This window comes from Shewanella saliphila (assembly GCF_014648295.1).
GTDB lineage: Bacteria > Pseudomonadota > Gammaproteobacteria > Enterobacterales > Shewanellaceae > Shewanella > Shewanella saliphila.
Genome location: NZ_BMQV01000016.1, coordinates 1 through 57,671, shown reverse-complemented (window position 1 = coordinate 57,671; position 57,671 = coordinate 1). Strand labels below are relative to the sequence as shown.

Below are 57,671 nucleotides of genomic sequence, written 5' to 3'. Positions count from 1 at the left end.
TTAAAAAGGTGCGTATTAAGGAGTATTAACTATGAGTGGAAAAAGTTCAGCACTATTAGCCTTATATCAATCACTATTTGAACAGGTGAAAACCACGTTTGAACAAGATAACTCATTGACAGCTAAAAGTTTGTTTGAGTCTGTCACCAAAGGAAAAGCCTATCTACAACTAAAATCAAATGCCGATGAAGAAGAGTTAGCTTTAGTAGAAGAATTTTTAAAGCGAGACATTGCCAACTTTTTAAATGAAAAAAATGAAGATAATTTGAGTCTCAGCCCGACAGTCATTGGTATTGAGAACACATTATGGCAATGGCTCAGTGAAATTACCGACAGAAGCCAGGTTGAATGGCATGAACTATTACAAGATTTTAAGCATCATGGGGTGTATAAATCTGGGGAAATCATTAACCAAGGTAAATTGACGTGCAATAAGTGCGGTCACGAAATGCAAATCGATTTTCCAGGGGTAATCCCCGAGTGTCCTAAATGTGACAATAATGAGTTTTCACGCGAGCCGCTCACACCATAAAGGCTATGGCTAGTGAGGTTAAAACTCAACTCGGTAACGGCAATGATGACTGCTGCTGTTACCGATCATTTCATCGTATGCCGTTTGAATTTCAATCATGGCGTAATGGATCCCTTGCTGTTTAAGTAATTCCTCCGCTTGGGTAATGGAATTAAGGCTCATTAACTTGCCTGTTTTATCACGAGCACTCTTGAAATTCCCTTGCTCATCTTCTATCCCAAGTAAGTAATGGTTTGAATCAGCATAACTGATAATGGTTGGGTGTTGCGCTTGCTGGCTAATGGCTGACTTTATCTCTGATAGTTGCATAGTAACCTCCAGTGGCTGTGTATTAGCTATTACGTTACCTAAGTTAATATAGTTCAATATTTAACCATGCCAGTGGTTTCAACGGGAATAGGAGTAAGCACGAGATAAAAAAATAGGTTACCTCAATGAGATAACCTATTTAGATTATTATTAACGTTAACGGTTTTTACGCAGATAATTTGCCACGCCAAGTAATATCAAAAAGCCGCATAATATTAGCAGAGGCAATTGACCTATTTTTTTAAACCAAGTTTCGCCTGTGTATAGCGCGACATCTGCGACTAATACGCCGGTTTCAAATTGTGGAATCGCATCTGTGATGTGCCCGTATGGGTCGACGACAGCGGTGACGCCATTGTTGGTGCCACGTAGCAGGGGTTTACCCATTTCAATAGCGCGCATCTGGGCTATTTCCATGTGCTGTAATGGCCCGTTAGATGCGCCAAACCAAGCATCGTTTGAAACGGTTAACAGCATGTCTGTTTGCTCGGTTACACTTGCTCTAACTTGTTCTGGAAACACTATTTCATAACAAATGGCTGGAGCAATATGGTAACCCACTGCGGTCAGGTTTTTTTGGGTGAAAGCTCCCCGTTGAAATGACGACATAGGTAAATTAAAAAACGGGGCGATGGGACGCAGTAAATCACCAAAAGGCACAAACTCACCTATAGGCAGCAAATGATGTTTTTTAAATTCATTAGCGCCATTACCGAGGTAATCTGCGCTCTGTTGCTGCTTTTGATTATAGTTGCCCAATACAATTAGCGAGTTAAAATAGTCATCTTGCTGGTGGCTTATAATGCCAGTGATAATGGCAGTATTGTTGATGTTGGCCACTTGGTTGGCATTGAATAAAAAGTCTTCCACCATGACTTCAGGCGCTGGTATTGCAGCTTCTGGCCAAATGACAATATCTACACTGGATGTTTCATCAAACTGGGCGCGAGTGAGGTCCATGTATTTCAGCATGGTTGGCCACAATGCGTCGGGCTCCCACTTCATGCTTTGGGAAATGTTACCTTGCACTAAGGCAACTTTGACAGACTTTCCGCTTGGCGCGATGGGGTTTAACTGCGGTGCAGCCCATGCGCTTAACGCTAAAATTGGGATAATAATTAACACAGGTAATAGGCGTTTTTGTGTGAGTAACACCAATGCGCCAGCCACTAGTGCAACAATAAAACTCAGTCCAAGCGCGCCAATAAAACTGGCTAGCTCACTTAATGGCCCAACTGTTTGGCTGTAACCTGCCCATATCCATGGGAATCCGGTTAATACCCAACCTCTTAGCCATTCAGTTAATACCCATAATGCAGGGAACAAGCCTAAATAGGTTAAATATGGGGATAAGGCATGTTGACGTGTTTTGGATAGTTTACTGAGTATATAGCCACACAGAGCAGGATAAATGGCTAAATACAGCGCTAAGATAGCCATTAATGCCATCGACACGACAATGGGCATGCCACCAAAGGTGTCAATACTGACATGCACCCAGCTGATACCCACAACAAAGCAACCAAAACCAAAGCTTAGCCAGTAGTACAGGCTGTGTTTAGCTGTTAATGATTGGCTTTGCCATAGTGCAAAAGTCAGTGCGAGCGGGAAAGCGGCCCAGATTTCATATGGCGCAAAAGATAATGCAGTGCTGGTGCCAGCAATAAATGCTGTCACCAGACTGATAATACTCAAGTTAGAGTATACAGATTGATTGTTTAACACGATTTAGTCGTCGAGTTCTTCGCTAAGATTAGGGTCGGGTAGCTTAACACGAAGTTGCACTAAGCGGCGGTTATCTGCGTTGATGACTTTGAATTCAATATTGTCGATAACAATACTTTCGTTACGCTCAGGCAAATGACCAAAGGCGTGTGAGACTAAACCACCAACGGTATCGAACTCTTCGTCGCTGAAGTGAGTACCGCAGGCTTCGTTAAAGTCGTCAATTTCGGTTAACGCTTTAACCATGAATACCGTATTGCTGAGCTTTTTAATTTCGGTGTCTTCTACTGAGTTATGGTCAAATTCGTCTTCAATTTCACCAACGATTTCTTCCAAAATATCTTCAATAGTCACAAGACCTGATACGCCGCCGTATTCATCTACCACAATAGCCATATGATAACGTTGCGAGCGGAATTCTTTAAGGAGTACGTCGACACGCTTGCTTTCAGGCACCACTACTGCTGGGCGGATCACTTGTGCAAGAGTAAAAGGATCATCAGACTGTTTAAAACCGAATTTGATCAAATCTTTAGCCAGTAAAATGCCTTCGATATGATCTTTATCTTCATTGACGACGGGGAAGCGCGAGTGGCCTGAGTCGATAACCGTTTCTAACAATTGTTCGACGCTACAGTCTATTTGAATGGTCACTATCTGTGCACGTGGGATCATAATGTCACGCACACGAAGGTCGGAAACCTCTAATACACCTTTAATCATTTCGCGAGTGTCTTCGGTTATCAGGTCGCGCATTTCAGCGCCTGCTATGACCTCGACTAAGTCTTCGCGATTTTGAGGTTCGCCCTGAAATAGTTGGTTGATTTTATCGAACCAGCTTCTCTTGTGGGCGCTTGTACTCGGGGGGATATCGTCACTCATAATATTTTTATAAACTTGTCTATCTACCAGATAAATATCGTTTATTTATGCTTCCTTATAGGGATCTGTAAAACCTAAGCCTTCAACAAGTTGGGTCTCTAATGACTCCATCTCATCGGCTTCCTCGTCGATAATATGGTCATAACCTAGCAAATGCAAGCAGCCGTGTATGACCATGTGTGCCCAATGGGCATTTAAGGGTTTATTTTGCTCGGCAGCCTCTTGTTCAACCACCTTTGCGCAAATCACTAAATCACCTAAAAGTGGTAGTTCAACTTCTGGCGGCGCCTCAAAAGGAAAAGACAGCACGTTAGTGGGTTTGTCTTTGCCGCGATAAGTACTATTAAGCTGTTGGCTTTCGGCTATATCGACCACTCTAATGGTCAACTCAACCTCTGGCATGGTTTGACCAATTGCGGTGCGCACCCAGGTTTCAAACTCTGCTTGTGTTGGCAGATTTGAGGCTTCGATTGCAATTTGCAGATCGAGGTCTAATTTGATTGCTTGGCTCATTGGGCCGGGTCCTGTTTTTCTTGCTGCAGTCGTTTTTGCTCGCGCTCGCGGTAAGCTTGCTCTTTTGCCGCTTTTTCGATTTGCTCTTGCTGCTCAAACGCCTCGTAGGCTTCAACAATTCGTGCTACTACAGGGTGACGCACCACATCTTGCGCAATAAAGAAGTTAAAGCTGATTTCTGGCACTTCACTTAATACTTCAATTGCGTGGCGAAGTCCTGATTTTTGGCTGCGAGGTAAATCGATTTGAGTAATGTCGCCGGTGATCACCGCGCGTGAATTAAAACCAATACGGGTTAAGAACATTTTCATTTGTTCAACCGTGGTGTTTTGACTTTCATCTAAAATAATAAATGCATCGTTGAGTGTACGACCACGCATGTAAGCCAGTGGTGCGACTTCAATTACACTGCGTTCAATCAGTTTTTCTACTTTCTCAAAGCCCATCATTTCAAACAGTGCATCGTAAAGTGGACGTAAATAAGGGTCGACTTTCTGGCTTAAATCACCCGGCAAGAACCCGAGTTTTTCACCGGCCTCAACAGCAGGGCGAGTCAGTAAAATACGGCGCACTTCTTGGCGCTCATAGGCGTCTACTGCAGCAGCAACGGCTAAGTAGGTTTTGCCTGTACCGGCTGGGCCAATACCAAAGCTGATGTCGTGACGGGTAATATTGTGCATGTACACGCTTTGATTTGGCGTGCGCGGCTTAATCACGCCACGTTTGGTTTTAATATGCACGCCGCTGTCATCGTTTTCTTGTTCTGCTTCAAGATTGATCGCTTCTTGAATCGCTAAGTGGACGACTTCGGGTTCTAAATCTGGGGTGCTGCCTTTGACTGTTTGGGTTTCGATATACAGTTGGCGCAATAAATTATTAGCATTTAAGGCATTACGCGGTAGGCCAACAATAGTGAAGTGATTGTTTTTATGAATAATCTCAACACCTAAACGACGCTCTAGCTGTTTAATGTTGTCATCGAATGGGCCACATAATGAGGCTAAACGGCGTGTATCTGAAGGTTCTAGATACAAGTTCATGGTAGTGACTTTAGTGGTCAAATAAGGCTCCAGTGCTTAGTCGAAAACGACACAAAATAAATATGACTCGCAATATAGACAGTTTACGAGTGTCTTTATTGAATTACCATAATATGCCGATTTTTTGGCAAAAATAAAGGCGGACTAGCCGCCTTTATTACTGCATTCACAATCAAGCTGACTTATGGCTTATATTGGGTAACACCCAAAGCATCATCTTGCTTGTGTTTAGCTAAAATATCAGACGGACGTAAACTGCGGCGTAAATCCATTTCATTTTCGCCACGAATAAATTCGCCACGTAATGAGTTGGTGTAAACGTCTACAATTTTCACATCAACAAAACTGCCAATGTGAGTGTGCGGCGCTTCAAAGTTAACCACGCGGCTGTTTTCAGTACGACCACGAAGCTCCATTGGATTCTTAACCGATGGGCCTTCAACCAAAATACGCTGTACAGTGCCTAACATTTGGCGGCTGTAACGCATGGCTTGTTGAGTTATACGGTCTTGTAAAATGGCTAAGCGCTGTTTCTTTTCATCATCGCTGACATCATCGGGCAAGTCAGCCGCTGGTGTACCTGGGCGAGCGCTATAGATAAAGCTAAAGCTGTGATCAAATGCCACATCTTCGATAAGCTTCATGGTGTCAGCAAAATCATCAGCTGTTTCACCCGGGAAGCCAATAATAAAGTCAGAACTGATTTGAATATCAGGACGGGCTTTACGCAAACGACGAATGATTGATTTGTATTCAATCGCCATATGGCCGCGCTTCATTTGGGTTAAAATACGGTCAGAACCCGACTGTACTGGTAAATGTAAGAAGCTGACTAACTCAGGCGTGTCTTCATACACATCAATAATGTCTTGAGTAAACTCAATCGGATGGCTGGTGGTAAAGCGTAAACGATCGATACCGTCAATTGAGGCGATTAAACGCAACAATTCTGCAAAGGTACAGATCTCGTCATCGTGAGTAGCACCGCGATAGGCATTAACGTTTTGGCCAAGTAAATTCACTTCGCGTACGCCTTGTGCCGCTAACTGCGCTACTTCAAGAATGATGTCGTCTAATGGACGGCTCACTTCTTCGCCGCGAGTATAAGGTACTACGCAAAAAGAACAGTATTTGCTGCAACCTTCCATAATCGATACAAACGCCGTTGGACCATCAGCACGAGGCTCTGGTAAACGGTCAAATTTTTCGATTTCAGGAAAGCTAATATCGATAACCGCTTTTTCGCCGCGTTGGATCTGATCGATCATCTCGGGTAGGCGGTGTAAAGTTTGCGGGCCAAAAATAATGTCGACGCATTGGGCGCGATCTTTAATGGCTTTACCTTCTTGTGAGGCCACACAGCCACCCACCCCAATAATCAAATTAGGATTTTTGTCTTTTAAAGATTTCCAACGCCCTAGCTGATGGAAAACCTTCTCCTGTGCTTTTTCACGAATAGAGCAAGTATTAAGCAGCAGTACGTCTGCTTCGCTCGCATCTTCGGTCAAGGTATAACCTTGATAGTCGTCTAACAAATCAGCCATCTTTGATGAGTCGTACTCATTCATCTGACAGCCCCAGGTTTTAATATGAAGTTTTTTACTCATCAGTGCTCGCCGGTAAAACATAGTAAAAATAGCGCGATATTTTACCTGTTGTCTGGCCGTATGGCTAGCACTAGTGCAAGTTTCACTCGTTTAGCGATAAGCTTGTTGATAACCCTGAAAATAGTAATGTTTTATCATTTTCATTAAAACGACTTGATTGTGCTACAAAAATCGTAAATTCAGCTGCCATTTTGTGGCTTTGTTGTCGCACCGCAAGTAAGTTACTTTGGGCTAAATCACGATTAAACAGCAGCAGTATTTCCGTGGTTTGTTGATATAGGGCATAATCGAACGCATTTTCAGTCGGTGATCTTGATGGTGTCCGCTAATGACTCGTTTTAGTGGTCCATTGATAACCCTCTTCCAGTATAAAATTGGGTTTACTGGTTTATTTTTAAATTGGCGATCATACCCGCCACATCACTTTTTATGGATATAAACACCATGCAACAAACGCCTGACACTCAAGATGTCCAACACGTAACTGAATACGATGCCGTGATTGTGGGCGGTGGAATGGTGGGCGCAGCCGCAGCTATTGGGCTGGGCCAGCTTGGCTTAAACGTCGCGGTCATTGAAGCGCGTGAGCCACAAGCTTATGACCCCGAACAACCATTAGATGTGCGCGTATCAGCAATCAGTGTGGCATCAGAGCAGTTGTTATCTCGCCTAGGCGCAATGGAAACGCTACTCACTATGCGCCATGCACCTTATGATGGTTTAGAAACCTGGGAAATGGACGGCTGCTTAACTTCTTTTACTGCTGAGCAAGTGGGGCAAACACATTTAGGCTACTTCTTTGAAAACCGTCTGATACAGCTGTGTTTGTGGCAACAAATCCGCCTAATGAATAATGTAGACTTATTATGCCCTCACAAGGTAAGCCAATTTAAGCGCCAATCTGCACAACAGCGTATTGAAGTGACCTTAGAAGATGGCAGCCAACTGTCTACACGGCTACTTGTTGGCGCCGACGGTGCTAACTCGCAAGTGCGTCAGTGGTCGGGGATTGGCGTAACCGGTTGGGATTATGCTCAATCAGCAATGCTAATTAATATCCACACTCAAACCGAGCAGCAATCTGTCACTTGGCAGCAGTTTACTCCAGCAGGCCCAAGAAGCTTATTGCCTTTACCAGGTCATCACACATCATTGGTGTGGTACGACGACGCCAATCGTATTAAGCAACTATCACAATTAAACAAACTGCAACTTGCTGAACAAATTAAACTGCACTTCCCAAGTCGATTAGAGAAGGACTTTAGTGTTGAATCTAGCGGCAGCTTTAGCTTAACTCGCCGTCATGCACAGCAGTATTATCAAGATAACTTAGTGATTCTTGGCGATGCTGCTCACACCATAAACCCGTTAGCGGGTCAGGGGGTTAATATCGGCTTTAAAGATGTTGATGTGCTGGTGGCTCAAGTCGCTAATGCCATTGGCAGTGGTGAGACATGGTGGCAAGCACCAGTATTAAAACGTTATCAGCAGGCACGTTATTACGATAACCAATTAATGATGACCGCCATGGATGCTTTTTATGCAAGCTTTAGTAATGACTTATTGCCATTAAAACTATTACGTAATGGCGCACTAAAGCTGGCTAATATCGACTCACCGATAAAGCGCAAAGTATTAAAGTATGCGCTAGGGTTAAATTAGCCCAAGTCGTAAGCGAAACTTGTGGTTTGTTGACAAGCCATTTGAGTGCTAAAATGCCGCGTTTTGCATCAGCTGTATTAAATGCAATCCATAAAAAGACTGTTGCGCAACTGATGAGAGTCACTTGTGTGAATAAATTGACTAGGTTGTGATGAGTAACATTAAACTAATTGTTGGGTTAGCAAACCCCGGTGCTGAATACGCACAAACTCGCCATAATGCAGGCGCATGGTACGTGCAAGAATTAGCCCGTATTTGCAATGTGCCTTTAGTGGCCGACAGTAAATATTTTGGTGTCACAGCACGAACCATTTTGCACGGCAAAGATGTACGCTTGTTGATCCCGACAACATTTATGAATTTAAGTGGCAAGTCGGTTGCGGCCTTAGCTCACTTTTTTCGTATTTTACCTGAAGAAATATTAGTGGCCCATGATGAGTTAGACATGGAGCCCGGTGTGGCTAAATTTAAATTAGGCGGCGGGCATGGCGGACATAATGGTTTAAAAGACATTATAGCGAGCTTAGGTAACGACAAAAATTTCCACCGTTTGCGCATTGGCATTGGTCATCCTGGTGATAAAAATAAAGTCAGTGGCTACGTATTGGGCAGAGCGCCAGCGGTAGAGCAAGAGCGAATTAATGCAGCGATTGATGAAGCGGTGCGCTCCACCGAGATTTTATTTAAACAAGACATGGTGAAAGCCATGCACAGATTACATTCGTTTAAAGCAGAATAAGCTCGGCGAGTTTTGTTTTAACACCTCATTCGACATCATTATCCAGTGGGATAATTCTACATATATAAAGGTAAGCATATGGGTTTTAAATGCGGCATTGTTGGTTTGCCAAACGTGGGTAAATCAACGCTGTTTAATGCGTTAACACAAGCAGGTATTGAAGCGGCAAACTTCCCGTTTTGTACTATTGAGCCAAACACCGGTGTGGTACCAGTACCAGACTCACGTCTTGACGCATTAGCTGAAATTGTAAAACCACAACGTATTTTACCTACCACAATGGAGTTTGTTGACATTGCGGGTCTAGTGGCTGGTGCCTCTAAAGGTGAAGGGTTAGGGAACAAGTTTTTAGCTAACATTCGTGAGACTGATGCAATTGGTCACGTGGTACGTTGTTTTGAAGACCCAAACATTGTTCACGTTGCAAACAAGATTGACCCAGCAGGCGATATCGAAGTGATTAACACTGAACTTGCTTTAGCTGACTTAGACTCATGTGAGCGAGCTATTTTTCGTCAAGCCAAGCGTGCCAAAGGTGGCGACGGAGATGCTAAATTTGAAGTGAGCGTACTTGAAAAAATGCGCCCTGTGTTAGATGAAGGCAAAATGTTGCGTTCATTGGAATTAACCAAAGAAGAGTTAGCCGCTGTTGCTTATCTTAACTTCTTAACCATTAAACCAACAATGTACATTGCGAACGTGTCTGAAGACGGATTTGAAAATAATCCTCATTTAGACGTGGTGCGCGAGATTGCCGCGGGTGAAAATGCAGTAGTAGTACCAGTATGTGCTGCGATTGAATCAGAACTTGCAGAAATGGAAGCTGACGATCGTGCAGAATTTATGGCTGACCTTGGTATAGAAGAGTCAGGCTTAGACCGTGTTATTCGCGCAGGTTACGAATTATTAAACTTACAAACGTATTTTACCGCGGGTGTTAAAGAAGTTCGCGCATGGACTGTGCCTGTTGGCGCATCGGCTCCACAAGCGGCTGGTGTTATCCACACTGACTTTGAACGTGGCTTTATCCGTGCTCAAGTGATGGCTTACGCTGACTTTATTACTTACAAAGGCGAAGCTGGCGCAAAAGAAGCCGGTAAATTGCGTGTTGAAGGTAAAACTTATATCGTTAAAGACGGCGATGTAATGCATTTCTTATTTAACGTTTAAGCGTTATTGAGAATAAAAGGGGCGTAAGGCGACAAAAGGTAAGTTAAGTGGGGTTATTTTGTCGATTCGGCATCCAGTTTGGTGAAGATATAGCCGAACAAGACGAATTGATGAAAATAGCGAAAAAAACCAGTTGACCTCGATAACCTGAATAAGCATAATACGCCCCGTTCCTCACCAAGAGGGATTGCAAAAAGTAGTGGCAATATAGCTCAGTTGGTTAGAGCACAGCACTCATAATGCTGGGGTCGCAGGTTCAAATCCCGCTATTGCTACCATTACTTTGCACATCTTACTCAAGATGTAAAACATGAGCGTAGTGCGGGAATGGTGAAATTGGTAGACACGCCAGATTTAGGTTCTGGTGCCGCAAGGTGTGAGAGTTCAAGTCTCTCTTCCCGTACCATTTATTAGAAAGGCTGGCTTAGGCGGGCATTTCAAAAAAGTTTGATTGGGATATCGCCAAGCGGTAAGGCACCGGGTTTTGATCTCGGCATCCCCAGGTTCGAATCCTGGTATCCCAGCCACTTATTAGTTAGAAAAAGATTATTGGGATATCGCCAAGCGGTAAGGCACCGGGTTTTGATCTCGGCATCCCCAGGTTCGAATCCTGGTATCCCAGCCATCTTTGGCAATATAGCTCAGTTGGTTAGAGCACAGCACTCATAATGCTGGGGTCGCAGGTTCAAATCCCGCTATTGCTACCATTTTTACTAGGTAGAATGAGGGCTTAACCAAGTACTTGTTTGCCGATAGTAAAAGTCAAAGTGTACACTTAAAAAAATTAAGGTATACTCAGAGTTAAAATTTGATGCGGGAATGGTGAAATTGGTAGACACGCCAGATTTAGGTTCTGGTGCCGCAAGGTGTGAGAGTTCAAGTCTCTCTTCCCGTACCATCAAATTTAGTCAAATAGATTTACCTTCTGTTTTACAATAAAAGATTTCAATTGGGGTATCGCCAAGCGGTAAGGCACTGGGTTTTGATCTCAGCATTCCCAGGTTCGAATCCTGGTACCCCAGCCATATTGTGAAAAGCCCGTCTTAATGACGGGCTTTTTGCTTTTTATTTTTTGATGTTTTCACTCCATTACAGCCCTTGGTGTATTGATAGCCTTTTCCTATTAACACAATTGATTCTATCTGTTATCCATCATCAACACAGTTGTTTAGAATTGCCTTATGCAATTCATTATCAGTATCAGGTCAACGATGAACAACCAAGTCAACTCGCCATTCACTTCTTCAAAGCAAGCATCAGAGCCCATGACTGCGCTAATTGCTGAGGGTGGCGGCCAGCGTGGTATTTTTACTGCCGGGGTACTTGATGCGTGGCTAGATGCTCAGTTTGACCCATTTGATTTATTTATTGGCACCTCTGCAGGATCGCAAAATCTCACCAGTTTTTTAGCCAGACAAAAAGGTTATGCAAAACGCTTAATCCGCGGTTTGTCGAGACATAAACGTTTTTATCAGTTAGGCCGAGGTTTAGTGGGCGGGCATGTGGTTGATTTAGATTGGTACTTTGAAAAAACCACTCGTGGCAGCTTTGCGTTAGATTTTGATACCGCCAGTAAAACTCTGGGGCAGCGACAATTATTAATTACCGCAACCAATGCCAGAGACCGTCAAGGCTACTTTTTAAGCCCTAGTGATGATAACAATCACTGGCGCGAGCTGTTAAAGGCATCAAGTGCGTTACCGTTTCTTTATAAACAAGGCGTTAAGTTAACGCCCTGGTTGACGTCGGATGCGGCGAATCAATCTGCAGAGCAAACTCCAGCATTACAAGAAGACTTCTTTTTAGACGGTGGCTTGGCTGCGCCATTACCAGTGCGAGAGGCCTATCAACGTGGCGCGCGCAAGATTGTGGTGATCCGCACGGTAAATGCTGACTTTCAAGCGCAATCGGCTTGGGTGCATAAGCTTAAGTCGTGGATTTGTGTCTCAGGTTATTGCCCTAAAACCATTGATTACCTAGTGCAGCATGAACAAGCTTATCAAGAGGAGCTTGCGTTTATGGCTAATCCGCCAGCCGATGTCGAAATTGTGCAAATTTTTGCTGATGATACTTTGCAAAGTAAATTGCTGGGCAGTACTGATGCTGATTTGCGCCAAGACTATCGTACTGGCATTGCTGCTGGTAATGCGTTTTTACAACGAGGTAATGACAATGAGGTAATGCCAGCCGCCTTCGATACTCAACATGACAGATTGCAGTCGCTAACGGCATAAAAAAGACAACAAAAAACGCACTCAATGAGTGCGTTTTAGTATGTGACTAATTAAAGCAAATATTAGTGACGGAACATCGCAGAGATAGACTCTTCGTTGCTAACACGGCGGATTGCTTCAGCAAGTACAGCTGACATAGTCAATTGTGTCACTTTACCCACCTTAAGCATTTCAGGGCTTAATGGCACAGTGTCAGTGACAATAACTTCATCAATAACTGAGTCTGCAATGTTTTGTGCTGCATTACCCGAAAATACTGGGTGAGTCGCATAGGCAAACACGCGGTTAGCGCCATGTTCTTTTAACGCTTCAGCTGCTTTGCATAAAGTGCCACCTGTGTCGATCATGTCATCAACGATGATGCAATCTCGGCCTTGAACATCACCAATGATATGCATTACTTGAGCAACGTTAGCTTGTGGACGACGCTTATCGATAATCGCAAGATCTGAATCATCTAATAGCTTAGCCACAGCACGTGCACGAACAACGCCACCAATGTCTGGCGAAACCACAACTGGGTTTTCAAGTTTTTTCGCTAGCATGTCTTCAAGTAACACAGGGCTACCGAACACGTTATCTACTGGTACGTCAAAGAAACCTTGGATTTGCTCTGCGTGTAAGTCGCACGTTAATACGCGGTCAACGCCAACGCTAGACAAGAAGTCAGCAACCACTTTAGCGGTGATAGGTACACGGGCACTACGAACGCGACGGTCTTGACGAGCATAACCAAAATACGGGATAACGGCAGTAATACGACCAGCAGACGCACGACGAAGGGCATCAACCATCACGATAAGTTCCATAAGGTTATCGTTAGTTGGTGCGCAAGTAGATTGAATGATAAACACATCCGCACCACGTACATTTTCGTTTATTTGAACACTGATTTCACCGTCGCTGAAACGGCCTACAACTGCGTCGCCAAGTTTGCAAAATAAACGTTCGGCAATTTTATTGGCTAGATTTGGGGTAGCGTTACCAGCAAAGAGCTTGATGTCGGGCACTTTATGAACCTCAGGTGTTTGCTTTACTATTAAAGGCTAGATCAATTTTACGTGTTGTCACTCAAAACTGACCCAGAAGAAAAATATGTTGTTTAGAGTTGTTCAAGCCGCGTTAGTAACGGTGACTTATTCATCCCTTTTGCGACAAAGCCATGCATATCGGCCGGCAATTCGGCTAAAGCATCTAAAGCTTGCTGCGAATGTGTAAATTCCCCGAACACGCATGCACCTGTTCCGGTCATTCTCGACGGCGCATATTCTACCAGCCAGCTTAAGGCATTGGCAACTTGAGGGTACTTAGTTGTGACGAGTTTCTGACAATCATTTGTCCATTGTTGAGTCAGTAAACTCTTCATATCTAATTTAGGCGTGTTACGGGGTAAGTCTGGATCTTGGAATATGTCTTTGGTGGATACATGAGCATCTGGCACTATCACAAGGTACCATGGCTCGTCGGGTTGTACGTTAATCAGTTGCTCACCAACGCCTTCAGCAAAAGCAGCTAAACCATTAATAAAAACAGGTACATCCGCACCTAACGCCAAGCCTATTTCGGCCAGTTTTGATGGGGAAACATTGGTTTTCCACAGCGCATTAAGCGCAACTAATGTCGTGGCCGCATCTGACGAACCGCCGCCTAAACCCCCGCCCATGGGCAGCAATTTATTTAACCAAATATGCGCACCACCTTTATATTGGGTGTAACGCTTTAAAGATTTTGCGGCTTTTAGAATTAAGTTATCGCTGTCTGCAACAGCATCTCCCAAATTGGAGTGCAATACCAATTCAGCAGACTCAGTAACATGAAAATCAAGGTAGTCACAATGATCAACAAACTGAAATAGTGTTTGTAATTCATGATAACCATCGGCTCGCTGGCCTGTTACGTGCAAAAACAAATTAAGTTTCGCTGGTGCTGGCCAACTTTTAGAGGCGATAGATTTGTGTGGATAAGGTGAATTCATTTTATATAACTACCTTGTTATAACGTTACAAGCCGGGCAGGACTATTTACCTTTGACCTGTACAGCAGTCCATTGGTTACTTTGAATTTTAATTTGTACATCATCGCGCTTTATCGTCAATAGTTTTGGTACTAATGCACCACTTTGCTGCTGCCAACTGTTAAAGCTCACATGCCAGTCGGCTTGTGGGTCGTAGCTTACTAGTTGCTTAATGGTACCATCACTATTATAGCTGACAATGGTGTCATTTATGCCTGTTTGACCAGTCATCCACAGCGGTAAGCTGTCTAACGGAATTGACCAACCACTAATACCGGTTAATAAATCTTGAGCGCTTCTGTCATGGTAGGTTTTACCGTCTACCTCTAAGGTTGCCATACCTTCATTAGTGGTTAACGTTAATACTGTTGTGCCTAATACCGTGGTGAGGCGTAAATCGTTAGCTAAGGGTTGATGAAACCAATAAAGGTTAGTACTAAATTTGTCGTCAGCCGTTTTGACTGCAATTTTGCCTTGTAACTCCCACGACTTTGCTTGTGAGGCCTCGGAGACTTCTATTGGGGTCAATGGCTCTGACGGGGTGATGCTACAACCTGTGAGTAATAGCACTGTGGCGACGATGATTAATGTGATCGCTGATACTGATAAACGCAATGGCTTGCCTAACAGTTGCTGAAGATGGCGTTATGATACTGGGCTTAAGGTATGATGTAAAAATGCTTTTTTAAAATTAATGCGATTTTAATCCAACGAATTATGCAATGCCTTTATATCTAAGAAATAAAAAATTAGACATTTATTCGGTTTTGTTAAGCCAATTGTGTTTTTAGTTGGTTCAATTCAGTAGAATAGCCTAATTAACATCACCGAAAAGAACTTGATACAGTCACATGAGCCTAGTAGCAATCGGGATAAACCATAAAACAGCCACGGTAGATTTGCGTGAAAAAGTCGCTTTCTCTCCAGACCGCATTCATGACGCCATGAAAAGCTTGGCCAGTCGCACCCGCACGGGTGAGGCTGTGATTGTGTCTACCTGTAACCGCACTGAACTTTACTGTAATAATGCTGAGAAGCAGGACATTATTGAGTGGTTAGAAGAGTATCACCAATTAAATCATGATGATTTAATGCCATGCATATACGCCTACGAAGAACAAGTTGCCGTTAAGCATTTAATGCGTGTGGCTTCGGGATTAGATTCGTTGGTCTTGGGTGAACCGCAAATTTTAGGTCAAGTAAAGCAAGCTTTTGTTAAAGCAAAAGAAGCGGGTACCACCGCAGCGACCATTGACCGCTTATTTCAAAACACCTTCTCTGTTGCCAAAAAAGTGCGCACCGACACCGAAATTGGTGCTGCTGCGGTGTCAGTTGCTTTTGCCGCAGTGAGCATGGCTAAACATATTTTCTCCACGCTAAGCACCACTAAAGTGTTGTTGATTGGCGCAGGTGAAACCATCGAACTTGTTGCAAAGCACTTAAAAGATAATGGTGTAGCAACTATGGTGGTGGCAAACCGTACCATTGAGCGTGCTCAAGCCATGTGCGAAGAGTTCAATGCCACTGCCATTACCTTGCAACAAATACCAGACTTTCTCGCTAAAGCCGATATCGTGATATCCTCTACGGCAAGCCCTTTACCTATTTTAGGCAAAGGTATGGTCGAAAAAGCATTAAAACAGCGTCGTCATCAACCGATGTTGTTAGTTGATATTGCAGTTCCGAGAGATATTGAAGCAGAAGTCGGTGAGTTAGACGACGCATTCCTTTATACTGTCGACGATCTGCATAGCATTATTGAACAGAACATGGCTTCACGTAAGGAAGCCGCCGAGCAAGCAGAATTAATTACTGAAGATCAATCGCACTTATTTATGGAGTGGATTCGATCTTTAGAGTCAGTTGACAGTATTCGCGAATATCGCAGCCAGAGCTTGGCGATTAAAGATGAGTTAATTGAGCGAGCCTTGAACAAATTGTCTCAGGGCGGTGATAGTGAGCAAGTGATTGTTGAATTAGCCAATAGGCTAACCAATCGCTTAATCCATGCGCCCACACAATCGCTTACCTCAGCCAGTCGTCAAGGTGATTTGAATACGTTAGGCTTATTAAGATCTGCGCTTGGTTTAGATAAAAACTAAGGTTAGCGAGCTAAATGAAAGAATCCGTTATCCGCAAGCTAGAAGGCTTGCTTGAGCGTAATGAAGAAGTATTAGCATTATTAAGTGATGCTAGCGTGATTGCGGATCAAGACCGCTTCCGTGCGTTATCAAAAGAATACTCACAACTTGAAGATGTAGTAAAAAGCTTTACTGCTTACCAACAAGCGCAAAAAGACTTTGATTACGCCAAAGAAATGCTTGAAGAAGATGATGCTGATATGCGCGAAATGGCGCAAGAAGAGTATAAGCAATCAAAGCAAGCGTTAGAAACGCTCGAAGACGAGCTACAAATTTTATTATTACCTACCGATCCTAACGACGACACTAACGCGTTTATGGAGATCCGTGCAGGAGCTGGTGGTGACGAAGCCGCTATTTTTGCTGGTGACTTATACCGTATGTACTCACGTTACTGTGAAGCTAACCGTTGGCAAATGGAAGTCATGAACCTAAATGAAGGTGAACATGGCGGCTTTAAAGAGATTATTGTTAAAGTGAGCGGCGAAGGTGCTTACGGTAAATTAAAGTTTGAGTCAGGTGGACACCGGGTACAACGTGTACCAGAAACCGAATCTCAAGGCCGTGTGCATACCTCTGCATGTACTGTAGTTGTTCTACACGAAGTACCTGAAGCTGAAGCCATTTCAATTAACCCTGCCGATCTTAAAGTCGATACTTTCCGTGCGTCAGGCGCGGGTGGTCAGCACGTTAACAAAACCGACTCAGCAATCCGTATCACTCATATTCCATCTGGGATTATTGTTGAGTGTCAGGATCAACGTTCACAGCATAAAAACCGTGCCCAAGCGATGAGCGTGTTAGCTGCGCGTATTCAAGCGGTTGAAGATGAAAAGCGTCGTAGCGCTGAAGAAACGACTCGTCGTAGCTTGGTTGCCAGTGGTGACCGTTCTGAGCGCATCAGAACTTACAACTATCCACAAGGACGCGTGAGCGATCACCGTATCAACTTAACCTTATATCGCTTAAACGAAGTGATGGAAGGCGACCTAGATGCTTTGCTTGACCCTATCATGCAAGAACATCAAGCCGATATGCTGGCTGCATTAGCTGACGAATAAGGAGTAACCTTGCCTCATTCTTCGTATTCAACTATCGCTGAAGCCCTGCAGTGGGCTTATTCGCAGCTAGCTTCTACCTCTGAATCAGCACATGTTGATGCAGAGGCGTTGTTATTGCATTGTTTGAATAAAAATCGCAGCTTTTTATATACCTGGCCAGAAAGGCAGCTCACCAGTGAGCAATTTAAAACCTTTAGTCAAATGGTAGAAAAACGCCAGGCGGGTGCCCCCGTTGCGCATATTATTGGTGAGCGAGAGTTTTGGTCATTACCTTTTATCGTTAATGACTCAACCTTGATCCCAAGGCCTGACACTGAAATTTTAGTTGAAACCGCCCTCAATCTAACCGTGCGTCACAATGCTAAGGTATTAGATTTAGGGACGGGCACTGGCGCTATTGCCTTATCATTAGCTTCAGAGCGACCCAAATGGCGTATTACCGCCATCGACAATGTGCCTGGCGCTGTCGAACTGGCTAAAGCAAATCGCAATAATTTAAATCTACCCGATGTTGAGATTATCCAATCAGATTGGTTTTCTGCTGTTGAACATCGTGACTTTGATTTAATTGTGTCAAACCCGCCTTACATAGATGAAACCGATGAGCACTTGAGCATGGGTGACGTTCGTTTTGAGCCGCAAAGTGCGTTAACTGCGGCTGATGAAGGTTATGCTGATCTGTTTCATATTGCCGCTGAGGCTCGTTCACATTTATTAACCGGAGGGTACTTGCTGCTTGAGCATGGTTATGAGCAGGCGATAACGGTACGTGAAAAACTCATTGAACTAGGTTATCAAAACGTAGCTACCGTGCGCGATTTTGGCAGCAATGATCGTTGTACCTTGGGCCAATGGGTTAGTTAAAAATTCAACAAGTTAATCCCTAAATCTGCCGAACAATAACACAGGCCACAATATTGGTATGTGTTGCGCTGTTCGAGTAAACTAACACTTTTGATTTTACGAGACTTAGTAATGGAAACCTTTTACAGTTTATATCCAGCGTTAAAACACACTCACATGTTGTTCGTCGTATTAAGTGTGACATTCTTTATTGTGCGTTTTGTGCTGCATTTACGTCAGTCTCCGATTATGGAGAAAAAGTTTGTTAAAGTGGCGCCTCATGTTATTGATACTTTTTTACTACTGTCAGGCTTCACGCTTTGCTTTATGATCAAGCAGTATCCGTTTGTCGACCCGTGGATGACAGAAAAAATCATCTGTGTGGTGGCTTACATTGCATTAGGGATTATGGCACTTAAATCTAACCGAAATAAACTGTTTAAGTTTTTTGCCTTTATTGGCGCAATCGGATGGGTAGTGCTCGCGGCCAAGCTGGCTCATTTTAAACAAGTCGTATTAATGGGTTAATTGGGTTTAATGGCAAAATATCTTCTAAATGATGCAGTTTCACTCCCTGAAACTGCATTTGAACTTTCTGAGCACCTTGGTTTTTCATCAACTAAACCTGCAATGTGGGCTTGGTATGAAATGGCTGGGTCGGTACTGAGTCACTATGTTGTTGACCAGCAAGCACGCTTAACAGGCCTGTTTAACTGGTTTTACAATGACTTGGGTTTTTGCGCGCGCGACAATTACTTTAGTGTTGAAGCCGCCGACTTGAGTTACTGCGTATTAAAGCGTCAAGGTAATAGCACTACGCTGTCAATCTTGCTGATTTTATTAGCAAAACAACTCGATCTCACTCTTGAGGCAATCTTGCTCCCTGGTAATACGGTGTTAAAAAGCCAAATTAACGATGTGGTAAAATACTACGACCCGTTAACCGGCAAAGAACTTAACCGTCATCAGTTGCATGCATTGGTTCGTGGTGAAGTGGGCAATGCGGCAAAGTTAAAGCCGAGCCATTTAAAACCTGCCACCTTGAAGCGCCTGATCAGTCGTATGCTGCACGAGCTCAAAGCGGGTTGCATTGTTAATCAAAAATTTGAGTCGGCAATGGAGTGTTGTAATTTATTACTGCAATGGCACCCAGATGATGTACACCTCAATCGTGAGCGGGCGTTTATTGCTCAGCAATTAGGTTGCATCAAAGTGGCCATGTCAGACTTACAGCATTTTATTGATTTAAGCCCCCATGACCCTGTTATTGAACTGGTTAAGATTCAATTAAAGGAACTGAGTCAACATACAGAGGTTTATCACTAAATTTTATGCACGCTGCTTTACGAGTTAACGCAGCGTAAAACAATAATAGGCTGTAAAAGCCAGTTTAAATAAGCACCACTATAACTATTATAAATATTGCACTTGCAAGGGAGAATACTGCATGACCACGTCAGCTATGGTGAGCAATGATGCCACCGCACTGGGTTTACTCGCTGTTATTTTAGGGTTTGTATTTTACACTAGCTCTTCACCGCACCCATTTTGGCAAAAATTCTACAAGTTTATTCCTGCGTTATTACTGTGTTACTTCTTACCCTCGCTACTTAATACCTTTGGTGTGGTCGACGGCCACACATCACAATTATATTTTGTCGCGTCACGTTACTTACTCCCAGCATGTTTGGTATTACTGATTTTAAGTGTCGATTTAAAAGCCATTTTAGGGCTCGGGCCTAAAGCGGTCATTATGTTTTTAACCGGTACCTTAGGGATTGTGATTGGCGGCCCAATTGCCTTGTTGTTAGTGTCGATGATTGAACCAAGCTTAATTGGCAATAACGGCCCCGATGCCGTGTGGCGCGGTATGACTACCCTTGCTGGTAGCTGGATTGGCGGCGGCGCAAACCAAGCGGCCATGAAAGAAATTTATGAAGTTGGCGGTGAGATTTTCTCGGTAATGGTGACCGTTGATGTGATTGTGGCTAATATTTGGATGGCGGTATTGCTGTTTATGGCCTCAAAAGCCAAAGAGATTGATGCCAAAACTGGCGCCGATACTACGGCTATTGAATCATTAAAACAAAAAGTTGAAAAGTATCACGCCGAAAACTCACGTATTCCATCGCTGCGCGACATTATGATGATTGTGGCAATCGGTTTTGGTGTAACCGGTTTTGCCCATTTTGCTGCTGATTTCTTAGGCCCGTTTTTTGAAGCCAATTACCCATGGACTGAAGATTACAGCTTAACCTCTAAGTTTTTCTGGTTAGTCGTGATTGTCACTACAATAGGTTTAGGGTTGTCGTTTAGTCCAGTTCGCCATGTCGAAGCGGCTGGCGCATCTAAAATTGCCTCGGCATTTTTATACATTTTAGTCGCCACGATTGGTTTGCATATGGACGTGTCTAAAATTATGGATACGCCGATTTACTTCCTCGTCGGTATTGTGTGGATGTTAGTGCATGCAGGCTTAATGCTATTAGTGGCTAAACTCATTAAAGCACCATTGTTTTATATGGCGGTGGGTAGCCAGGCTAACGTTGGCGGTGCGGCTTCTGCCCCGGTTGTGGCCGCAGCATTCCACCCAGCATTAGCGCCAGTTGGCGTGCTATTAGCCGTATTTGGTTATGCATTAGGTACCTACATGGCATGGCTATGTGGTCAGTTTTTACAAGTTGTCGCAGGTTAATGCGCAAAGAGGATCAAATGGATCAAAAAATTATTCAGTTAGCTAATGACATTCAAGTGGCCAATGACAAGCCGTTTGTACTGTTTGGCGGCATGAACGTACTTGAGTCTCGCGACTTAGCCATGTCAATTGCTGAGCACTATGTTGAAGTGACCCAAAAACTGGGCATTCCATATGTGTTTAAAGCATCATTTGATAAAGCGAATCGCTCGTCGGTTAATTCTTACCGTGGTCCAGGTATGGAAGAAGGCTTACGTATTTTTGAAGAGATTAAATCAACCTTCAATGTACCATTAATCACCGACGTGCACGAAGTGCATCAATGTGCACCGGTTGCTGAAGTGGTTGATGTTATTCAGCTGCCAGCCTTTTTAGCCCGCCAAACCGATTTAGTGGTGGCAATGGCTAAAACCGGCGCGGTGATCAACGTCAAAAAACCACAGTTTTTAGCGCCACATGAAATGCGTCATATCATCACTAAATTTAATGAAGCCGGTAACGACAACATTATTTTATGTGAACGTGGCAGCAGCTTTGGTTATAACAATCTGGTGGTCGACATGCTTGGCATGGACGAAATGAAGCAAACCGGTTATCCGGTTATCTTTGATGCCACTCACGCACTGCAGCGTCCTGGTGGTCGTGCTGATTCCGCTGGTGGTCGCCGTGCTCAAGCTACTGAACTTGCTCGCAGCGGTATGGCATTAGGTTTAGCTGGTTTATTTATTGAAGCCCATCCCGATCCTGATAACGCCAAATGTGATGGCCCATGCGCATTACCACTGCATTTGTTAGAGCAATACTTAACGCAAATGAAAGCTGTCGATGACTTGGTTAAATCATTTGAGTTTATTGATACCAGTAAGTAAACATGGCGCGATTAGATGCCGAACGGCAGGTAAGTTGATTTTTAATCAATTTGACATGATTTGAGTGTCTTTTACTCACCGTAAACAGTAATCTAATTACTCTTGTATAAGCCCTGACTTTCTACAAAGTTGGGGCTTTTGTCTTTGTGGATGTAACGATGTGGATCTTATTTACCTTTCTTGCGGCATTTATGCAGGCATGGCGAAACGCCTTTCAAAGTAAACTCAGTAAAGAGGTCAATGTTGCAGGTGTCACCTTAGCGCGATTTATTTGGGCGGGACCGATTGCCGCAGTGTATTTGTTTAGTCTGCATCAATATCAACCCGCCGCATTACCACAATTTAGCGCTGACTTTTGGGGCTTTGTTATTGGCGCCTCATCCATGCAGATATTGGCGACAGGCTTAATGGTAAAGCTGTTTAAAATGCAAAACTTTGCCATTGGTGCCGGGTTGGCAAAAAGTGAAGCCCTAGTCGCTGCAATCCTTGGAGTGTTTTTCTTTGGGACTCAATTATCATTACTTGGCTGGATAGGCGTTGTTGTCGGTGGTTTGGCTGTCATGTTGCTTAGCAGTAAACAAGGATTTAAGCAGCTTTCCGTTAAAACCGTCATGTTAGGTTTGGCCTGCGGCAGCGCGTTCGCGTTAACATCTCTGTGGGTACGCGAAGCAAGCTTAACCTTGCAAGGACCGTTTACCCATCGCGCGGCATGGGTTTTATTATGGGTTATTAGTATTCAAACCATCGTGCTGATTGCTTACTTAATCGCAAAAGACAAATCCACCTTAAGCGCATTATGGCAACGCCCAAAGCTTACAATCGCAATCAGTGTTGCCAGTTGTATTGGTTCAATTGGGTGGTTTAGTGCAATGTCATTGCAGGCTGTGCCGTATGTCAAAACCCTTGGTCAAGTCGAAGTGTTTTTTACGTTAATGATTGCCGCTCTGTGGCTTAAAGACAAAGTCAAAATCAATGACGTTGCTGGCTTAGTGCTTATTGCTATAGCCGCCATTTTGGTGATGTGGAGTTAACTCGGATCTATTGAATTGGGCTAGTATTGACTCAGCGCAGCGACTTTAACCACTAGCGATTGGTTAGTAGGCACTGCAAGATTATAACGCCGAGCTTGCTGGCAAATATAACCATTAATGTAATCGATTTCTGTGACGCGATGATGGGTCACGTCCTGATACATAGATGAAAAGTTAGCAGAGGTGAGTGCGATGACTTGCTTCACCCGGTTCAATAACTGTGCGGGGTCTAGCTCAATGCCGTCACATTTTGCCACATCAACTAACTCATCAATAATCGCGGTAATCTGTGGCTGATATTCTTCAGCCGCTAACTGGCCGTTAGCGCATTTATTCAATGCACTTAATGGATTAATGACTGCGTTTATCGCCAATTTTTGCCACAAAATAGGTAACACTGGCTGATACCATTCAAGCGGTTGGTTGTCGCGGTGTAATGCCTGGAGCCTGTGCTTGAGCTCAGTAGATAATGGCGTGCCGCAATAATGCCCCAACTGGGTAACACCAAACCCAGTGTGTTTAATGTGCCACTGGCTTATTTTTAATGCCGCTTGTGACGTAGTGCCTAGTGATAAACCTAGAGCTGGGTAATGTTCTAGGGCTTCAGACACCGCTAAATGCGGGCCTAATCCATTATGCAACAACACGACATGACAATTGGGCGCCAACTTACTCAGTAATGGCAGTAGGGCGTTTTCAACTTGATAAGCTTTAACGCACACGATTAATAAATTGATATTTGCGAGGTGTGTATCGTCGCTGCTAAGAATTGTTGCCGTGGTATGGTGTGTTTGGCCGCTGTGATCTGTAAATTGTAATTTGTGTTGTTGAGTGATTGGCTGGCGGCCAATCAATACCACATCATTAAACTGTTCAGCCTGAACTGCTTGCCCGGTTAAACAAAGCTTATGATACATCAATTGCCCAATGGCTCCAGCGCCTAAAATGGCGATGTTAGCATGAGCAGTAAGTGGCTTTGCTGTGACTATCATCGGACTGGCCTTTGTTGTTAATGTCGCGGTTAAGGGCGTTTTGCGGTTATTTTACGGTATTGCAAAATAGAGAAGTTCATCAAGTAAAATAGGCCAATACCGGCAAAATCAGCGGCGACATCGGCAGTTGAAGCGCTTCGGTAAGGCAAACGAGACTGAACGAGTTCGATTAAAATGGCATAACTACCTAATGCCGCACATAAGTAAAACCATTTAGGCTTAAAGGCATAATGAGCAAGATAAGATAAAGCAAAAAAGCTGCCTAAATGGCCGACTTTATCCATATGAGAAAAGGTTTGTGGGTAGTTCGGTTTAGAAAAAACTAAATAGCTTGTCACAATCACGGCGACAACTAACGCAAGTTTAAAAATATTTTTGTAAGTGATCACGAGCGTTACATCAGCCTTGTGAAACGAGAATATACTTAATAATAAGAAACCTGTTTGATATTGTCACGAATAAACCACTAAGTGATGCCAATATTGTCGTTATTTGGCCTTTATCAGCCGATTGAATGACTCAGCTGCCAAGGTTAAACCCAATAATAGTGGGCTTTGATGGTGCTTGTGTGACAAAAATACCCCCTTAGTTATTTTTTGTTAATTAAGTAAATCTTTGCCACAGTTTTAGCTCGATAACTCAATCGTTTTGCACTTTACTATCCCGCAATACTGACCTATTGTAAAATACGCATTAATTGCCATTATTTGGGTGAAAACCCGTAGAAGTATCAAAGAGGAATTAACATGCCATCTATGGATATAGTGTCAGAAATCAACGAAGAAGAACTACGTAATGCGGTTGAAAACACCCGCCGCGAAGTGTCGAGCCGCTTTGATTTGCGTGGCAAAGAAATTGATATTGATTTAAAAGATAATGTCGTTAACTTAAAAGCGGAAGATGATTTTATTTGTAAGCAACTTGTCGATATATTGCGTATGCAGTTGACTAAGCGCAATGTCGACCCATCGGCAATGGAAGTGGACGACAAAGCGGTACACAGCGGTAAAACGTTCAGCTTAAAAGTGAGCTTCAAGCAAGGTATTGATACCTTAGTGGCCAAAAAATTGGTTAAAGCAATTAAAGACAGCAAGCTTAAAGTACAGTCAGCCATCCAAGGCGACAAAGTACGCGTTACCGGTAAAAAGCGTGATGATTTACAAGCCGTAATGCGATTAGCTAAAGAGTCAGAGCTAGGTCAACCGTTTCAGTTTGATAACTTTAAAGATTAATCCTTAAAGCGATAAATGCTTTAGCGTTAACCGCCGAAACAATAAAGCCGATAAGGGAAACCTTATCGGCTTTATTGTTTTTTAGGAGATGACTTGCGGCGTCTCGTTTAATCATCTGCAGGAAGCCTGCGACAAAACACTAATGAATTACTGGTGTAAAAAACAGTTTCAATGATAACCAAGCTATCAAAAAATGCTGGACGCATTCTGCGTGGTCACTTATTAATGTTGATTGGTATAATATCCAAAATAATGGGGTATACACTGCTTAAAGTGATGGTTTACTTTTATCCGCAGACCCATCAAGTGCGTCGCCTGCCGATGCTCCGTCCACAACCATTGCTTGATTTTGCGAACGATTGACCAATACCACTAACAGCAATACCGGAAAACCTATCAAACTGGCCGCAATAAAGAAGTTGATGTAACCGTATGCATCCACGTACACACCTGAAAATCCGGCGATAAACTTCGGGAATAACAACATTATCGACGACAATAACGCGTATTGTGTCGCGCTATATCCACTACTGGTTAAACTCGACAAATAGGCAATAAATGCCGCAGTAGCTATGCCTGCACTGAAGTTATCGACCGAAATCGCCAAGGTTAAAAATGGCACGTTGTAGCCAATATAAGCCTGCCAGGCGAACAATAAATTGGTGATTGCCACTAATAAGGCTCCTAAAAATAGGATCTTCATGGTGCCATAACGCATTAATAATACCCCACCAAAGGCGGCTCCGACTAACGTCATGATTAAGCCATAAACCTTACTGATAAAAGCGATCTCTTCTTTGGTAAAGCCCATATCAACGTAAAATACATTGGCCATAATACCCATAACAATATCAGAGATACGGTAACAAGAGATTAGCAGCAAAATTAAAATGGCACTTTTGCCATAGCGTTTAAAAAAGTCAATAAACGGCAATACACTGGCGCTATATAGCCAAGCTAGAGCGCTGGCGACTTTCTTTGGGTATTTTGCAGCAAATTCAACGCGCAGTTGACGCTCTTTGTCGGTGGCATGCTTGGTATCAACGTGAGGTTCTTGGCTAAATAGGGTGGTAAGAATACCAACACCCATTAATAGCGCCATGACAAAGTATGCAGTTTGCCAAGCTTGTAAATTGTAATCATCGTTACCAGGTGACACCCACGCAGCGATAGTTAATGCGCCAGCGGTGGCAATAATCATCGCACTGCGATAACCCACTTGGTAAGCCGCCGCAAGGGCTGCTTGCATTTTTTCGGGTGCCGATTCAATCCTAAACGCGTCAATCACAATATCTTGGGTGGCCGAAGCAAATGCGAGCAATAAAGCGCATAAGGCTAAACGCTCAAGGTTAACTAATGGGTCACTAACCGACATACCTAAAATGGCGCCGACTAGGCAAAGCTGGGCAAACAGCATCCAGCCTCGTCGCCGTCCTAAAAAGCGGGTAAACAATGGTAATGACATGCGGTCGACTAGGGGGGACCATGCCCATTTAAAGGCATAAGTCAGGGCTATCCAGCTAAAATAGCCAATGGCGGCACGGTCAACGCCAGCTTCACGAAGCCAAAAGCTTAATGTTGAAAACACCAACATAAGCGGCAAGCCCGCAGAGAAGCCCAACAAGAGTAAAATGAATACACGTTTATTGTTGTAGACTGATAGGGCTTCACGGATTTGAGTCAAAAAAACCGACATAAGACAACTGGATAAAGGAGAATGGCTCTAGCTTATGTTGCCAGCGGTTAAGGTTCAAGCCATTCGCGCAGTTAATTGAATGAGTTTGGATTAAATATTGGTTATGGCCTAATACCTACACAGCTGTGCGGCATGTGGCCACCGATATTGATGTAGTCGCAGCAGTCGTGTATTTGTTGTCGGAGGTATTGATTACCTTTAATGGCCCAGCCAGACCAATGATCAAAACAATAGAGTAAATGCCAAAAGACTTTTTCGGTATCGCTCAGTTGCTCCGTGAGCGGCTTGGTGGCGATGCATTGCCACTCTTCAAGCACATCCCACATGTATAATTGAATTTCTTTGTAATCTAATTGATTATCTAAAAATGCTTTGCCGTAATAAGCCAGTTGCGGCGCTTTGGTTTCAATAAAATCATGTGCTGTCATGAATGAAGTCCTTGTTAACGGATGCATATCCCTAAAAATGAATGCATGGAGAAACAGCGTTTATATTGACTAAAATTAGAGTATAGACACAAATTTTCAGCATTGTAGAAAATGTGACAAAATTAATCTTTGTTAAAAATATTTTTAATTATTAGTTAAATCAGTATGTTATAAGCTTTTGGTTCTGAAAAGATGATGAGAATCAATCGCAAAGCCGTGAATGTTATTCAGAAATTGTGATGCAAGTCGATAACGCACTTAATCATTAGTCGTGATTAAGCGCGCTGGGCATTTTAGCGTGGTAATAAGGTGGCTTTTTTGAGTAACACCGTTTTTACTGGCACATCTGGCCAATTTAAGGTGCTGTTGTGTGCGGTTTCCACCAATGAGATGGCTTCAAGTACATCCATGCCTTCGGTGACTTCACCAAAAACGGTATAACCCCAACGACGCTTAGACGGATCTAATTTTTTATTGTCGCCGACATTAAAATAAAATTGTCGTGTGGCTGAGTGCGGGTCGTTGTCTCGTGCCATGGCAATGGTGCCCAATGAGTTTGATAAACCATTACCAGACTCATTTACGATAGGGTCCATTGATGGGCGCTCTTCGAGTTTAGTGGTAAGCCCGCCACCTTGGACGACAAATTCGGCAATAACCCGATGAAAGATCGTGTTGTCGTATTCACCTTTCACCACATAGGTTAAAAAGTTATCAATGGTTAATGGCGCGCGAGTGCGGTCCAATTCAACCACAATTTTACCCATAGAAGTATCAAACTCGACTAGCGGGTAAATTGTGTCTTTTTGAATATCAACAGCGGCAGAAGCGGATAAACTGGTTACAAGCAACAAGCTAGTGGTAAGCCATTTAAACATATTGAGAGTCCTTTTGACGACATCATACGGATGCCGCATATCACTTAACTGAGGCAACTATTTATTTACGCTGAATAAATTGATGTAGTTCTTCATCATTAAGGATTTCAGTGGTGAGTTTGTCGATTAATTGATTAATGTCAAGTTCAAGTGTGGCAAAGTCAGGGCTTAACGGACCTTTAAGGTAACCATTCGCGTTATATGATTTTGTCAGTTGCTGCTGGGCATTTTTAGCAAGTACATTAATGACTAACCGGGTATTAGACTCGAAGCTAAATGTGCTATCGGTGACATCGGCAAGCAAATAATTAAGTTGAAATTGCACCGAAGTTGATGCTGCGGGGTCAACCACATAGCCCGCTCTTATCATCCCATCGCGAAACAGCTTGTCCAATTGTTGGCGAACTGGCTCGCTTGTGCTAACTAACCGTGGTGTTGTGTCGGGATCGTTAAATCTCACCACAAAGCTGGCTTCTCGTGTATCAATGGTTTCTACTTTTACAGGGAAGTCTAATTCGGTTTGTAAATTTACAGCACCAAGCGTTGGGTTTAAGCCAACGTGAGTCGGCTCATAGCTGGCACAAGCTGTGAGTAATAGTGATGATAGTAAAATCGGTAAAAATGATTTCATTTGGCAACTATTTTGAACAAAAGGTAAGTAAAGGATACCAGAAATTGTTCACCATTCCAGTGTAATAGCAGATCGTTAATGCAATTATATTGCCGGTTAACTTACCTCATTTAGTGACGTCGCTGATGGTTATGTTATCAGTGTTAATGTTGACTTGAAGCGTTAACTAATACAGTTTAAGTTGGTTAAATTCTATTCCGTTGATGGCTTATAACACAGGACTCCAAATGCAACATGTGCAACCGCAATTAGCTCCACTGCAATTAATTCAATCAGATGGACAGCCGGTGTTTGGTGTTTTTGATGGTATGGTCGACTCACTCAACGTTAAACAGTTTCAGTTTTACAATGAGATGGACAAGCCTGCATCAGCCCTTGCAAAGCATTTTGCTTATAAACAATTTCAGTTTGCGAGCATAGTGACACCGCATTACATTGTGGCATTCGCTGTTGCTGACATTCGCTATGTCACGAATGGATTTTGTTATTTATACGAGATAAAAAGCAATAAATTGACTCAAACCCAATGGCTCAAACCGCTAGGTTTAGGTAGTCAGATGAGTCAGTCGCCTAAACAAGGTCGGGCAAAAATTGGCAGCCAGCGTAAAGGTGTCACTATTGATATTGTGGATGGTCAATGGCAAGTCGATATTCATTTAGCACATATTCAAGCTAATTTACGGTTACAACCGGCGCCGCTAAGCTTACCAATAAGCTTGTGCACTCCAACGGGCTATAACGGCTGGACCTATACGCAAAAGCATAATGGTTTGGCTGTGAGTGGACAATTAACCATTCATCATGAACCGCAACCTCTGCAGTATGCACTAGCCGGTTATGATTTTTCAGCAGGCTTTATGCGCCGTGAGACAAGTTGGCGCTGGGCATCAATTAATGCGCAAACTGAGGCGGGAGTGATTGGGCTTAATCTAGCCGCGGGAGTTAATGAAACTGGCAACACAGAAAATGTGATGTGGATAAATGGTGAGCGTCATTTATTAGGCGCTGCGCAGTTTGAGTTTAATCGCCATTCACAACATCATATGTGGCATATCACTACTAATGATGGTCAAGTTGATTTGTATTTTAGGCCGCTTAACCAGCGTAGCGAAAAGCTCAATTTACTCTGGCTGAAGAATAACTTTAGGCAATATATTGGCTATTTTAGCGGTGTCATAAGCGATAACAACGGTAATCAATACCGACTACATAATCAGCTTGGACTCACCGAAGATCATTTTGCTAAATGGTAATAAACTAGTGTTCAGCAACCACACAAAAAACAAAAATAACAAATGGAAAATCATATGGACATGGATTTACTGATTACCCACCCTGAGTGGCTATTACTGGCGTTAGCGCCACTATTTTTTATTTGTATTGCTCTGGAGTGGTGGTTTGGCGTGCGCCTAAGGCGTTTACCTGTCAGTGCCCAGTACCGTCCGGCTGAAGTGGTGTGTAATTTTGTATTAGCAGGAATGCATCAGGTGGCAGACATTATTGCAGGCTTGCTGATTGCGAAAGTGTATTTACACTTTTTTGGTTGGCGTTTGTTTGATATTGAAATGACCTTATTAACATTTGCGCTATTAATTGTTGCTCAAGACTTTTGTTATTACTGGTTTCACCGCGCCAGCCATCGTATCCGGTGGATGTGGGCTGCTCATGTTGTGCATCACAGTTCAGAAAACATGAATTTCACTACTGCATTTAGGCAAAGTCTAATGTATCCACTCGCGGGTATGTGGTTATTTTGGTTGCCTTTGGTGGTAATTGGGTTTGACCCTAACTGGGTGGTGTTTGCGGTATTGCTTAATTTGGGATTACAGTTTTTTGTTCACACCCAGGCGATTAAGTCTTTAGGCCCATTAGAGTGGATTTTTAATACACCGTCACATCATCGCGTTCACCATGGGCGTAACCCGCAATACATTGATAAAAACTACGCGGGAGTGCTGATTATTTGGGACAAAATGTTTGGCACCTTTGAGCCAGAAAATGAAACCGTGCAATATGGTATTACCAAACCCGTCAACAGTTTTAATCCTTTAGTGGTCACCTTCAGCGAATGGCGTGATATGTGGCGTGAAGTGAGCCAGCCACAATTAACGTTAACCCAGCGGTTTAACATATTGTTCGCGCCGCCAGCGACTCATCAATCGATATCGATAACATCTGATACTACACCGTCAGATACAACACCAAGCTTATAACGGTTTAATGGCTTTTATTGCATAAATTAAAGGGATGTTTTGGCCTTTATGTTGTAATCGATATCCTTTATCTTGCACATATTCTAGCCCCTCAAAACAATCGTAAGGGCTGTATGGATGTTCGTTAAATGACGCAATCGTCAGTCCTGCTTGAATAAGCGCATTGATGACTTCACTTATCGGATGCGGCCAAGTTGCCACCGTTTCGATTTGGTTATTATGGTTTTCTGTGTAAGTGACTTCATCTTCAATATCAGGTTGTGTTTGCGAGAAATAACCATAACCAGATAGCACATCATTAAATGGATGAAATTCAACTAAATGGAACTCACCACCAGGGACGAGTGCATTAACAATAGTGCGTGCCCAACTCGTCAGTTCGGGTAGCCAGGCTAATACGCCATATGAAGTAAACACCCTGTCATATTGCTGGGTGTTGCTGAGGCCAAACTGATAAATGTCACTGTTGATAAAGTTTGTGTCGAGTTGTAATTGGTTTGCCAGTTGTTGGGCGGTTGCAATTGACTCACTCGATAAATCAACACCAGTGACTTTGGCGCCTAATCGTGCCCACGATAAACTGTCTTGGCCAAAGTGACACTGTAAATGCAGTAAGCTTTTATGATTAACATCGCCCATTTGTGCTAATTCAATGGGATTTAATGATGTATTGCCGTCTATAAACGCCTGTAAGTCATAAAAAGATGACGCTAGATGAATTTTAGTTCGCTTATCCCAAGCTTGTTTATTGATTGCGATATAGTCCATTGCTTGTGTCTTATGTATTCTCGTTTGTTAAATTATACTGGGTTGACGCCACTATGACGAGTCAGCGACTTTATTGATTGGCGTAAATCAAAAAGGCTTACCAACGTGAGTTGAGCAAGCCTTTTTAGGTATTAAGTTAATATGGTTACTTGGGTTTTACCGGTTCAATTTTTCCACCTAACCATAATGAAATTAACGCTAACGGTACTAATGCTGCGCCTAAAATAAAGAATGGCGTATAGTCACCACCCTGAGTCATCATAGGCACCAGCTGGATAGTAATAATCACACTTAGTACTGCAGATGTACCACTAATACCTGCTAACGTCCCCACGGTTTTACCCGAGAAGTAATCACTTGGTAAGGTTTGCACATTACCAATGGCGGTTTGAAAACCAAATAAAATAACTGCAATCAATCCCATTGCTAACCAAGGTGTTGCTGCCTGTGAGGTTAATAACAGTGCCGGAAGCATCACAACACAACCTAATACAATCGCGCTACGACGAGCTTTGTTGACTGTCCAGCCTCGACTTAATAAATGGCCGCTAAACCAACCGCCAAACAATGCACCAATTGCAGCACCTACGTAAGGTAGCCAGGCAAATGCACCAATTTCTTTCACATCAAAGCCAAATTTTTCATTTAAATATAATGGTAGCCAGGCAACGAATAACCACCAAATAGGGTCGATAAAGAAACGTGCGGCAATTACGCCCCATGCTTGGCGATGGCCGAGTAGTTGCCCTGTGGTAGGTACATATTCTTCAGTTTGATTGGTTTCGGTGGCGCATTGCTGACCGCTAAGAATATATTGGCGTTCGGTTTCGGTAATCCATGGGTGGGCGTCAGGCGCTGATTTGTAAATAATCATCCATGGGATGATCCAGATAATCCCCAAGGCGCCTATCACGATAAACGTCGCTTGCCAGCCTAAAAATGCATATAAAAAGGCGATTAATGGCGGAGCAATAATAGAACCTAGCGAAGCGCCAGAGTTAAAAATTCCTTGGGCAAGAGCACGCTCTTTAATGGGAAACCATTCTGCATTGGCCTTGGTTGCACCGGGCCAGTTACCGGCTTCACCGATACCAAGAATGGCTCTAAACACGGCAAATGACATTGCTGTTGCCGCTATGGCGTGTAATGCAATCGACACCGACCACACCACAATCGACAGTAAAAAGCCTAAACGCGTACCAATGGCATCAAATATTTTACCAAACAGCGATTGGCCAATGGCGTAAGAGATCATAAACACAGTGATAATATTGGCATAATCACTTTTGTCTAGGCCTAAGTCTTCGGCAATGCCCGGCCACATAATGGCCAGGGCAGAGCGGTCGATATAGTTAATGACGGTGGCGAGGGCAACTAAACTAACCACTAGCCATCGTAAATGGTTTAGTTTAAACGGGCTGTTTTTCATGCTAAGTCCTCAACAAAGTCTTCACGAGGAGGACTAAAAGTATCAATTAAAATGCCGCCGGTTGGGCACACAGCACCGTGCTCAACATGAGGTGGGATAAAAAAGCTGTCGCCGGCATGAAGTATTTGAATCACACCGTCCACATTGACATGAAACTCTCCTTCTACAACATACGATACTTGAGAGTGGCGATGAGCATGCACATAACCTTCTGCACCTTTATCAAACCAAATCTTTACTGCCATTAGTTCGTGGTTATAACCCAGCATTTGACGCTTTAATCCGCCGCCAATGTCTTGTATTTCTGTTTTATCGCCAAAGCCAAAATGTTGATTCTGTTTCATTGTGTGTTGCTCCTAATTTTGTTTTAAATTTTTGCTTAATTAAATGAGCCTGTGTTGAGCGGCCCTAAAAGTTGGGCGCGGCCATTAAACGGGTACTGCACACCATTAATGTTGATGACACTTTGGTTTTGTTCGGTTAATGCTTGCTCGTGATGGTTTATTGCCAATAGATATTGTTCACCGTCTTTAAAGCGGATGTGTACTGCGGATAGCTCTGCTTGTTGGTGGTGAGTCAAGGCTGCAATGTTGCTGGTGGCGCCAATAGTGAACTCTTTTGCTGGGTTGTATTCGCCATGTGGCTCAAGCACGCTAACAAAAGTGTGATCGCTGGCTTCAACCCGATAAATAAACGCCGTTTGTTGGCGTAAGTTCATATTGGGATCGTTTGCCCCTAGCTGAGTAAACAACATTTGCTGATGTTTGCCAGTGTTAGTGCTGACTAACGTGCTATGGCTATAAAAACGACCATTGTCATTTAACCAGGTAACTCTAGCGAGTGAATCTCGAGGTTGGTCTTGGCTTAAGTTGGCGGTTGCTAACAACCATAAGTGTTGATAGCCATTATCGCTGCCCAGTGTAGACAGTTGTGTGAGTGATGCTTCTCGGTCAAAGTTGGTGTCAATCAATTGGCCTTGATAATGCACTGGTAAGTCGTATTGGTGCGACTGACTCGATGTTGCGCTGAGTATGTCGACAACAATAACAGCCTCGCGCTGTGGAATATTAACCAGAGCAAAAGTGCGCTTGAAGGCGACATCATCGTAAGCACTGTCAATCGAGGCTGACGCAAGGGTTAAGTTTTGTTGTTGGTCGTAAAAATGGATTGTCGGGTGATGTTTATTCGCTTGCTTTACCTTGCCATTAAAATGGCTTGTTTCATCGACAACTAACGTGTTGTGGGCAATCGTTTGCTTAGCCCAGCTGGTGTTTTCTGGTAAATATCCGCCGCCAGATTTAGCTTCTATATTCAAAAATCGAGCTGCACCATAGTCAGAGACAATTTCATTTCCTTGGTCGTAAAACTGCCAGGTGAGTTTATCAAAGTGGCCATGGCCCAAACCTTGTGCCGTGGCTTTGTAGACTAAGGCCTGGTCGGTTGGCTTACCATTACGCATGACCACAAGTGCGCCTTCAGCGCCTTGTTTACCGTCACGATATAACTCAGAGTTAAAAGCAAAAGGTTGTTGCAGTTGCTGGTCTAATCCTTGCGCGACTTTAAGGCCATCACCGGTTAATAAAATGGTGTTTTGTTGTTTGGCGATATCGAGTAATGTTGGGTCGGCATTTAAGCCATACGCTATTGCAACACCATTGACCAATTCGATGGTGTCTATTCCTTTGCTTTTAATGGCATCGTTTAACGGAAATAACAACTTATTGTAGCTTAGCGCTGCTGTGGTATTTATCGCCTTAAGTATAATGCCGTCTCGATACTCAAAGATTTTGCGTTGCGGTTCATTCTGTTCAATTGCTTTGGCAAAGGTAACAAACGGCATTAACGCATAACGTTGATAATAAGGCCCTTCGTTATAATAACCATCAGGTGAAAACAACTCGTCTAACTGGCGCATAAAGCCGCCTTTTTTGGCGAGGTCAAGGTCATATAAAGCACGCTCAACCCACAAGGGTTTGTTAAGTACGTAACCTGTCATGCCTACGGCTGCAGTGGCCCAGGTGCCGTGGTTATGTACTTTGTTGAAGGTGTGAGGCGACTGCTCTGATAAAAACAATGCTACGGGGATAATTGCCCCTGATTCGATTGTATTGCGCTCGGTTTGTGTCAATGCAGGGTAAATAAAGTCGTAAGCCTGAATGGTATGCACTAACCAAACGGCTTCGTTAAGGCCTTGCCAAAACAGTTTGCCTGCGTTGCTGTTTTTGCGTTTAGGGTGCACAGGTAGTTCAGGGTAGAGCGCAGCGTATTGCAGCAGCATGTTTTTTACATATTCAGCATATTTTTTATCGCCAGTAAGCTGATAAATAATGCCGGTGTCGTACATTTGCTGATAATTGCGTTTGTGCTTTTCGTGGGTATAACCTCCACCGCCATCTTGAGGTAATGGTACTTCAATAGATTGATTTAGGCCGATATCAACCTGATTAAGCTTGGCCTTAAATGCATCTTGAAAAGCCCCTTGCTCGGTAATAGCCTTCTGCATGGCTGCGACGTCTTGTTGATTAATTACAAGGTTGGGATGGCTGGCGGCATTCGCCGGTAAATTGATGCCCAATAGGGCCAGTGCAATGCCAACCAATATGACGTCAAAGTAACGCAACGTTCGACTAATACTGGGTATTGACAGCTGTTTTAGGACGTTTTTTTTCATCTTGTTTGCACTTTATTATTGTTGATGTTGGCTGTGTGCTGACCCGTGGTGACTAATTCGCTGACTTGTGGGAGTGCACTGTTGATGAGTTTATTGTTAGTGATATTTGTTTTGGGTTCGCCGACAGTATGCTCAACAACAATGGCTGCGCTGTCGCTAAAACTGTTGTGATCTATTTGGCTCACTTGTACCCCATGAAGCTTTAACAATGCAGCAGGTGAATTCTGTTTGCCCATAGCTACATCATGAAACTGGTTATGCTTAATTGAAACATGTGGGCCAAAGGTACTTTCATCTTTTCCACCGCGATATACCGAAGCGACGCTACCTTGTATATGTTCAAATTGGTTATGACTGAGTGTGAGGTATTCGGCGTTATAAATGCCTTTGTCGTCTGTTTCTTTATCTAGGCGAAAAAGATCACCTGATATGTGACTAAACAGGTTATGAGAGATATTTATTTCATCGGCAAATGCACGATTACCCGAGTCGAAAAAATGGAATTGATGGTGAGTCTTGAGCTGTTCAACGATGCTGTTGAACATCTCAAAACGATAATTAGTTAACATCCCTGTTGAACTAGTTCTAACAACACTGTTACCGCTAGCATTGGGGCTGTTTATGCCGGTTATACGTAACCCGTCGAGTTGTAAATTACCGTTATTTTGAATTTCAAACAGGCTAGGGCGCTTAAAACTGATAATGGCTTGATGCTTATTTAGGGCTTTAAACGTAAGGGGCTTAGTGATGGCTAAGATGTTACTGACGTTATAATGGCCATCTTTTAGCAACAAGATATCGCCCGGCTGAGCGCTTTGCACCGCAGTGCCTAGCTCGCCTTCTTCTGAACTCACCGTGATGATATTGCCAGATTGAAACGCAACACTAAGTTCAGATTTTGGGTACCAACTTACGCCGGTATGTTGTTTTAATGTAGGCGTTAATTTTGGCGTTGCACCGTAATGGGTTAAGGCTGTATCGCTTGGGTAGAGTAAGCCATTAGCTGCCCGCGCAAGGGGAACCTGTTGAGAGTTAAGTCCTTTGGCGATAATTGGATTGATTTTGTTGAGGCTAATATTACTGAGGTTGTCTGTAAATGTTAATCCGTTGATATCGTCATGCACGGAAAAGGGTGCGGTTGAGTTGATAAATAGGTTTTGAGTCAGTGTGCTATCTTGAGGTGGGGCTGAGCGTTCGCTGTCACTTCCCGCAGCTAGCTCGATATGCTCAAGGTTGATAAAGCTATTGTGGTTAATATTGGCATTGACCACTTGATGGTAGCGATTCAGCGGCGAGTTAGGTACGCCATTCATAATGGTCAATCCACTACCAAAGCGAGTGCCGGTTAACCCTTCAAGGTAGTTGTTGGTGACGATTTGATCGCGATTAATAATCCTGATCCCACCAGTATGGTCAATACCGTTACCTAAAAACACATTACTGTCGATGATATTTCCGTTGCCATGTCTTAGGGTTAATGTGCCACGAGACTGATAAAACAAATTGTTTTGTATGCGGTTTTTACCTGACTTAACCGAAATGATTTCAACTTCACCGTCGCAGCGGTCAAAAAAATTATTTTCGACCACGGTTAATGAGTCTGAAAGCGAGTGATGGCTGGTGCCTATTCTAATGGTTTCGCCGCCGTTAGAGCCTAGAATTGGGCGAGGGCCAAAATAGTTATGATCAATGCGATGTTGATTTTGTTGGTTATGTTCACCCTCAAGGCGAACGGCTAAGGTTACGCCTGCATTGCGTTTAGCCGTAAAATGATTGTGATCTAAGCGGTTGTGCTGGCCATACAAACCAATCCAATTGTCTGGCACTTGACGGTCTGGGTTATTGTAATTATCGATTACCATTTCGGTCACTCGTGAGTGGTTAGCCACTTGAGTATCGGTTTTTTTAAAAGAAATGACTTCTTTACTAGGCGTAAAGCCGTGTTTAAACACCAAACCGGAAACTGTTAAATACTCACCGGCTAACGTTAAATTTGATTGGCCAGATAAAATCACTTTGCCTTTAGTTTGTGCGGTTAATTCGATGGGGGCTTCTGCGTTGCCTTTCGCGATAAAGTCGATTTCAAAATCTTGCCAAATACCATTTTTTAAGATGATTTTATCACCTGGCTGTAAGTGTTTTAATGCTTGTTCGTATTGTGCTTGTGATGCCACTAAATGTTCTTGGGCATTAACCTGAACAGAGAAGGAAGCAAACATTAATAAGACTAACCATTGTGTTAATAACTTACAGGAAAAGGGTGTTTTGTTATTAAATGGTTTCATATGAACTCTCGAATATAGCCGTTTTTAATTTTCCACCAATGGTTGATTTGTCAATTGGTAGTCCTAGGTAAGTCGTCACTGTTGGGCAACAAGGCCTTTGGTGTTTACAGCAAACGAGTCTGCAACGTTGTTGGCGATAAACTTGCTTCATAAGGGCTGATGAATTGAGTGGTGGTTTTTAGCGATATAAAGGTGGCATATGAATATACTGACTGGGTACGCTTATCCCCCTTATATGTGTTTACAACTGATGTTGTGTTGTCCAATTTCATCTTAATCTCCCCAGATCAATGACTTCGATTTTTTGCTAGGCATGTCTAATTTTTAATAAAAAAACGTTAATTGTTTTCCTGAATAGAAACTAACCAATTAACGTGTCCGTGTCAATCAAATGGCTTTACCAATTATTGGGTTGAGATCGTTTTTGTTATTACCAATGCTTTGTGCGGGTATGACAATGTGCTATAGTTGTAATAGTTTGATCTAATTAACATGTTAATTAATGGTTTGCTGCGATAGTAAATACCGATAAAATGTCAGCACTAAACCTGTAAATTGGTTTTACTTTTCGAAGGAAGGTATATGAAAAACCGTCGTTTATTTTGGCGAATAGTCGATACAATTGAGGCTTCTATTGCTAGTGGTGAGTATCCGGTCGGCAGCCGTTTACCGCCAGAGCGTGAATTAGCTGAAAAATTTGATGTTAGCCGTCCCACTATTCGTGAAGCGATTATTGCTTTAGAAGTGCGTGAAAAAGTCGAGGTAAAAACCGGTTCTGGCGTGTATGTTGTTAATCATCAGTCGCAAACGGTTACTGCTAGCAAGGTTAATGCCTTTGAATTAACGCAGGCACGAGCTCTAGTTGAGGGCGAAATCGCGGCACTGGCAGCAAAAACCATTACAAGAGAAGAGCTTGAAAAACTTCATGGCACTTTAGTCATGATGAAAGACATGCAGAATGTTGAAGAAGCCGATGAGTTATTTCATCAAATTATTGCCTATTCAACCCGTAATGGCGCATTAATTAATTTATTCGAAAACATGTGGTCATTGCGTTCATCGAGCAATGAAATCATTGAAGATTACAATATTGTTTGTAGTACAGACAATAATAAGACCCTAGCTGAGCACACCTCAATTTATGAGGCGCTGTCTGCTCATGACGCTGCTGAAGCTCGTTTAGCGATGCATCGACATTTTAATCGTTTAATCAATGTGTTATTCGACAAGCTAGAGCAACAAGCATTAGAAGAAGTTCGCCGTAAAAACAGTGCGAACCGCGATTTATACTCGATTGAGAATTTGGTTAAAATTAAAGGTTAATTGCCTTTTATCAAGGCTTAGCAATATAACGCGTCAATACCCAGTATTGGCGCGTTTTTATTTGCCTAGCTCATTCTTTTTAGAGGCGATTCAGTTGATAAAAAAAGACCCCTTAGAAATGATCTAAGGGGTCGACTATCGGTATGAGACAGAGGAGCTCTACCTGTAAATATCGACATCCTTGTCGAACTTTGTCATTCATGAAACCGGCTTTGCCAAGTAAATTGCATCAATTTGATAACTTAGCCCCAGTCAAATTGAACTAAACAAAAGTGATTTTAACTGGTTAGTTAAACTATGGCATAAAGATAAACTGGTGCTAGTCGATACCGTCATCCAACCCAAATACACAACTTGGGGTAAGTTTTGTTAATTGATAATAAGCTTGGATGACTTTTGTTGTCAACCAATATTGGGTATTGGTCATACCAAAAGGAGTGGTCGCAGAGGGAAGCGTAATCGACAATAGTGCTAAGCATTGGCCCAGAAAAAACCACTGAGCCAATCGATTTGAGTGAGTTTAGAGGTTATTTCTTAGCCTGTAAGATGACAAACTTACCGTTAGAGGCAACCGTTGTGCAGTTGTTGAAAATACGTTTTATTTTGACATGGTATGCCAAGTGACGATTGCCCACTACGTGCAGTATGCCGCCTTTTTTAAGTCGTTTATAGGCATCGACAAACATTTGCCAGGCAATATGATCGGTAATGGCTTCACCTTGATGAAACGGAGGATTACACAAGACAAGATCGGGAGTCACTTCTGGCGGAAGGTGAGTTAAACAATCGTCCCAATAAAAATGTCCTTGTGGTGTTTCTTGCTCGGTATTGTCTAATGTATTGTTTTGCCAATTATGCTGTGCTGAGGCAATTGCCATGTCTGAATCGTCAACAAAATGCACTTGCGCTTGTGGGTAACATTGTTTGGCATGTAGCCCTAAAACACCATTACCACAGCCTAAATCAACGATTTGCGTAAAGTCACCTTTTGGCATGTTGTCGAGCATAATCCGCGCGCCGATGTCTAATTTATTCGCGGCAAATACATTAGCCAAATTGCTGATATTAAGACCTAACTCGTCAATTTTCCAGTTTACCGCTGGGGCAATCTTACGCGTCTTACCGTCGCTAACACAGGTAATAACACGTGTTTTTTTCCAGGTGAGACTAGCATTTGCTGGTCCGAGGTTTTTTTCTATCAATGACAGTAACGCGGCATTAATGGATTTTGCTTTTGCACCTATTAGTATTGGGGTTCCAGGCGCAAGGGTAGTGGATAAGCGCGCCAGTTGTTGGGCAAAATAATGTAAGTTTTTAGGTAATTTCATCAATACCAGTTGAGTGTTGCTATTGAGTGTCTGGCGGCTATTTATAATGCTTAATGATGTAGGTGCTAAGTGATTGTGCTGCAAATTATGTTGGCAGCCAAGTAAACTGGTTTTTGCATCGGTTTCTAGGGTAATAGGCCATTGTGGGTCTTGAGCCGCTAACGCACAGGTTAATGCCCCAAAGTTGTCGTTTAGGATTGCTGTTGGTACTACCGTTTGTTGTGCGTCAATTAAGTGCTTAATTAAATGCTCATCGGCAGCATCCCATGCTTGTAAATTTGATGCTTGTTGAGTGGGATAACGAAATAGCTCAAGTTCAATGCCTTCACAAGCAAACTGGGTGGTCATGGGTGTGTTACCTAAATGAAATTTTAATAATGTGTGCCTAAATGGGTCTATTGCGGACGTTGTAACCCAATAGATAAGTGTATTATCTCAGATATCAGTAAACGGTGCGAGACATAGCGACGCGAGCAAAGATTGCTATTCATTAAGCGGTTGAGTAAATTGGCAATATCATAAACAGTTTCAAGGGATAATGATGAAAGGTGCTGGCGGAACATCTGGTGGTATAGGGCAGTTTTTTATTGGGTTAGTGATGATGTGTGGCGGGTTTTATATGCTACTTAACGCTATTAAAATCACCAGTTCATTTGGGCTTGGCAGCCATTTGTATCACTTTGGTGGGTTTAGTCTAACCAGTGGTATGGTGATGATCCCGTTTATATTTGGGGTTGGGATGATGTTTTACAATGCTAAAAATCCATTTGGTTGGCTACTGACCTTTGGGTCACTGGTTGCACTTATTTTTGGGGTGATAAGTTCGATTAACTTTCGCTTTTCTTACATGAGCGCTTTCGATTTAATCGTAATTTTAGTGTTAAGCATTGGTGGCTTAGGGCTGTTTTTACGCTCACTAAAAGCTATCGATAACCGTTATCCTGATGCCTAAACACGTGGCTAGCAGCCGCTTGTTTGAACATCAATAACTGGCCTTGCTGTGGTTGATGTGGCTTGCCTATAACGTAAATAACATTGCGCAACGCCTGCATCTTCATCTATTACGCCATGCCAATAAACCCATGCTGTTATAGGCAATGTGCTTGCACGTTGTTGCCAATCATCCTCGGGAATATTCATTAGCATTGCAATACCTGCTGCTGTTCCGTCGGGGTAACCATAAACTAAATCAACATCAACGCCATCAATATCAAGTGTTGTGGTTTCGAGTCTTTCAACACCTGCTATCGCAGCTTTTGAATACGTTAATGTGGCAGCCGATTGCATCGCGCTTTCCATGCCAACCATTGTTGAGACAATTGCATCTTTACGTAAATCGATAAAGCGGCTGTTTGCCACAATGGCAAGTATTGCCAAAATAATGATCACCACGACGAGTTCAATTAAGGTGAAACCCCGTGATTGTTTAGAGATTAAAATATGTGATTTTTTCATGGATTATTTTTATTGTTATTTATCGGTTCATTAATGGTTAAATCTGTAGATCATTGATCTACTTGATGTCGTTTTGTTGTTATTATCAGTTTATCTTAGATTTGTTTGTTGGTTAATACTGTGACGAATTCAACGACTGCAACAGTTTCTTCTAAAAGTGCTACTACACCTTACCGCGTTTTGCCCTGGATTTTACAGTTTTTATCACCTTATAAAATTAAAGTGGTTGCCGCAATTGTGTTTTTGTTTATTGGCTCATTGGCGTGGTTGTCGTTAGGGCAAGGCGTAAAACTGATGGTCGATGAAGGGTTTATTGCAGACAACGCCAGTCGATTAAATGAAATTATATGGCTTATTATCGGGATTACCGCAATCAGTGGTACTGCGGTGTTTTGTCGTTTTTATTTGATGACTTGGCTTGGCGAGCGTGTCAGCGCAGACATTCGCTTGCAAGTGTATCAGCACTTATTGTCGTTATCGCCAGGCTTTTTTGCCACTCAACGAACGGGTGAGGTCATTTCGCGATTTACTGCCGACAGTACCCTAATTCAGAGCGTGGTGGGTTCGAGTTTGTCGATGGCATTAAGATCGGTTGTCACTGTGGCAGGTGGCATAGTGATGATGGGCTTTACCAGTGTAAAACTGACTTTGTTGGTGTTGTTAGCGGTGCCTTTAGTGCTGGGGCCAGTGAGCTTTTTTGGTCGTAAAGTGAGAGTGTTATCGCGTAAAAGCCAAGATAGGGTGGGTGATTTAGGTGCCTACATCGATGAAACCTTACATGAAATCCACACCGTTCAGGCCTACACACATGAGGCGAAAGACCGTCAACTATTTACAGATCGTGTCGAAGCCGTTATGCATGTTGCTAAGGGGCGGATTAAGTATAGAGCCTTGCTTATTTCGACGGTGATGTTTTTAAGTATTGCAGCAATTGCTTTTGTCACCTGGGTGGGTGCTCAAGATGTAATGAGTGGCAATATTACTGGTGGTGAATTATCTGCGTTTATGTTTTACGCAGTGATGGTGGCTGGTGCCGTGGCAACCATCAGTGAAGTGTTCAGTGAGATCCAGCGTGCATCTGGTGCTGCGGAGCGTTTACTTGAGTTAGTCTATACGCCGATTGATATACCTGAGCAAGCATTACCGCAACAATTACCGACACCAGTAAAGGGGCAGTTAGATTTTAATCAACTGGTATTTGCCTATCCATCTGATATGAATCAAGAGGTGATAAAACAGTTATCAATGCGGATTCAACCTGGGGAGCGAGTTGCGCTCGTTGGGCCTAGCGGCGCGGGTAAAAGTACCTTGTTTGAGTTGATGATGCGATTTTATCAACCAAAATCTGGGCAGATATTATTAGATGGTATTGATATTTCAACACTGTCGTTAGCGGCGTTGCGACAGCAGTATGCACTCGTGCCTCAAGAGTCGGTAATATTTGCAATGAATGTATTCGAAAATGTGCGTTATGGTCGTTTAGACGCTACTGACGATGAAGTGATTCAGGCCTGTATTGCAGCAAAAGCAGATGAGTTTATTACTGAGTTTAACGAGGGCTATTTAACTTATTTAGGCGAACGTGGTGTACGTTTATCTGGTGGCCAAAAGCAACGTATTGCCATTGCCAGAGCCATATTAGCTAACAGACCTTTGTTGTTACTTGATGAGGCAACCAGTGCCTTAGATGCGGTGAGTGAAGTGAAAGTGAAACAAGCTTTGGATTCATTGATGGCTTCTCGCACTACCGTCATTATTGCTCATCGCTTGGCGACAGTGATTAACGCCGATCGTATTTTTGTGATGGATAAGGGCCAGCTAGTGGCAAGTGGTACTCATAATGAATTAATGGCCAGCAATGCGTTATATCGTGAGTTTGCCAATCTGCAGTTATTGATGGATTCAGAGCCAGCATAGGTGCAAAAAAAGGGCCTAAAGCCAGGGCGAGATCGCGAATGTTTTATGTACAAGTTGAGTGTATTTATTAAACTACATTTGTTCGGAATCTTATCACCTCAAGAATGATTGGAAATGATTCTATACTGAAAATATTCATTGTGAGCAAAAAATGCACACTCATGCGGTTGCCCTGGGTCTAAAGCTGATAAAAAAGATGCCGAAGCATCTTTTTTATCAGTGGTAGTGTGATTATTATCCCTAGCTCAGCTTATTTGCGCAGTTCCCTGCGTAAAATTTTTCCTACAGTACTTTTCGGTAATTGATCGGTAAACTCAATTATTCGCGGTACTTTGTACGCGGTTAATTGGCTGCGGCAATAGTCATCAATCAGTAGTTTAGTCGCTTCGATATCATCTGGTTGCTGCTTTAACACAATCACCGCTTTAACGGCTTCGCCGGTACGTTGATCTTCAACGCCGACCACGGCACATTCAAGTACTAGCTCATTGGTTGATAAGACATCTTCAACTTCATTCGGGTAGACGTTAAAACCAGACACAATAATCATGTCTTTTTTACGATCTACAATGGTGTGATAACCATCTTCACTGGCAATAGCAATATCACCCGTTTTAAAGAAGCCATCTTGAGTCATGACTTTGGCTGTTTCTTCGGGTTTGTTCCAATAACCTTGCATTACCTGAGGCCCACGAACGGCTAACTCCCCAGCTTGCCCTGTCGCCACTTCGTTGTCTTCCATATCCAGCACTCTCACTTCAGTCGCTAATACGGGTTTACCAATGGTGCCGAGGCGTTGATGTCCTGGTGCGTTTAAGCTTACAACGGGTGAAGTTTCAGATAAGCCATAGCCTTCAGAAATCATACAACCTGTGGTTTGCTGCCATAAGTTAGCTGCAGCGCTTGTCAATGCGGTTCCGCCAGAAATGGTAATGGTCATCTTGCTGAAATCTAACGCTTTAAATTCTGGTTGATGACATAAACCCACAAATAAGGTGTTTAAACCTGCAAACCCGGTAAAAGGGTAGGTTTTCATTGTATTGATTAACCCTGCGATATCGCGTGGGTTAGGGATAAGCACTGAGCAGCTGCCAGATTCAAAGTACAGAACTAAATTCACCATAAATGCGTAGATGTGATAAATCGGCAGCGGAGCCACAAACACGTCTTTGCCCTCATTCATGGTGCTTGCAATACGTGATTTAACTTGGCCTGAGTTCGCTAAAAGGTTGCCATGATTGAGCATCGCCCCTTTCGATAAACCCGTTGTGCCACCTGTGTATTGTAAGGCTATCAAATCATCATGGGTTGGCTTAACTGCCTGATAAGGATGTTTCTCCCCCTCGGCTAACACATCTAAAAATGTCACTTTTGCAAACGGTGTCTCTGGTTGAGTTTGCGGCTGGATAAGATCCATTGCATGTGTCGAAATAACCAGCTCAACGGGGGTGTTATTGACGACATTTGTGAGTGTTGGCAATAGGTCTGATAGTACGATTAAGGCTTTTGCGCCTGAGTCGTTAAATTGATGGGTCAATTCGCGTTCGGTGTACATAGGGTTAGTGTTAACTAACACCATACCTGCGCGAATTATGCCATAAGCTGCGATAACAAATTGAGTAATATTAGGCAGTTGAAGCGCGACTCTGTCCCCAGGTTGTAAAGTAGTGCAATGTTGTAAATAGGCTGCAAAATGACGTGAATCGCGTTCTATTTCGCTAAATGTTGTGTCTTTCCCCAAGCATGCGTAAGCAGTGTTTTGCGCATATTTTTGACACGACTTTTCGATCAGGTCGACGATAGAAGTATATTGATGTAAATCGAGTGTTGAATCAGCATCATAAGGCATGCATACCCCCAGTAAATTTTGAGTTGTTATTGTAATAAAAATCAAACGTCCGTTTAGATTGCATTACTAACCTACACTCGTCTTGAGTAATTGGCAAAGGTTGTATTGATATTGAAAAATTCTTCCGTTTTCTGTCATTTAAAACCTACAAGCAGCGCAAGTGTGTGTAAATAAATTTATACAGTTGGGCTTTTAAGTCAGTTTCACAACCAGAAGCGTTATATTTCAAAAAAATTCACCTGTGATCTATATCACAAACAAATCAGAGGTTTACCTAGTTAATTGCGGAGTTATTATTTAGTTATTGCTTATTTTGTTTCAGAAAGTGTTAGCAATTGTATTTTTGTTGTTATAGAAATGTAACTGAAATAGGGATCGTTTCACACAATAAAGAGTTGGTTTTAGGACTGAATCACCTAAAAATCACTCGAAACACTAAAACAATAAGCAGTTGGGAAGATAATAATGATGCAATCAAAAAAGACTAAATTTGGTTTTAGCTCATTGAGCTTAGCCATTTCATTCGCGCTTGCCGGTACGGTTGTTAGCAATCAAGTTTTTGCTGCTGATGACGAAACTACAGCCAAGGAAAACGTTGAGAAAATCGCTGTTGTTGGCTCTCGAGCGGCACCACGCTCTATTGGTGACTCGCCTGTACCGGTAGACATCATCAGTAGCGACGATCTTAAAAAGAACGGCTCAACCGATATGATTGATATGTTGGTGACTTCTGTTCCTTCTTTTAACTCTCGTGCTCAACCAATCAGTGACGCGGCGACGCTTGTTCGTCCTGTTAACCTACGTGGTTTGCCATCAGACAGTACGCTGATTTTGGTTAACGGTAAACGTCGTCACCGTGCATCGGTTATTGCGTTCCAGGGAGGTGGGATTAACGATGGCGCTCAAGGCCCTGACATTTCAGTTATTCCTGGCGTGGCATTAAAGCAAGTTGAAGTCTTACGAGACGGTGCGGCTGCGCAGTATGGCTCAGATGCGATTGCGGGTGTCATGAACTTTGTATTAAAAGATGCCTCAGAAGGCGGTTCGATTACCGTGAGTCAAGGCGAGTATTACGAAGGTGACGGCGCAGCAACAACGATTGACGGCAATATTGGTCTACCGCTAACAGATGATGGTTTTATTAACATCAGTGCGCAATATAAAACTGCCGATGCGACTAGCCGTAGTGTTCAGCGTCCTGATGCCGCTGCCATTGCTGCAGGTGGCAATACCGCAATTCAAGACCCAGCGCAAACTTGGGGTAACCCAGAAATCGAAGATGATTTTACCGTCTTTGTAAACTCTGGCTTTGACATTAATGACAATACCCACTTGTATGCATTCGGTAACGTGTCTTCACGTGAAGCAACAGGTGGTTTCTATTATCGTAACCCGCACAATCGCGGTAACGTTTATTCTGTAGACGGTGGTGAAACACTACTTGTTGGCGATGTTGGTTTAGCTGAGAACGGTGTGGCGTCGTGTTCTTGGGTGGGTAATGTATCTGCAAATGTACCCAACGTGTTAGCAACTGCTGATTATCAATCGATGGTTGCCGATCCGAATTGTTTCTCTATGAACCAAATCCGTCCAGGTGGTTATACACCGCAATTTACCGGTAAAATTGAGGACATGTCTTTCTTTGCGGGTATTAAAGGGACTTCTGGCGAATGGAACTATGATGTTAGCGCCGGTACTGGTAGCAATAAAGCGACCTTTGGTTTAAAAAATTCACTTAACCCGTCTATGGGGTTAGATACGCCTACTGATTTTGATACGGGTTCTTATGAGCAAGTAGAAACTACATTTAACGTAGATATGAACCGTTATGTCACTATTGGCAGTTTAGAAGATATTAGCTTTGCGACCGGTTTTGAATGGCGCGAAGAGTCATTTGAGATTGGTCAAGGTGAAGAGGCTTCATGGATTGCCGGCCCTTATGCTAGCCAAGAGTTTAATATTGGCTCACACGGTTTTAAAGGTTTTGGACCAGAATCGGCAGGTAAGAACAAGCGTAACAACATCGGTGTTTATACCGACGTTGAAGCTTATCTAACGAATGACTTTTTGGTTGGTGTGGCTTTACGTTACGAAGATTTCTCTACATTTGGCGACACGTTAAACTATAAGTTAACTGCTCAGTATATTGCTACTGATGAACTGTCGTTCCGTGCATCTCACAGTACAGGTTTTCGCGCGCCAACGGTGGGTCAAGAAAACGTAGTGAATACTCAAACATCAATTGTTAATGGTGATTTGATCCAGACCTTTATTGCGCCGCCAACGAACCCTCTCGCCGCATTTTATGGTGGTGAAACGTTAAAGCCTGAAGAGTCTGTCAGTTATGCAGCAGGTTTTGTGTATGAATACGAAAACCTATTCTTAACCGTGGATTACTACAACATTGAAGTTACAGGTCGTATTGCACAGTCTAGCCAAATTTCGGTTGAAGAAAGTGACTATGATGCACTAAGAGCCGCTGGTGTTGAGTTTCCAGAGTTAATTTCTGCGGTAACTTATTACACCAACGATTTTGATACCACTACTCAAGGTATCGATGTTGTGGGTTCTTACAGCATGGATCTGTTTTCTGGTGATGCTAAGTTCAGCTTAGCGTACGGCTGGACAGACACTAAAGTTGATAAGTTTGACGAAGCCACAACAGACTTAGGTAAAGTGCGTCGTTTAGAAGATGGCATTCCTGCACATCGTGCCACATTAACGTGGGGCCAGAGCTGGGATGATCTAAGTACGTCTGTTCGTGCGAACTACTTTGGTGAGTACTACGCGACACATGCTGATGATACGTCTGATTGGGGGTCTGAAACCGCGGATGCTGCTGTGACAATTGATGTTGAAGTGAGTTATGCGGTTATGGATAATCTTACGGTATCTGTGGGTGCTAACAACATCTTCGATCAAGAAGCGCAAAAGCTTAAAGATGGTACTCTAGGTGCGTTAGGTGCGGTGTACTACGAAAGTGGTCCATTTGATTACAACGGTGGCTACTACTACGGCCGTGTAAACTATCGCTTCTAAACTTTAAGATGTGTTAACCGTGCTTACGGTTACTTTTAATAAAAAAGACTGCCTTGGCAGTCTTTTTTATTTTGTTATCAATTGTGGGGCTGGGCTAGCGACAAAGCATAGTGTATGTCGTCAATCATCAATACTTTAGGGAGTTCAATACCGTCAGGGTAAACGGAGCTATATACTTTATTAAAGGGGGTTCCGGCTACGGATTGTTGCCCCATGTATTGCTCGATTACTGTATCGGGTTGGGTCCAGTCACCTTGCATAAGGATAATGTTAGATTGATTTAATTGATTGACCACTTGTTCTCGGTGTAACACATTCGCTTTATTCGTTTGGCATGGCACGCACCAGTCGGCGGTAATATCCACGAATACGATTTTCCCTTGCGACACATATTGGGCAATTGTGTCTGGTTGCAGTGGTTGCCAACGTAGCGCTTGATAAGCCAGATAATCTTCGCCTTTATTGATAAATGCAAGCACGCCAGCAAAACAAATACCCATTATAACTAACATTACAATGACTAAGGTTGGGATTGATTTCCCTTTGATTTTAGCCAAGGTGAGTCCCGCGACTGCTGCAAAAATAATCCCTAACAATATCATCATCATTGTTGTCATGGTTTTCTCTGTTATTGCTTTATCAAATACACAAGTGGCGTTACATTAGCAGCGCACGCTTAATTGGTTGTTAAAAATAAAATAGAGGTGTTATGACGTTTAGTGCTTGGTTAGGATTATTAGCCATTTGTTGTTTGGGAGCGATGTCGCCAGGGCCGAGCTTAGCAATGGTAGTAAGGCATACTTTGAGTGGTGGTCGTTTACATGGCGTGGTGTGTGCCTGGGCGCACTCGATTGGTATCGGTGTATATGCGTTAGTGACATTGCTTGGATTAGCAGCAGTACTTAAAGCCTCGCCAATGATTTTTAATGCCATTGCTGTAGTGGGCGCGCTGTATTTGGCCTGGATAGGGATTCAGTCATTGCGTTCTAAAGGAGGAATGCAGCAAAAATTAGCCGCGGGTAAGCCGAGCCGTTTGTGGCAGGCTGCACGTGATGGCATTGCGATTTCATTATTCAACCCTAAAATTTTATTGTTTTTTTTAGCATTATTTAGCCAGTTTGTACTTGCGGCACAAACCACAGTGGGTCAGGGGTTAATCGTTTTTACTCCGTTAGTGGTTGACGGTCTTTGGTACACCATCATCGCATTTGTATTATCACATGCAGCGGTATTGCCTAAGCTGCGTGAAAAATCGCAATTAATTGACCGTTTGTCTGGTGTGGTACTGATTTTACTGGCAATAAGAGTGATTTACTCTTTGGCCTAAAGTTGGCTAGAAAAAAAACCATCTTAAATAAGATGGTTTTTTTGGTAAACAAAAGAGCGTTACTCTCCGTTAAATACTTGTACGCCATCGTCAGCTGGTTTTTGAGCTGGTACCGGAGGATGAGCAATATGGTCATCAAGGTTTTCATTGAGCATGGCTTTAAATTCGCTAGAAAACCATTCTAGAGCATTGTCTTTTTCTGCTGCTAAGTCGGTTGACTTAATTGCGGCTTCAAACGCGTTATAGCGTGCTGATGCAAATCTCATCGCGGTACCGACTTTGCCAATATCATTTTCTTGTTGGCTTAATTGATTGGCAAGAGCAATAAATTGGTCAGCTATTTGATACATGGTGAGTTCAGTTTTTTCTTCAGACATCATATCCACTTTTGGTGAGTTAGTTTCTATCGAGTGTAACGATTTCTATTTAAAATATCAGGTAAAAAAATTAACGAATGAGATCTTAATCGACAGAACACTTGCACATGTCATCTCAAATAAACAGCAATGCTTTATTTGCACACTCGTGTTTGCCGACCTGTCATGGCATCATATTTATCCGTTTATATTATGTGTTAGAGAGAATGTGATGCTAAACAGTTGGCAGGCCTTGCTAGAACAACAAGCTAATCAACCTTATTATCAACAGCTGCAACAGTTTATTGCTTCACAACGTTCTGAAGGTAAAGTGATCTACCCTCCCTGTGACGAAGTGTTTACTGCATTTGATTTAACCCCGTTAAACGAGGTGAGAGTGGTGATACTAGGACAAGATCCTTATCATGGCCCTAATCAAGCGCATGGGTTGTCTTTTTCGGTTAAAAAGGGGATAAAGCCTCCGCCGTCATTAGCCAATATGTATAAAGAGCTTTGCAATGATATTGACGGTTTTACGTTGCCAGAACATGGCGAGTTAACAAAATGGGCAAAGCAGGGGGTATTGCTGTTAAACACGGTATTAACGGTAGAGCAAGGGGCGGCGCATTCTCATGCAAAAATGGGGTGGGAAACCTTTACCGATGAAGTGTTAAAGCTATTAAATGCCCAAGCTAGGCCAATTATTTTTGTATTTTGGGGAAATCATGCAATTAAAAAAGGTCGATTAATAACGGCATCGCAGCATGAGGTTTTAACAGGGCCCCACCCGTCGCCATTATCGGCTTATCGCGGTTTTTTTGGGTGTCAGCATTTTTCGAAGATTAACAAAATCTTACTTAGCAGAAATGAAAAGGCCATTGATTGGCAAGTGTAGACGCTTAGGCGCATTCAACCCCAGTTAAATGCGCCATGACGATTAATTATTACGGTTTACAGATAGGTGAGCTAAAGAAATCAACGCTTGCTTATAATCGCTGTCAGCGAAAACAGCTAAAGCATCAATGGCTTTTTGAGCTTCTGATTGTGCTTTTTCTTCGGTGTAGGCTAATGCACCCGACTCTTCTAATGCTGTTAAAATCTCATCGATAGCTTTAGTGCCATCGCTTTGCTCAATGGCTTCACGGATGAGCTTTTTAGCCGCATCTGAACCATGTTCCATAGCATAGATTAACGGTAGTGTCGGTTTTCCTTCTGCCAAATCATCACCAATATTTTTGCCTAATTCATCGGCGTTGGCGGTGTAATCGAGCAAGTCGTCTGTGAGCTGAAATGCGGTGCCCAAAAACTTGCCATAATCGCCAAGGGCTTGTTCTTGCTCTGGAGTCACTTTGGCGAGCACTCCTGCAAGTTGAGTGGCGGCTTCAAACAACTTGGCTGTTTTACAGTAAATCACCCGCATATAGTTTTCTTCGCTGGTATTAGGGTCATTACAGTTCATTAACTGCAGAACTTCACCTTCAGCAAGAATATTGGTGGTATGCGCAAGCACTTTGAGCACTTTCATGCTGTCGAGTTCGGTCATCATTTGAAATGAGCGAGTATACAGGAAGTCTCCTACCAACACGCTGGCACTATTACCAAATAACGCATTGGCGGTTTCGCGGCCACGGCGTAAGGTAGATTCATCAACAACATCGTCATGTAACAAAGATGCTGTGTGAATAAATTCGATAATAGCCGCAAGTTTAAGGTGTTGATCACCTTGATAATCGACGACCTTCGCCGCCAATACTGATAATAACGGACGTAAACGCTTACCGCCGCCATTGATGATGTAAAAACCGAGTTGGTTAATTAAGGCTACATCAGATTCAAGTTGTTTATATATCAGCTGATTGACTGCTTGCATATCAGTGTCAGCCAGTTGACGAATGGCGTTTAAATCCATAATAGTCTCTGGTTGTTGGGCGACAGGGTTTGCACCCTTAATAAGTCATATCGAATTTGAGCGCATATCTTACAGGATATGGCCACTATTTTTCAAAGTATCTATTCTACTAAGCTTGTGTTACATAACGCAGATTTAGCATTTAATTGCTTAACTTAAGCTCGCAATGCTTCAGCATGAAGTAAAACCAAGCATTAAGATGCTTGGTTTTACGCAAGCCTCTTACGCAACATATATTAGCTAATTTTTAGGTAAGGCACATTAGCTATTAATGAATAGTGTGCGGTTATGTCGTCTTTTTTATTTGAATGCAAATTAGGGCTTGCCTGATGCAAAATCTTCGCGTAGAATCCGCGCCCATTGTCATTAAAAGTTTTTTAGCACCTAGTCTCGTCAATAATATGAGTTAGCGTGTTAGTCATTTGGAGTAAAATAGCTATGTACGCTGTTTTTCAAAGTGGCGGAAAGCAACACCGTGTTGCTGAAGGTCATACAGTTCGTTTAGAAAAATTAGAAGTTGCTACTGGTGAAACCGTAGAATTCGATCAAGTTTTATTGATTGCTGACGGTGAAACAGTGCATGTTGGTGCTCCTTTAGTTGCTGGCGGTAAAGTCGTAGCTGAAGTAGTAAGCCACGGTCGCGGCGAAAAGGTAACTATCGTTAAGTTCCGTCGTCGTAAGCACCACGACAAGAAGATGGGCCACCGTCAGTGGTTCACTGAAGTTAAAATCACTGCGATTAACGCATAATTTAGGAGTCTAACTCATGGCACATAAAAAAGCTGGCGGTTCTACTCGTAACGGCCGCGATTCAGAAAGTAAACGTCTTGGTGTTAAGCGCTTTGGCGGTGAATCAGTTCTAGCTGGTAACATTATCGTTCGTCAACGTGGTACTAAATTCCACGCTGGTATTAATGTAGGTGTTGGTCGTGACCACACATTATTTGCATTAACAGACGGTAAAGTGAAGTTTGAAGTTAAAGGTCCTAATAACCGTAAGTTTATTAGCATCGAAGCTTAATTCTTTACAAAGCTAGATCTCGAAAGCCCTGCCTATGGTGGGGCTTTTGTGTTTTTTATATCATTAAATTTCCGTGTGAAGTTTGATGATTTTAGTTTATATGCAGTAGGCGATATCGTGATGAATGCTATCTTCAGCGCTTTCCTGCAAATCCCAGTGATTTGGGGTTATAATTACAGAATAAGTGGCGTCAGGAGTCAGTATGAAGTTTGTTGATGAAGCGAATATTCGCGTAGAAGCAGGTGACGGCGGAAGCGGTTGCGTGAGTTTTAGACGCGAAAAATATGTTCCAGATGGTGGTCCAGATGGTGGTGATGGTGGCGATGGCGGCAGTGTTTATCTGCAAGCTAACGAAAACTTAAACACCCTAATTGATTACCGTTTTACTCGTTTCCATATGGCTGAACGAGGATCAAATGGCCGTGGGCGTGACTGTACAGGTCATGGTGGTGCTGATTTGGTTCTTCAAGTACCCGTAGGTACTCGTGCTATCGATCAAGAAACTGAAGAATCATTAGGCGATTTAACTACGCATGGACAAAAACTGCTAGTCGCTAAAGGCGGTTTCCACGGCCTAGGCAATACACGCTTTAAAAGCAGCACTAACCGTGCCCCGCGTCAAAAAACGCTAGGCACACCAGGTGAAGTTCGCGCACTTAAACTTGAGCTGTTGTTGCTAGCAGACGTAGGTTTACTTGGTATGCCAAATGCGGGTAAGTCGACCTTTATTCGTGCGGTTTCACGTGCGACGCCAAAAGTGGCTGACTATCCGTTTACCACATTAGTGCCTAATTTGGGGGTTGTTAACCCTCGTCCAGGTCAAAGCTTTGTTATTGCAGATATCCCTGGGCTGATTGAAGGTGCTGCTGAAGGTGCTGGTTTAGGTATTCGCTTCTTAAAGCATCTTGAGCGTTGTCGTATGTTGTTGCACATTATTGATATCGAGCCTATTGATGGCAGCGATCCTGTGCACTCTGCTCGCGCAATTGTGGGCGAGCTTGAAAAATATTCACCTAAGTTGGCGTCTAAGCCACGTTGGTTAGTGTTTAACAAGACCGATTTATTACTTGAAGAAGAGCTTCAAGAGAAAATCGACCACATTGTGAAAGAGTTAGATTGGCAAGGTGATGTATACACTATGTCAGCTTACAACCGCACAGGAACTGAAGAGTTAAGCATTAAGATGCTTGATTACATCAAGAGTATTCCGGTGGTTGAAGAGTTATTGCCAGAAGACAAAGATGTCGAGTTTAAGTGGGATAATTATCACCAAGGTGCAGATGATTCAGTTAATGAAGATTATGATGATGACTTTGATGATGATTTCGACGATGATGATTACGATGTAGAAGTCATCTACCAACGTTAATTTGCTCATTTGAGGATATCGTGTACGCAGATAGCCAAAATGATATAACCCGCCTTGTAGTTCGCTGTGCGCAATTACTGTTGGCCTATGGTGCTGAGTCTGATCTCGTTGAAGAGATCAGTCAGCGTCTTGGTAAGGCTCTCGGGCTTGCCAGTATTGAATTATCAATTTCTTCCAATGCACTTGTGCTCACGAGCCTTGTTCATGGCCGTTGTATTACCACCACGAGACGCATTCGTGCTCATGGCATTAATATGATGGTCATATGTGAATTGCAGCGCATCTGTTTGCTGACCGAAAAGGGCATTTATGGTGCCAATGAAGTCAGACGACGCCTAGCGCATATCAAGCCTAAATCTTACCCAGCAATTGCCGTTGTCCCAATGATTGGCTTGTCTTGTGCTAGCTTTTGTCACTTATTTGATGGTGACTTAATTGCCAGCATCATTACCTTTTTTGCTTCCTCTATTGGCATGATGGTGCGTTTATTTTTAGCATCACGGCATTTCAATTTGTTAGTCAATTTTTCGCTTACCGCATTTGTTATTACTGCGGTGGCTCAAATGGGTTATTTATGGCCTATTACCCAAACTCCTCAAGCCGCAATGGCAGCGAGTGTGCTCATGTTAGTGCCAGGCTTTCCGTTGATTAATGCCATTTCTGATATGGTAAAAGGCCACATGAATGTAGGCATATCACGTTGGGGGCATGCAACTCTTTTGACTCTCGCGTCAGTGATTGGCATTACCATTGCGATGCAAATGGGTGGTATTTTTTAGATGTTATCTTTTTTAAATTTACTGCTCCATGATGCGTTTTTCTCGGCAATTCCCGCAGTGGGTTTTGCCATGGTATTTAACGTACCTAAACGTTATTTAGTTTATTGCGCAATTGCTGGTGCCATTGGTCACAGCTCGAGAACCGTACTTCTGCAATTTTCTATGCCAATTGAGTGGGCTACGTTTGTTGCTGCAGCCATCGTTGGCCTTATCACTATTCGTTTTGCTAAGCGTCATTTAGCGCCACCATTGATGTATGCCGTTGCGGCTATTATTCCTATGGTGCCTGGAACTTACGCATTTAATACCGTGATTGCGCTGATTCAATTAACGGCTCAAAGCCAAGTGAGCCCAGAGCTTACTGCACAGGTGATTGTAAACGGCCTTAAAACGGTGTTTATACTAGGTGCTCTGGCTGTGGGGTTAGCATTACCAAGCCTGCTGTATTACCGTACCAGACCAATTATTTAAGTTGATATACTGAGCGGCATGTTCAGTAAACCTATCTGTTCGTTTACTCCTCGAGATAATAAGGATTTAACTCAATGCGTATCGCAATGATTGCCGCTATGGCAAACAATAGAGTCATAGGTAAGGACAACAAAATGCCATGGCATTTACCGGAAGACTTACGCCATTTTAAGGCTATGACACTTTCTAAGCCGGTGATCATGGGGCGCAAAACTTATGAGTCAATCGGTCGACCTTTACCTGGGCGTCACAATATTGTGATTAGTCGTAATCCTCTGCTGACCATTGATGGTGTGACCTGTGTTACCGACTTTGATGCTGCACTCAAAGCCGCAGGTGATTGTGCTGAAGTCGTTGTTATTGGCGGCGGTCAACTTTACGAACAATTGCTGCCTCAAGCTGACGTATTGTACTTAACTATGATTGATTTAGATGTTGATGGCGATACGGTATTTCCGGTTTGGGATGACGGATCGTGGGTTTTAGAGAATTCAGAAAGCTTAACAAACGACAAAGGATTGCAATATAGCTTTAACACACTCGTGAAAAAATGTTAAATTAATCACGTAAACCCTGAGATTTTTGTATATCTGTGGAGTTTAACGCTCTGCGTGTACAAGCTATATAACAATAAACAGATAAAGGAGAGTCAGATGCGCCTATTGCCTGTGGCTATTGCGGCCCTGATTGCAGCATCTTCTGTGTCAGCCCCTGCTGTTGCCAATACAGAACAATTAGTAGCAAACATTTGTGACTATGTACAATCAGACGACAAAAACCGCTTACGTAAAAAGTTAAAAGAAAGTCGCGTTAAACTACGTAATGTTTATTCAAGCATTTCTTGTGATGGCAGCAGTTTATTGCGTACTGCCTACAATTCAAGTGCTAATGATGTCGGTGAGTTTATCGCAAAACGTATGCCATCGTCTGACTTAGCAGCCCCAGAGGCTGACGGCACAACCATTTTAGACTGGGCCGCGGCCAATGGTCATGATGGCGGCCCTATCACTGCAGCGATTAAAGACCGCGTTGGTGGCTAATCTTAATCAGACGATAAAGTGTTAACCGATATTGACCGGGTTAACTAAAAATACCGATAACATGTTATCGGTATTTTTTTGTTTGCCCAGCGAAGCTGGCAAACCCGTCAGGTTGAAAGAAACCTGAATCACCCCGACTGAGGGGAAGATAATCCGAATGGCAAGGGCGTTGCTGGCCAACGGCAGGGTCTGAAGGAA

At 43.0% G+C, this 57,671-nt stretch carries 55 protein-coding genes and 7 tRNA genes; 36 read left to right on the top strand and 26 right to left on the bottom strand.

Going from position 1 to position 57,671, the window contains the following annotated elements; translation table 11 throughout:
- Positions 1–31 precede the first annotated feature (31 nt).
- Complete coding sequence (locus IEY48_RS09660; protein WP_188919683.1) at positions 32–532, top strand: zinc ribbon-containing protein; 501 nt, start codon at positions 32–34, stop codon at positions 530–532.
- Positions 533–550: 18 nt separating this feature from the next.
- On the opposite strand, the gene IEY48_RS09655 is transcribed toward IEY48_RS09660, so the two are convergent.
- The 6 genes from IEY48_RS09655 to miaB form a co-directional block, all read right to left on the bottom strand.
- The gene (locus tag IEY48_RS09655) at positions 551–841 is read right to left on the bottom strand and encodes a DUF6482 family protein (RefSeq protein WP_188919681.1); all 291 of its coding nucleotides are present in this window, start codon (positions 839–841) and stop codon (positions 551–553) included.
- 156 nt (positions 842–997) lie between these two features.
- On the bottom strand, positions 998–2,566 hold the full coding sequence (gene lnt, locus IEY48_RS09650) for an apolipoprotein N-acyltransferase (protein ID WP_188919679.1): 1,569 nt from the start codon (positions 2,564–2,566) through the stop codon (positions 998–1,000).
- A gap of 3 nt (positions 2,567–2,569) precedes the next feature.
- Positions 2,570–3,448, bottom strand: a complete 879-nt coding sequence (gene corC, locus IEY48_RS09645; protein WP_188919677.1) for a CNNM family magnesium/cobalt transport protein CorC — start codon at positions 3,446–3,448, stop codon at positions 2,570–2,572.
- 45 nt (positions 3,449–3,493) lie between these two features.
- Positions 3,494–3,961 (bottom strand): rRNA maturation RNase YbeY, encoded by a 468-nt coding sequence (ybeY, locus tag IEY48_RS09640; RefSeq protein ID WP_188919674.1) that lies wholly within the window; start codon positions 3,959–3,961, stop codon positions 3,494–3,496.
- Entirely contained in the window at positions 3,958–5,022 is a 1,065-nt protein-coding gene (locus IEY48_RS09635; RefSeq protein ID WP_188919670.1) for a PhoH family protein, read from the bottom strand. The genes ybeY and IEY48_RS09635 overlap by 4 nt, the downstream gene beginning before the upstream one ends.
- A 161-nt stretch (positions 5,023–5,183) precedes the next feature.
- A complete protein-coding gene (miaB, locus tag IEY48_RS09630) occupies positions 5,184–6,608 on the bottom strand; it encodes a tRNA (N6-isopentenyl adenosine(37)-C2)-methylthiotransferase MiaB (RefSeq protein ID WP_188919668.1) in 1,425 nt (474 codons plus the stop codon).
- 444 nt (positions 6,609–7,052) lie between these two features.
- On the opposite strand from miaB, the gene IEY48_RS09625 reads away from it, so the two are divergent.
- The 11 genes from IEY48_RS09625 to IEY48_RS09575 all read left to right on the top strand — a co-directional run bounded on the left by IEY48_RS09625 (position 7,053) and on the right by IEY48_RS09575 (position 12,413).
- The gene (locus IEY48_RS09625; RefSeq protein WP_229786379.1) at positions 7,053–8,270 is read left to right on the top strand and encodes an FAD-dependent monooxygenase; all 1,218 of its coding nucleotides are present in this window, start codon (positions 7,053–7,055) and stop codon (positions 8,268–8,270) included.
- Between the two features lie 151 nt (positions 8,271–8,421).
- Positions 8,422–9,009 carry an aminoacyl-tRNA hydrolase gene (gene pth, locus IEY48_RS09620; protein WP_188919663.1) on the top strand — a complete coding sequence of 196 codons (588 nt, stop codon included), beginning with the start codon at positions 8,422–8,424 and terminating at the stop codon, positions 9,007–9,009.
- Between the two features lie 78 nt (positions 9,010–9,087).
- Positions 9,088–10,179 carry a redox-regulated ATPase YchF gene (gene ychF, locus IEY48_RS09615; RefSeq protein WP_188919660.1) on the top strand — a complete coding sequence of 364 codons (1,092 nt, stop codon included), beginning with the start codon at positions 9,088–9,090 and terminating at the stop codon, positions 10,177–10,179.
- Between the two features lie 201 nt (positions 10,180–10,380).
- A tRNA-Met gene (locus tag IEY48_RS09610) sits at positions 10,381–10,457 on the top strand.
- A gap of 43 nt (positions 10,458–10,500) precedes the next feature.
- Positions 10,501–10,585: transfer RNA gene (locus IEY48_RS09605), tRNA-Leu, on the top strand.
- A gap of 46 nt (positions 10,586–10,631) precedes the next feature.
- Positions 10,632–10,706 (top strand) — tRNA-Gln (locus tag IEY48_RS09600).
- 23 nt (positions 10,707–10,729) lie between these two features.
- A tRNA-Gln gene (locus IEY48_RS09595) sits at positions 10,730–10,804 on the top strand.
- A gap of 5 nt (positions 10,805–10,809) precedes the next feature.
- Positions 10,810–10,886: transfer RNA gene (locus IEY48_RS09590), tRNA-Met, on the top strand.
- Between the two features lie 106 nt (positions 10,887–10,992).
- Positions 10,993–11,077: transfer RNA gene (locus IEY48_RS09585), tRNA-Leu, on the top strand.
- Between the two features lie 52 nt (positions 11,078–11,129).
- Positions 11,130–11,204, top strand: a tRNA-Gln gene (locus IEY48_RS09580).
- A 186-nt stretch (positions 11,205–11,390) separates the two neighbouring features.
- Entirely contained in the window at positions 11,391–12,413 is a 1,023-nt protein-coding gene (locus IEY48_RS09575; protein WP_188919658.1) for a patatin-like phospholipase family protein, read from the top strand.
- Between the two features lie 62 nt (positions 12,414–12,475).
- On the opposite strand, the gene IEY48_RS09570 is transcribed toward IEY48_RS09575, so the two are convergent.
- From IEY48_RS09570 to lolB, 3 genes are all read right to left on the bottom strand, one after another.
- The gene (locus IEY48_RS09570) at positions 12,476–13,423 is read right to left on the bottom strand and encodes a ribose-phosphate pyrophosphokinase (protein WP_188919654.1); all 948 of its coding nucleotides are present in this window, start codon (positions 13,421–13,423) and stop codon (positions 12,476–12,478) included.
- Between the two features lie 92 nt (positions 13,424–13,515).
- Positions 13,516–14,388 carry a 4-(cytidine 5'-diphospho)-2-C-methyl-D-erythritol kinase gene (gene ispE, locus IEY48_RS09565; protein WP_188919652.1) on the bottom strand — a complete coding sequence of 291 codons (873 nt, stop codon included), beginning with the start codon at positions 14,386–14,388 and terminating at the stop codon, positions 13,516–13,518.
- Positions 14,389–14,430: 42 nt separating this feature from the next.
- Positions 14,431–15,042, bottom strand: a complete 612-nt coding sequence (gene lolB, locus IEY48_RS09560) for a lipoprotein insertase outer membrane protein LolB (RefSeq protein WP_188919649.1) — start codon at positions 15,040–15,042, stop codon at positions 14,431–14,433.
- A 236-nt stretch (positions 15,043–15,278) separates the two neighbouring features.
- Between lolB and hemA the strand changes: the two genes are divergently transcribed.
- From hemA to IEY48_RS09520, 8 genes are all read left to right on the top strand, one after another.
- Positions 15,279–16,529, top strand: coding sequence for a glutamyl-tRNA reductase (hemA, locus tag IEY48_RS09555; protein ID WP_188919646.1), 1,251 nt, complete (start codon positions 15,279–15,281; stop codon positions 16,527–16,529).
- A 14-nt stretch (positions 16,530–16,543) separates the two neighbouring features.
- Positions 16,544–17,629: a peptide chain release factor 1 gene (gene prfA / locus IEY48_RS09550; protein WP_188919643.1), complete on the top strand. Its 1,086-nt coding sequence runs from the start codon at positions 16,544–16,546 to the stop codon at positions 17,627–17,629.
- A 9-nt stretch (positions 17,630–17,638) separates the two neighbouring features.
- Positions 17,639–18,493 carry a peptide chain release factor N(5)-glutamine methyltransferase gene (gene prmC, locus IEY48_RS09545; protein ID WP_188919641.1) on the top strand — a complete coding sequence of 285 codons (855 nt, stop codon included), beginning with the start codon at positions 17,639–17,641 and terminating at the stop codon, positions 18,491–18,493.
- Positions 18,494–18,604: 111 nt separating this feature from the next.
- Complete coding sequence (locus tag IEY48_RS09540) at positions 18,605–19,000, top strand: SirB2 family protein (RefSeq protein ID WP_188919639.1); 396 nt, start codon at positions 18,605–18,607, stop codon at positions 18,998–19,000.
- Between the two features lie 9 nt (positions 19,001–19,009).
- On the top strand, positions 19,010–19,798 hold the full coding sequence (locus IEY48_RS09535; protein WP_188919637.1) for a transglutaminase family protein: 789 nt from the start codon (positions 19,010–19,012) through the stop codon (positions 19,796–19,798).
- A 121-nt stretch (positions 19,799–19,919) separates the two neighbouring features.
- On the top strand, positions 19,920–21,167 hold the full coding sequence (locus IEY48_RS09530; protein ID WP_188919635.1) for a DUF819 family protein: 1,248 nt from the start codon (positions 19,920–19,922) through the stop codon (positions 21,165–21,167).
- Positions 21,168–21,184: 17 nt separating this feature from the next.
- Positions 21,185–22,036, top strand: coding sequence for a 3-deoxy-8-phosphooctulonate synthase (kdsA, locus tag IEY48_RS09525; protein WP_188919632.1), 852 nt, complete (start codon positions 21,185–21,187; stop codon positions 22,034–22,036).
- Between the two features lie 158 nt (positions 22,037–22,194).
- Positions 22,195–23,067, top strand: a complete 873-nt coding sequence (locus IEY48_RS09520) for an EamA family transporter (RefSeq protein WP_188919630.1) — start codon at positions 22,195–22,197, stop codon at positions 23,065–23,067.
- 20 nt (positions 23,068–23,087) lie between these two features.
- Here the strand turns inward: IEY48_RS09520 and IEY48_RS09515 are convergent, their stop codons facing one another.
- The gene (locus tag IEY48_RS09515; protein ID WP_188919628.1) at positions 23,088–24,059 is read right to left on the bottom strand and encodes a ketopantoate reductase family protein; all 972 of its coding nucleotides are present in this window, start codon (positions 24,057–24,059) and stop codon (positions 23,088–23,090) included.
- Positions 24,060–24,088: 29 nt separating this feature from the next.
- A complete protein-coding gene (locus IEY48_RS09510) occupies positions 24,089–24,448 on the bottom strand; it encodes a VanZ family protein (protein ID WP_188919626.1) in 360 nt (119 codons plus the stop codon).
- Positions 24,449–24,805: 357 nt separating this feature from the next.
- Here IEY48_RS09510 and IEY48_RS09505 point away from each other — a divergent pair, with 357 nt between their 5' ends.
- Positions 24,806–25,291, top strand: coding sequence for a YajQ family cyclic di-GMP-binding protein (locus tag IEY48_RS09505; RefSeq protein WP_188919624.1), 486 nt, complete (start codon positions 24,806–24,808; stop codon positions 25,289–25,291).
- 268 nt (positions 25,292–25,559) lie between these two features.
- Here the strand turns inward: IEY48_RS09505 and IEY48_RS09500 are convergent, their stop codons facing one another.
- The 4 genes from IEY48_RS09500 to IEY48_RS09485 all read right to left on the bottom strand — a co-directional run bounded on the left by IEY48_RS09500 (position 25,560) and on the right by IEY48_RS09485 (position 28,924).
- A complete protein-coding gene (locus tag IEY48_RS09500) occupies positions 25,560–26,987 on the bottom strand; it encodes an AmpG family muropeptide MFS transporter (RefSeq protein ID WP_188919622.1) in 1,428 nt (475 codons plus the stop codon).
- A 101-nt stretch (positions 26,988–27,088) separates the two neighbouring features.
- The gene (locus IEY48_RS09495) at positions 27,089–27,415 is read right to left on the bottom strand and encodes a hypothetical protein (RefSeq protein WP_188919620.1); all 327 of its coding nucleotides are present in this window, start codon (positions 27,413–27,415) and stop codon (positions 27,089–27,091) included.
- 293 nt (positions 27,416–27,708) lie between these two features.
- The gene (locus IEY48_RS09490) at positions 27,709–28,293 is read right to left on the bottom strand and encodes a peptidylprolyl isomerase (protein ID WP_188919618.1); all 585 of its coding nucleotides are present in this window, start codon (positions 28,291–28,293) and stop codon (positions 27,709–27,711) included.
- Between the two features lie 61 nt (positions 28,294–28,354).
- Positions 28,355–28,924: a YajG family lipoprotein gene (locus IEY48_RS09485; protein ID WP_188919616.1), complete on the bottom strand. Its 570-nt coding sequence runs from the start codon at positions 28,922–28,924 to the stop codon at positions 28,355–28,357.
- Positions 28,925–29,151: 227 nt separating this feature from the next.
- On the opposite strand from IEY48_RS09485, the gene IEY48_RS09480 reads away from it, so the two are divergent.
- Entirely contained in the window at positions 29,152–30,177 is a 1,026-nt protein-coding gene (locus tag IEY48_RS09480; RefSeq protein WP_188919614.1) for a DUF2804 domain-containing protein, read from the top strand.
- Positions 30,178–30,231: 54 nt separating this feature from the next.
- Positions 30,232–31,137 carry a sterol desaturase family protein gene (locus tag IEY48_RS09475; protein WP_188919612.1) on the top strand — a complete coding sequence of 302 codons (906 nt, stop codon included), beginning with the start codon at positions 30,232–30,234 and terminating at the stop codon, positions 31,135–31,137.
- On the opposite strand, the gene IEY48_RS09470 is transcribed toward IEY48_RS09475, so the two are convergent.
- From IEY48_RS09470 to IEY48_RS09450, 5 genes are all read right to left on the bottom strand, one after another.
- Positions 31,132–31,905 carry a class I SAM-dependent methyltransferase gene (locus IEY48_RS09470; RefSeq protein ID WP_188919610.1) on the bottom strand — a complete coding sequence of 258 codons (774 nt, stop codon included), beginning with the start codon at positions 31,903–31,905 and terminating at the stop codon, positions 31,132–31,134. The genes IEY48_RS09475 and IEY48_RS09470 overlap by 6 nt on opposite strands.
- A gap of 145 nt (positions 31,906–32,050) precedes the next feature.
- Positions 32,051–33,334, bottom strand: coding sequence for an MFS transporter (locus tag IEY48_RS09465; protein WP_188919608.1), 1,284 nt, complete (start codon positions 33,332–33,334; stop codon positions 32,051–32,053).
- Positions 33,331–33,678: a cupin domain-containing protein gene (locus tag IEY48_RS09460; protein WP_188919606.1), complete on the bottom strand. Its 348-nt coding sequence runs from the start codon at positions 33,676–33,678 to the stop codon at positions 33,331–33,333. The genes IEY48_RS09465 and IEY48_RS09460 overlap by 4 nt, the downstream gene beginning before the upstream one ends.
- Before the next feature lie 35 nt (positions 33,679–33,713).
- Entirely contained in the window at positions 33,714–36,005 is a 2,292-nt protein-coding gene (locus IEY48_RS09455) for an alginate lyase family protein (RefSeq protein ID WP_188919603.1), read from the bottom strand.
- Positions 36,002–38,290, bottom strand: coding sequence for a polysaccharide lyase 6 family protein (locus IEY48_RS09450; protein WP_188919601.1), 2,289 nt, complete (start codon positions 38,288–38,290; stop codon positions 36,002–36,004). Before IEY48_RS09450 ends, IEY48_RS09455 begins: the two co-directional genes overlap by 4 nt.
- Before the next feature lie 582 nt (positions 38,291–38,872).
- Between IEY48_RS09450 and IEY48_RS09445 the strand changes: the two genes are divergently transcribed.
- Entirely contained in the window at positions 38,873–39,613 is a 741-nt protein-coding gene (locus tag IEY48_RS09445) for a FadR/GntR family transcriptional regulator (protein ID WP_188919599.1), read from the top strand.
- A gap of 527 nt (positions 39,614–40,140) precedes the next feature.
- Here IEY48_RS09445 and IEY48_RS09440 read toward each other — a convergent pair.
- Entirely contained in the window at positions 40,141–41,289 is a 1,149-nt protein-coding gene (locus tag IEY48_RS09440) for a methyltransferase (RefSeq protein WP_188919597.1), read from the bottom strand.
- A 193-nt stretch (positions 41,290–41,482) separates the two neighbouring features.
- Here IEY48_RS09440 and IEY48_RS09435 point away from each other — a divergent pair, with 193 nt between their 5' ends.
- Positions 41,483–41,893 carry a hypothetical protein gene (locus IEY48_RS09435; RefSeq protein WP_188919725.1) on the top strand — a complete coding sequence of 137 codons (411 nt, stop codon included), beginning with the start codon at positions 41,483–41,485 and terminating at the stop codon, positions 41,891–41,893.
- Positions 41,894–41,901: 8 nt separating this feature from the next.
- On the opposite strand, the gene IEY48_RS09430 is transcribed toward IEY48_RS09435, so the two are convergent.
- The gene (locus IEY48_RS09430; protein WP_188919595.1) at positions 41,902–42,396 is read right to left on the bottom strand and encodes a prepilin-type N-terminal cleavage/methylation domain-containing protein; all 495 of its coding nucleotides are present in this window, start codon (positions 42,394–42,396) and stop codon (positions 41,902–41,904) included.
- 120 nt (positions 42,397–42,516) lie between these two features.
- On the opposite strand from IEY48_RS09430, the gene IEY48_RS09425 reads away from it, so the two are divergent.
- The gene (locus IEY48_RS09425) at positions 42,517–44,313 is read left to right on the top strand and encodes an ABC transporter transmembrane domain-containing protein (protein WP_229786378.1); all 1,797 of its coding nucleotides are present in this window, start codon (positions 42,517–42,519) and stop codon (positions 44,311–44,313) included.
- A gap of 250 nt (positions 44,314–44,563) precedes the next feature.
- Here the strand turns inward: IEY48_RS09425 and IEY48_RS09420 are convergent, their stop codons facing one another.
- Positions 44,564–46,162, bottom strand: coding sequence for an AMP-binding protein (locus tag IEY48_RS09420; protein WP_188919590.1), 1,599 nt, complete (start codon positions 46,160–46,162; stop codon positions 44,564–44,566).
- Positions 46,163–46,627: 465 nt separating this feature from the next.
- Between IEY48_RS09420 and IEY48_RS09415 the strand changes: the two genes are divergently transcribed.
- Complete coding sequence (locus tag IEY48_RS09415) at positions 46,628–49,201, top strand: TonB-dependent receptor plug domain-containing protein (protein WP_188919588.1); 2,574 nt, start codon at positions 46,628–46,630, stop codon at positions 49,199–49,201.
- A gap of 77 nt (positions 49,202–49,278) precedes the next feature.
- On the opposite strand, the gene IEY48_RS09410 is transcribed toward IEY48_RS09415, so the two are convergent.
- The gene (locus IEY48_RS09410; RefSeq protein ID WP_188919586.1) at positions 49,279–49,818 is read right to left on the bottom strand and encodes a thioredoxin family protein; all 540 of its coding nucleotides are present in this window, start codon (positions 49,816–49,818) and stop codon (positions 49,279–49,281) included.
- Between the two features lie 92 nt (positions 49,819–49,910).
- Between IEY48_RS09410 and IEY48_RS09405 the strand changes: the two genes are divergently transcribed.
- A complete protein-coding gene (locus tag IEY48_RS09405; protein ID WP_188919584.1) occupies positions 49,911–50,528 on the top strand; it encodes a LysE family translocator in 618 nt (205 codons plus the stop codon).
- A gap of 59 nt (positions 50,529–50,587) precedes the next feature.
- Here IEY48_RS09405 and IEY48_RS09400 read toward each other — a convergent pair whose 3' ends face one another.
- Positions 50,588–50,905 (bottom strand): DUF3144 domain-containing protein, encoded by a 318-nt coding sequence (locus IEY48_RS09400; RefSeq protein ID WP_188919582.1) that lies wholly within the window; start codon positions 50,903–50,905, stop codon positions 50,588–50,590.
- A gap of 211 nt (positions 50,906–51,116) precedes the next feature.
- Between IEY48_RS09400 and ung the strand changes: the two genes are divergently transcribed.
- Positions 51,117–51,779 carry a uracil-DNA glycosylase gene (gene ung / locus IEY48_RS09395; RefSeq protein WP_188919580.1) on the top strand — a complete coding sequence of 221 codons (663 nt, stop codon included), beginning with the start codon at positions 51,117–51,119 and terminating at the stop codon, positions 51,777–51,779.
- A gap of 42 nt (positions 51,780–51,821) precedes the next feature.
- Here the strand turns inward: ung and ispB are convergent, their stop codons facing one another.
- Positions 51,822–52,793, bottom strand: a complete 972-nt coding sequence (gene ispB, locus IEY48_RS09390; protein ID WP_188919578.1) for an octaprenyl diphosphate synthase — start codon at positions 52,791–52,793, stop codon at positions 51,822–51,824.
- Between the two features lie 438 nt (positions 52,794–53,231).
- On the opposite strand from ispB, the gene rplU reads away from it, so the two are divergent.
- From rplU to IEY48_RS09355, 7 genes are all read left to right on the top strand, one after another.
- Positions 53,232–53,543 carry a 50S ribosomal protein L21 gene (rplU, locus tag IEY48_RS09385; protein WP_188919577.1) on the top strand — a complete coding sequence of 104 codons (312 nt, stop codon included), beginning with the start codon at positions 53,232–53,234 and terminating at the stop codon, positions 53,541–53,543.
- A 16-nt stretch (positions 53,544–53,559) separates the two neighbouring features.
- Positions 53,560–53,814 carry a 50S ribosomal protein L27 gene (rpmA, locus tag IEY48_RS09380; protein ID WP_160054094.1) on the top strand — a complete coding sequence of 85 codons (255 nt, stop codon included), beginning with the start codon at positions 53,560–53,562 and terminating at the stop codon, positions 53,812–53,814.
- 202 nt (positions 53,815–54,016) lie between these two features.
- Positions 54,017–55,183 carry an Obg family GTPase CgtA gene (gene cgtA, locus IEY48_RS09375; protein ID WP_188919576.1) on the top strand — a complete coding sequence of 389 codons (1,167 nt, stop codon included), beginning with the start codon at positions 54,017–54,019 and terminating at the stop codon, positions 55,181–55,183.
- Between the two features lie 20 nt (positions 55,184–55,203).
- Entirely contained in the window at positions 55,204–55,962 is a 759-nt protein-coding gene (locus IEY48_RS09370) for a threonine/serine exporter family protein (RefSeq protein WP_188919575.1), read from the top strand.
- Positions 55,963–56,433 (top strand): threonine/serine exporter family protein, encoded by a 471-nt coding sequence (locus tag IEY48_RS09365; protein WP_188919574.1) that lies wholly within the window; start codon positions 55,963–55,965, stop codon positions 56,431–56,433.
- 74 nt (positions 56,434–56,507) lie between these two features.
- The gene (gene folA, locus IEY48_RS09360) at positions 56,508–56,990 is read left to right on the top strand and encodes a type 3 dihydrofolate reductase (protein WP_188919573.1); all 483 of its coding nucleotides are present in this window, start codon (positions 56,508–56,510) and stop codon (positions 56,988–56,990) included.
- Positions 56,991–57,086: 96 nt separating this feature from the next.
- A complete protein-coding gene (locus tag IEY48_RS09355; RefSeq protein WP_188919572.1) occupies positions 57,087–57,473 on the top strand; it encodes a DUF3718 domain-containing protein in 387 nt (128 codons plus the stop codon).
- Positions 57,474–57,671: the final 198 nt, after the last annotated feature.

Coding starts and splice junctions, on each gene's coding strand:
- IEY48_RS09465 (WP_188919608.1), bottom strand. CDS start 33,334: ATGAAAAACAGCCCGTTTAAACTAAACCATTTACGATGGCTAGTGGTT.
- IEY48_RS09575 (WP_188919658.1), top strand. CDS start 11,391: ATGAACAACCAAGTCAACTCGCCATTCACTTCTTCAAAGCAAGCATCA.
- IEY48_RS09655 (WP_188919681.1), bottom strand. CDS start 841: ATGCAACTATCAGAGATAAAGTCAGCCATTAGCCAGCAAGCGCAACAC.
- folA (WP_188919573.1), top strand. CDS start 56,508: ATGCGTATCGCAATGATTGCCGCTATGGCAAACAATAGAGTCATAGGT.
- IEY48_RS09520 (WP_188919630.1), top strand. CDS start 22,195: ATGTGGATCTTATTTACCTTTCTTGCGGCATTTATGCAGGCATGGCGA.
- IEY48_RS09480 (WP_188919614.1), top strand. CDS start 29,152: ATGCAACATGTGCAACCGCAATTAGCTCCACTGCAATTAATTCAATCA.
- prfA (WP_188919643.1), top strand. CDS start 16,544: ATGAAAGAATCCGTTATCCGCAAGCTAGAAGGCTTGCTTGAGCGTAAT.
- IEY48_RS09415 (WP_188919588.1), top strand. CDS start 46,628: ATGATGCAATCAAAAAAGACTAAATTTGGTTTTAGCTCATTGAGCTTA.
- corC (WP_188919677.1), bottom strand. CDS start 3,448: ATGAGTGACGATATCCCCCCGAGTACAAGCGCCCACAAGAGAAGCTGG.
- ung (WP_188919580.1), top strand. CDS start 51,117: ATGCTAAACAGTTGGCAGGCCTTGCTAGAACAACAAGCTAATCAACCT.
- IEY48_RS09470 (WP_188919610.1), bottom strand. CDS start 31,905: ATGGACTATATCGCAATCAATAAACAAGCTTGGGATAAGCGAACTAAA.
- IEY48_RS09530 (WP_188919635.1), top strand. CDS start 19,920: ATGACCACGTCAGCTATGGTGAGCAATGATGCCACCGCACTGGGTTTA.
- IEY48_RS09515 (WP_188919628.1), bottom strand. CDS start 24,059: ATGATAGTCACAGCAAAGCCACTTACTGCTCATGCTAACATCGCCATT.
- IEY48_RS09490 (WP_188919618.1), bottom strand. CDS start 28,293: ATGTTTAAATGGCTTACCACTAGCTTGTTGCTTGTAACCAGTTTATCC.
- IEY48_RS09500 (WP_188919622.1), bottom strand. CDS start 26,987: ATGTCGGTTTTTTTGACTCAAATCCGTGAAGCCCTATCAGTCTACAAC.
- IEY48_RS09435 (WP_188919725.1), top strand. CDS start 41,483: ATGAAAGGTGCTGGCGGAACATCTGGTGGTATAGGGCAGTTTTTTATT.
- IEY48_RS09420 (WP_188919590.1), bottom strand. CDS start 46,162: ATGCCTTATGATGCTGATTCAACACTCGATTTACATCAATATACTTCT.
- IEY48_RS09535 (WP_188919637.1), top strand. CDS start 19,010: ATGGCAAAATATCTTCTAAATGATGCAGTTTCACTCCCTGAAACTGCA.
- IEY48_RS09440 (WP_188919597.1), bottom strand. CDS start 41,289: ATGACCACCCAGTTTGCTTGTGAAGGCATTGAACTTGAGCTATTTCGT.
- IEY48_RS09460 (WP_188919606.1), bottom strand. CDS start 33,678: ATGAAACAGAATCAACATTTTGGCTTTGGCGATAAAACAGAAATACAA.
- ispE (WP_188919652.1), bottom strand. CDS start 14,388: ATGAATTCACCTTATCCACACAAATCTATCGCCTCTAAAAGTTGGCCA.
- ychF (WP_188919660.1), top strand. CDS start 9,088: ATGGGTTTTAAATGCGGCATTGTTGGTTTGCCAAACGTGGGTAAATCA.
- rplU (WP_188919577.1), top strand. CDS start 53,232: ATGTACGCTGTTTTTCAAAGTGGCGGAAAGCAACACCGTGTTGCTGAA.
- ispB (WP_188919578.1), bottom strand. CDS start 52,793: ATGGATTTAAACGCCATTCGTCAACTGGCTGACACTGATATGCAAGCA.
- IEY48_RS09660 (WP_188919683.1), top strand. CDS start 32: ATGAGTGGAAAAAGTTCAGCACTATTAGCCTTATATCAATCACTATTT.
- IEY48_RS09505 (WP_188919624.1), top strand. CDS start 24,806: ATGCCATCTATGGATATAGTGTCAGAAATCAACGAAGAAGAACTACGT.
- pth (WP_188919663.1), top strand. CDS start 8,422: ATGAGTAACATTAAACTAATTGTTGGGTTAGCAAACCCCGGTGCTGAA.
- IEY48_RS09495 (WP_188919620.1), bottom strand. CDS start 27,415: ATGACAGCACATGATTTTATTGAAACCAAAGCGCCGCAACTGGCTTAT.
- IEY48_RS09405 (WP_188919584.1), top strand. CDS start 49,911: ATGACGTTTAGTGCTTGGTTAGGATTATTAGCCATTTGTTGTTTGGGA.
- IEY48_RS09410 (WP_188919586.1), bottom strand. CDS start 49,818: ATGACAACAATGATGATGATATTGTTAGGGATTATTTTTGCAGCAGTC.
- hemA (WP_188919646.1), top strand. CDS start 15,279: ATGAGCCTAGTAGCAATCGGGATAAACCATAAAACAGCCACGGTAGAT.
- IEY48_RS09540 (WP_188919639.1), top strand. CDS start 18,605: ATGGAAACCTTTTACAGTTTATATCCAGCGTTAAAACACACTCACATG.
- IEY48_RS09430 (WP_188919595.1), bottom strand. CDS start 42,396: ATGAAAAAATCACATATTTTAATCTCTAAACAATCACGGGGTTTCACC.
- miaB (WP_188919668.1), bottom strand. CDS start 6,608: ATGAGTAAAAAACTTCATATTAAAACCTGGGGCTGTCAGATGAATGAG.
- IEY48_RS09365 (WP_188919574.1), top strand. CDS start 55,963: ATGTTATCTTTTTTAAATTTACTGCTCCATGATGCGTTTTTCTCGGCA.
- IEY48_RS09445 (WP_188919599.1), top strand. CDS start 38,873: ATGAAAAACCGTCGTTTATTTTGGCGAATAGTCGATACAATTGAGGCT.
- IEY48_RS09475 (WP_188919612.1), top strand. CDS start 30,232: ATGGACATGGATTTACTGATTACCCACCCTGAGTGGCTATTACTGGCG.
- IEY48_RS09355 (WP_188919572.1), top strand. CDS start 57,087: ATGCGCCTATTGCCTGTGGCTATTGCGGCCCTGATTGCAGCATCTTCT.
- IEY48_RS09625 (WP_229786379.1), top strand. CDS start 7,053: ATGCAACAAACGCCTGACACTCAAGATGTCCAACACGTAACTGAATAC.
- IEY48_RS09455 (WP_188919603.1), bottom strand. CDS start 36,005: ATGAAAAAAAACGTCCTAAAACAGCTGTCAATACCCAGTATTAGTCGA.
- IEY48_RS09450 (WP_188919601.1), bottom strand. CDS start 38,290: ATGAAACCATTTAATAACAAAACACCCTTTTCCTGTAAGTTATTAACA.
- cgtA (WP_188919576.1), top strand. CDS start 54,017: ATGAAGTTTGTTGATGAAGCGAATATTCGCGTAGAAGCAGGTGACGGC.
- kdsA (WP_188919632.1), top strand. CDS start 21,185: ATGGATCAAAAAATTATTCAGTTAGCTAATGACATTCAAGTGGCCAAT.
- rpmA (WP_160054094.1), top strand. CDS start 53,560: ATGGCACATAAAAAAGCTGGCGGTTCTACTCGTAACGGCCGCGATTCA.
- IEY48_RS09485 (WP_188919616.1), bottom strand. CDS start 28,924: ATGAAATCATTTTTACCGATTTTACTATCATCACTATTACTCACAGCT.
- ybeY (WP_188919674.1), bottom strand. CDS start 3,961: ATGAGCCAAGCAATCAAATTAGACCTCGATCTGCAAATTGCAATCGAA.
- IEY48_RS09400 (WP_188919582.1), bottom strand. CDS start 50,905: ATGTCTGAAGAAAAAACTGAACTCACCATGTATCAAATAGCTGACCAA.